The organism is Rhizobium sp. AC27/96 (genome assembly GCF_001692325.1).
Taxonomy (GTDB): domain Bacteria; phylum Pseudomonadota; class Alphaproteobacteria; order Rhizobiales; family Rhizobiaceae; genus Rhizobium.
Genome location: NZ_LXKN01000070.1, coordinates 1 through 56,219, shown reverse-complemented (window position 1 = coordinate 56,219; position 56,219 = coordinate 1). Strand labels below are relative to the sequence as shown.

Annotated in this window: 57 protein-coding genes (1 of these 57 running past the window's edge); 27 read left to right on the top strand and 30 right to left on the bottom strand. The window is 60.4% G+C overall.

Annotated features, from left to right (window positions below; genetic code table 11):
- The 3 genes from A6U86_RS31000 to A6U86_RS30990 form a co-directional block, all read right to left on the bottom strand.
- Window positions 1-934, bottom strand: partial view of a LacI family DNA-binding transcriptional regulator gene (locus A6U86_RS31000; RefSeq protein WP_068399891.1) — the 5' portion only. Its footprint begins 92 nt before the window's first position; only the first 934 of its 1,026 coding nucleotides appear in the window; it begins with the start codon at window positions 932-934; its stop codon lies off the left edge, out of view.
- 151 nt (window positions 935-1,085) lie between these two features.
- Complete coding sequence (locus A6U86_RS30995; protein WP_068399889.1) at window positions 1,086-2,696, bottom strand: DHA2 family efflux MFS transporter permease subunit; 1,611 nt, start codon at window positions 2,694-2,696, stop codon at window positions 1,086-1,088.
- A 26-nt stretch (window positions 2,697-2,722) separates the two neighbouring features.
- Window positions 2,723-3,943, bottom strand: a complete 1,221-nt coding sequence (locus A6U86_RS30990; RefSeq protein WP_068399886.1) for an HlyD family secretion protein — start codon at window positions 3,941-3,943, stop codon at window positions 2,723-2,725.
- 162 nt (window positions 3,944-4,105) lie between these two features.
- Between A6U86_RS30990 and A6U86_RS30985 the strand changes: the two genes are divergently transcribed.
- The 3 genes from A6U86_RS30985 (at window position 4,106) to A6U86_RS30975 (ending at window position 6,617) form a co-directional block, all read left to right on the top strand.
- Window positions 4,106-4,786, top strand: coding sequence for a TetR/AcrR family transcriptional regulator (locus A6U86_RS30985; protein WP_068400500.1), 681 nt, complete (start codon window positions 4,106-4,108; stop codon window positions 4,784-4,786).
- Window positions 4,787-4,901: 115 nt separating this feature from the next.
- Window positions 4,902-5,741: a GyrI-like domain-containing protein gene (locus tag A6U86_RS30980; RefSeq protein WP_068400498.1), complete on the top strand. Its 840-nt coding sequence runs from the start codon at window positions 4,902-4,904 to the stop codon at window positions 5,739-5,741.
- Between the two features lie 132 nt (window positions 5,742-5,873).
- A complete protein-coding gene (locus A6U86_RS30975; protein WP_068399882.1) occupies window positions 5,874-6,617 on the top strand; it encodes a TerC family protein in 744 nt (247 codons plus the stop codon).
- 34 nt (window positions 6,618-6,651) lie between these two features.
- Here A6U86_RS30975 and A6U86_RS30970 read toward each other — a convergent pair whose 3' ends face one another.
- Window positions 6,652-7,062 (bottom strand): hypothetical protein, encoded by a 411-nt coding sequence (locus A6U86_RS30970; protein ID WP_068399879.1) that lies wholly within the window; start codon window positions 7,060-7,062, stop codon window positions 6,652-6,654.
- A gap of 363 nt (window positions 7,063-7,425) precedes the next feature.
- Between A6U86_RS30970 and gltX the strand changes: the two genes are divergently transcribed.
- Genes gltX through A6U86_RS30955 form a run of 3 tightly spaced genes read left to right on the top strand, consistent with a single transcriptional unit; the run spans window position 7,426 to window position 10,716 of the window.
- Window positions 7,426-8,883, top strand: coding sequence for a glutamate--tRNA ligase (gltX, locus tag A6U86_RS30965; RefSeq protein ID WP_068399877.1), 1,458 nt, complete (start codon window positions 7,426-7,428; stop codon window positions 8,881-8,883).
- Window positions 8,884-8,898: 15 nt separating this feature from the next.
- On the top strand, window positions 8,899-10,395 hold the full coding sequence (gene lysS, locus A6U86_RS30960; RefSeq protein WP_068399874.1) for a lysine--tRNA ligase: 1,497 nt from the start codon (window positions 8,899-8,901) through the stop codon (window positions 10,393-10,395).
- 36 nt (window positions 10,396-10,431) lie between these two features.
- Complete coding sequence (locus A6U86_RS30955; RefSeq protein ID WP_068399872.1) at window positions 10,432-10,716, top strand: hypothetical protein; 285 nt, start codon at window positions 10,432-10,434, stop codon at window positions 10,714-10,716.
- A gap of 41 nt (window positions 10,717-10,757) precedes the next feature.
- On the opposite strand, the gene A6U86_RS30950 is transcribed toward A6U86_RS30955, so the two are convergent.
- Window positions 10,758-11,600 (bottom strand): hypothetical protein, encoded by an 843-nt coding sequence (locus A6U86_RS30950; RefSeq protein ID WP_068400496.1) that lies wholly within the window; start codon window positions 11,598-11,600, stop codon window positions 10,758-10,760.
- A gap of 195 nt (window positions 11,601-11,795) precedes the next feature.
- Between A6U86_RS30950 and A6U86_RS30945 the strand changes: the two genes are divergently transcribed.
- The 8 genes from A6U86_RS30945 to A6U86_RS30910 all read left to right on the top strand — a co-directional run bounded on the left by A6U86_RS30945 (window position 11,796) and on the right by A6U86_RS30910 (window position 19,493).
- Window positions 11,796-12,704 carry a LysR substrate-binding domain-containing protein gene (locus tag A6U86_RS30945; protein WP_068399869.1) on the top strand — a complete coding sequence of 303 codons (909 nt, stop codon included), beginning with the start codon at window positions 11,796-11,798 and terminating at the stop codon, window positions 12,702-12,704.
- A 44-nt stretch (window positions 12,705-12,748) separates the two neighbouring features.
- Window positions 12,749-13,363, top strand: a complete 615-nt coding sequence (locus A6U86_RS30940) for a 3'-5' exonuclease (protein ID WP_068399866.1) — start codon at window positions 12,749-12,751, stop codon at window positions 13,361-13,363.
- Between the two features lie 201 nt (window positions 13,364-13,564).
- Window positions 13,565-14,725, top strand: a complete 1,161-nt coding sequence (locus A6U86_RS30935) for an ABC transporter substrate-binding protein (RefSeq protein WP_068399864.1) — start codon at window positions 13,565-13,567, stop codon at window positions 14,723-14,725.
- 191 nt (window positions 14,726-14,916) lie between these two features.
- Window positions 14,917-15,903, top strand: a complete 987-nt coding sequence (locus tag A6U86_RS30930; RefSeq protein WP_068399861.1) for an ABC transporter ATP-binding protein — start codon at window positions 14,917-14,919, stop codon at window positions 15,901-15,903.
- Window positions 15,900-16,874: an ABC transporter permease gene (locus tag A6U86_RS30925; protein ID WP_068399859.1), complete on the top strand. Its 975-nt coding sequence runs from the start codon at window positions 15,900-15,902 to the stop codon at window positions 16,872-16,874. The genes A6U86_RS30930 and A6U86_RS30925 overlap by 4 nt, the downstream gene beginning before the upstream one ends.
- Window positions 16,864-17,679, top strand: a complete 816-nt coding sequence (locus A6U86_RS30920; protein ID WP_068399856.1) for an ABC transporter permease — start codon at window positions 16,864-16,866, stop codon at window positions 17,677-17,679. Before A6U86_RS30925 ends, A6U86_RS30920 begins: the two co-directional genes overlap by 11 nt.
- Window positions 17,680-17,692: 13 nt before the next feature.
- Window positions 17,693-19,120 (top strand): gamma-aminobutyraldehyde dehydrogenase, encoded by a 1,428-nt coding sequence (locus A6U86_RS30915; protein WP_068399853.1) that lies wholly within the window; start codon window positions 17,693-17,695, stop codon window positions 19,118-19,120.
- A gap of 199 nt (window positions 19,121-19,319) precedes the next feature.
- A complete protein-coding gene (locus A6U86_RS30910; RefSeq protein WP_068399851.1) occupies window positions 19,320-19,493 on the top strand; it encodes a DUF1328 domain-containing protein in 174 nt (57 codons plus the stop codon).
- Between the two features lie 32 nt (window positions 19,494-19,525).
- Here A6U86_RS30910 and A6U86_RS30905 read toward each other — a convergent pair whose 3' ends face one another.
- The 11 genes from A6U86_RS30905 to A6U86_RS30850 all read right to left on the bottom strand — a co-directional run bounded on the left by A6U86_RS30905 (window position 19,526) and on the right by A6U86_RS30850 (window position 29,815).
- Window positions 19,526-20,200 carry a DUF1345 domain-containing protein gene (locus A6U86_RS30905; protein WP_068399848.1) on the bottom strand — a complete coding sequence of 225 codons (675 nt, stop codon included), beginning with the start codon at window positions 20,198-20,200 and terminating at the stop codon, window positions 19,526-19,528.
- A 108-nt stretch (window positions 20,201-20,308) separates the two neighbouring features.
- Window positions 20,309-21,040 carry an SDR family oxidoreductase gene (locus A6U86_RS30900; protein ID WP_068400493.1) on the bottom strand — a complete coding sequence of 244 codons (732 nt, stop codon included), beginning with the start codon at window positions 21,038-21,040 and terminating at the stop codon, window positions 20,309-20,311.
- 107 nt (window positions 21,041-21,147) lie between these two features.
- Complete coding sequence (locus tag A6U86_RS30895) at window positions 21,148-22,281, bottom strand: ABC transporter substrate-binding protein (protein ID WP_141683858.1); 1,134 nt, start codon at window positions 22,279-22,281, stop codon at window positions 21,148-21,150.
- Window positions 22,278-22,739: a MaoC/PaaZ C-terminal domain-containing protein gene (locus tag A6U86_RS30890; protein WP_068399846.1), complete on the bottom strand. Its 462-nt coding sequence runs from the start codon at window positions 22,737-22,739 to the stop codon at window positions 22,278-22,280. The genes A6U86_RS30895 and A6U86_RS30890 overlap by 4 nt, the downstream gene beginning before the upstream one ends.
- Before the next feature lie 3 nt (window positions 22,740-22,742).
- Window positions 22,743-23,816, bottom strand: coding sequence for a Gfo/Idh/MocA family protein (locus A6U86_RS30885; protein WP_068399843.1), 1,074 nt, complete (start codon window positions 23,814-23,816; stop codon window positions 22,743-22,745).
- Window positions 23,817-23,990: 174 nt separating this feature from the next.
- The gene (locus tag A6U86_RS30875) at window positions 23,991-24,320 is read right to left on the bottom strand and encodes an L-rhamnose mutarotase (protein WP_068399838.1); all 330 of its coding nucleotides are present in this window, start codon (window positions 24,318-24,320) and stop codon (window positions 23,991-23,993) included.
- A 13-nt stretch (window positions 24,321-24,333) separates the two neighbouring features.
- The gene (locus tag A6U86_RS30870) at window positions 24,334-25,446 is read right to left on the bottom strand and encodes a mandelate racemase/muconate lactonizing enzyme family protein (RefSeq protein WP_068399836.1); all 1,113 of its coding nucleotides are present in this window, start codon (window positions 25,444-25,446) and stop codon (window positions 24,334-24,336) included.
- A gap of 10 nt (window positions 25,447-25,456) precedes the next feature.
- On the bottom strand, window positions 25,457-26,554 hold the full coding sequence (locus tag A6U86_RS30865) for an ABC transporter ATP-binding protein (protein ID WP_068399833.1): 1,098 nt from the start codon (window positions 26,552-26,554) through the stop codon (window positions 25,457-25,459).
- Window positions 26,555-26,559: 5 nt separating this feature from the next.
- On the bottom strand, window positions 26,560-27,426 hold the full coding sequence (locus tag A6U86_RS30860; protein WP_068399830.1) for a carbohydrate ABC transporter permease: 867 nt from the start codon (window positions 27,424-27,426) through the stop codon (window positions 26,560-26,562).
- A 2-nt stretch (window positions 27,427-27,428) separates the two neighbouring features.
- Entirely contained in the window at window positions 27,429-28,322 is an 894-nt protein-coding gene (locus A6U86_RS30855) for a carbohydrate ABC transporter permease (RefSeq protein ID WP_068399828.1), read from the bottom strand.
- Between the two features lie 176 nt (window positions 28,323-28,498).
- Window positions 28,499-29,815 (bottom strand): sugar ABC transporter substrate-binding protein, encoded by a 1,317-nt coding sequence (locus A6U86_RS30850; RefSeq protein WP_068399826.1) that lies wholly within the window; start codon window positions 29,813-29,815, stop codon window positions 28,499-28,501.
- A gap of 179 nt (window positions 29,816-29,994) precedes the next feature.
- Here A6U86_RS30850 and A6U86_RS30845 point away from each other — a divergent pair, with 179 nt between their 5' ends.
- The 4 genes from A6U86_RS30845 (at window position 29,995) to A6U86_RS30830 (ending at window position 33,424) form a co-directional block, all read left to right on the top strand.
- Window positions 29,995-30,786, top strand: coding sequence for an IclR family transcriptional regulator (locus A6U86_RS30845; RefSeq protein WP_068400489.1), 792 nt, complete (start codon window positions 29,995-29,997; stop codon window positions 30,784-30,786).
- A gap of 65 nt (window positions 30,787-30,851) precedes the next feature.
- Window positions 30,852-31,688, top strand: a complete 837-nt coding sequence (locus A6U86_RS30840; protein WP_068399823.1) for an amidohydrolase — start codon at window positions 30,852-30,854, stop codon at window positions 31,686-31,688.
- 31 nt (window positions 31,689-31,719) lie between these two features.
- Entirely contained in the window at window positions 31,720-32,265 is a 546-nt protein-coding gene (locus A6U86_RS30835; protein ID WP_068399821.1) for a MaoC family dehydratase, read from the top strand.
- Window position 32,266: 1 nt separating this feature from the next.
- Window positions 32,267-33,424, top strand: a complete 1,158-nt coding sequence (locus tag A6U86_RS30830) for a CaiB/BaiF CoA-transferase family protein (protein WP_068399818.1) — start codon at window positions 32,267-32,269, stop codon at window positions 33,422-33,424.
- 321 nt (window positions 33,425-33,745) lie between these two features.
- Here the strand turns inward: A6U86_RS30830 and tal are convergent, their stop codons facing one another.
- Window positions 33,746-34,711, bottom strand: coding sequence for a transaldolase (gene tal, locus A6U86_RS30825; RefSeq protein WP_068399815.1), 966 nt, complete (start codon window positions 34,709-34,711; stop codon window positions 33,746-33,748).
- Between the two features lie 503 nt (window positions 34,712-35,214).
- On the opposite strand from tal, the gene A6U86_RS30820 reads away from it, so the two are divergent.
- Window positions 35,215-36,204, top strand: a complete 990-nt coding sequence (locus A6U86_RS30820) for a sugar-binding transcriptional regulator (protein WP_068399812.1) — start codon at window positions 35,215-35,217, stop codon at window positions 36,202-36,204.
- 265 nt (window positions 36,205-36,469) lie between these two features.
- On the opposite strand, the gene A6U86_RS30815 is transcribed toward A6U86_RS30820, so the two are convergent.
- Window positions 36,470-37,342 (bottom strand): bifunctional helix-turn-helix domain-containing protein/methylated-DNA--[protein]-cysteine S-methyltransferase, encoded by an 873-nt coding sequence (locus tag A6U86_RS30815; protein ID WP_068399810.1) that lies wholly within the window; start codon window positions 37,340-37,342, stop codon window positions 36,470-36,472.
- A 112-nt stretch (window positions 37,343-37,454) separates the two neighbouring features.
- Window positions 37,455-37,958, bottom strand: coding sequence for a DUF2244 domain-containing protein (locus tag A6U86_RS30810; protein WP_068399807.1), 504 nt, complete (start codon window positions 37,956-37,958; stop codon window positions 37,455-37,457).
- Between the two features lie 22 nt (window positions 37,959-37,980).
- Between A6U86_RS30810 and nth the strand changes: the two genes are divergently transcribed.
- Window positions 37,981-38,760: an endonuclease III gene (gene nth, locus A6U86_RS30805; RefSeq protein WP_068399805.1), complete on the top strand. Its 780-nt coding sequence runs from the start codon at window positions 37,981-37,983 to the stop codon at window positions 38,758-38,760.
- A gap of 3 nt (window positions 38,761-38,763) precedes the next feature.
- Here the strand turns inward: nth and A6U86_RS30800 are convergent, their stop codons facing one another.
- Window positions 38,764-39,477, bottom strand: coding sequence for a sulfate transporter family protein (locus tag A6U86_RS30800; protein WP_068399802.1), 714 nt, complete (start codon window positions 39,475-39,477; stop codon window positions 38,764-38,766).
- A gap of 250 nt (window positions 39,478-39,727) precedes the next feature.
- On the opposite strand from A6U86_RS30800, the gene A6U86_RS30795 reads away from it, so the two are divergent.
- A complete protein-coding gene (locus A6U86_RS30795; RefSeq protein WP_068399799.1) occupies window positions 39,728-40,579 on the top strand; it encodes a MurR/RpiR family transcriptional regulator in 852 nt (283 codons plus the stop codon).
- Window positions 40,580-40,598: 19 nt separating this feature from the next.
- Here A6U86_RS30795 and A6U86_RS30790 read toward each other — a convergent pair whose 3' ends face one another.
- The 9 genes from A6U86_RS30790 to A6U86_RS30750 form a co-directional block, all read right to left on the bottom strand.
- A complete protein-coding gene (locus A6U86_RS30790; protein WP_068399797.1) occupies window positions 40,599-42,182 on the bottom strand; it encodes an FGGY-family carbohydrate kinase in 1,584 nt (527 codons plus the stop codon).
- A gap of 119 nt (window positions 42,183-42,301) precedes the next feature.
- The gene (locus A6U86_RS30785; protein WP_068399794.1) at window positions 42,302-42,976 is read right to left on the bottom strand and encodes an HAD family phosphatase; all 675 of its coding nucleotides are present in this window, start codon (window positions 42,974-42,976) and stop codon (window positions 42,302-42,304) included.
- Between the two features lie 99 nt (window positions 42,977-43,075).
- Window positions 43,076-44,557: a mannitol dehydrogenase family protein gene (locus A6U86_RS30780; RefSeq protein ID WP_068399791.1), complete on the bottom strand. Its 1,482-nt coding sequence runs from the start codon at window positions 44,555-44,557 to the stop codon at window positions 43,076-43,078.
- 153 nt (window positions 44,558-44,710) lie between these two features.
- A complete protein-coding gene (locus A6U86_RS30775) occupies window positions 44,711-45,709 on the bottom strand; it encodes an ABC transporter ATP-binding protein (protein ID WP_068399788.1) in 999 nt (332 codons plus the stop codon).
- A gap of 11 nt (window positions 45,710-45,720) precedes the next feature.
- Window positions 45,721-46,563, bottom strand: coding sequence for a carbohydrate ABC transporter permease (locus A6U86_RS30770; RefSeq protein ID WP_068399785.1), 843 nt, complete (start codon window positions 46,561-46,563; stop codon window positions 45,721-45,723).
- A gap of 2 nt (window positions 46,564-46,565) precedes the next feature.
- Window positions 46,566-47,438 (bottom strand): carbohydrate ABC transporter permease, encoded by an 873-nt coding sequence (locus A6U86_RS30765; RefSeq protein WP_068399782.1) that lies wholly within the window; start codon window positions 47,436-47,438, stop codon window positions 46,566-46,568.
- Between the two features lie 144 nt (window positions 47,439-47,582).
- On the bottom strand, window positions 47,583-48,899 hold the full coding sequence (locus A6U86_RS30760; protein ID WP_068400486.1) for a sugar ABC transporter substrate-binding protein: 1,317 nt from the start codon (window positions 48,897-48,899) through the stop codon (window positions 47,583-47,585).
- 147 nt (window positions 48,900-49,046) lie between these two features.
- Window positions 49,047-50,000: a sugar-binding transcriptional regulator gene (locus A6U86_RS30755; RefSeq protein WP_068399779.1), complete on the bottom strand. Its 954-nt coding sequence runs from the start codon at window positions 49,998-50,000 to the stop codon at window positions 49,047-49,049.
- Window positions 50,001-50,042: 42 nt separating this feature from the next.
- Window positions 50,043-50,498, bottom strand: coding sequence for an RbsD/FucU family protein (locus A6U86_RS30750; RefSeq protein ID WP_068399776.1), 456 nt, complete (start codon window positions 50,496-50,498; stop codon window positions 50,043-50,045).
- A 224-nt stretch (window positions 50,499-50,722) separates the two neighbouring features.
- Between A6U86_RS30750 and A6U86_RS30745 the strand changes: the two genes are divergently transcribed.
- The 6 genes from A6U86_RS30745 (at window position 50,723) to A6U86_RS30720 (ending at window position 55,981) form a co-directional block, all read left to right on the top strand.
- On the top strand, window positions 50,723-51,382 hold the full coding sequence (locus A6U86_RS30745; RefSeq protein ID WP_068399774.1) for a response regulator transcription factor: 660 nt from the start codon (window positions 50,723-50,725) through the stop codon (window positions 51,380-51,382).
- On the top strand, window positions 51,379-52,731 hold the full coding sequence (locus tag A6U86_RS30740) for an ATP-binding protein (protein ID WP_068399772.1): 1,353 nt from the start codon (window positions 51,379-51,381) through the stop codon (window positions 52,729-52,731). The genes A6U86_RS30745 and A6U86_RS30740 overlap by 4 nt, the downstream gene beginning before the upstream one ends.
- Before the next feature lie 86 nt (window positions 52,732-52,817).
- Window positions 52,818-53,744, top strand: coding sequence for an ROK family protein (locus A6U86_RS30735; RefSeq protein WP_068399769.1), 927 nt, complete (start codon window positions 52,818-52,820; stop codon window positions 53,742-53,744).
- Window positions 53,734-54,456 (top strand): copper homeostasis protein CutC, encoded by a 723-nt coding sequence (locus tag A6U86_RS30730; protein WP_068399767.1) that lies wholly within the window; start codon window positions 53,734-53,736, stop codon window positions 54,454-54,456. Before A6U86_RS30735 ends, A6U86_RS30730 begins: the two co-directional genes overlap by 11 nt.
- 127 nt (window positions 54,457-54,583) lie before the next feature.
- Window positions 54,584-55,483 (top strand): DUF6030 family protein, encoded by a 900-nt coding sequence (locus tag A6U86_RS30725; protein WP_068399764.1) that lies wholly within the window; start codon window positions 54,584-54,586, stop codon window positions 55,481-55,483.
- Between the two features lie 231 nt (window positions 55,484-55,714).
- Window positions 55,715-55,981, top strand: a complete 267-nt coding sequence (locus A6U86_RS30720) for a hypothetical protein (RefSeq protein ID WP_141683857.1) — start codon at window positions 55,715-55,717, stop codon at window positions 55,979-55,981.
- Between the two features lie 52 nt (window positions 55,982-56,033).
- Here the strand turns inward: A6U86_RS30720 and A6U86_RS35785 are convergent.
- The coding region (locus A6U86_RS35785) for a hypothetical protein (RefSeq protein WP_206744091.1) at window positions 56,034-56,219 on the bottom strand (186 nt) is incomplete at its 5' end.

Here is a 56,219-nt window from a genome sequence, read left to right as displayed (position 1 = left end):
GAATGGCGCTGCGCACTTCATGGCCGGCATCCTGGTTAAGAACGGCGTCGATCGTGCCATCCATCAGCGCGGCGCGCGTATGCTGCGTCAACTCATGCACGACGACGGTCAGCTCGCGCTCGGGCCGAACGGCCTTTACGGCCGCAATCAGGCCCCGGTTGCCAGCGCCGAGGCTGTAGACGCCGATGATCTTTGTGCTGCCGGAAAGCGCCTTGGAAACGAGCGACCTGGCACGCTCAGGATCATCGCGTCCCTCGAGCACAGGCAGCAATCGTAGCTTGGGAAACTCCGCCGCCATGACGGCTGAAAACCCTTCCAGACGCTCACGATGGTCGCGCACCAGCATCGAGCCGGCAAGAACGGTGATATCGCCCTCCTGCCCACCGAGAAACCGGCCGAGCAGGCGGGCGGCGGTCCGCCCCGCAGCGATATTGTCAATACCGGCATAATGATGCCGAGTGGAATCGGTGAGGTCGGAGACCAGGGTGACCACGGGAATACGCTCGGATACGAGGCGGTCGACGGCGGCCCGCACCTCCGGTGCGTCCGTTGCCACAAGCGCAACGCCGGCGAGATCCTGTCCTTGCAGCGCATCGAGTGCGGCAACCAGTGCCGACACATCAAAAGGCGGCACCTCCAAAATGCGGATTTCGGTGCGCTCGAAGCTTGAGCGCAATGTTGCCTGATGCACCTCGGAGCGAAGTCCGTGCATGAAGGAATTATCGCCTGTCGGCAGGATGAAGACGATGGGATAGACGCGGCCCTTGGCCAGATTGGCGGCGGCGACATCGCGGATGTAGCCGATCTCGTTGATCGCGGCTTCCACCTTCTCCCGCGTCACCAACCGCACGCCCGGCCGCTGGTTCAACACGCGGTCGACGGTGGCAAGGCTCACGCCCGCGGCAGCAGCGATATCATGAACGGTCGGTCTCATCAGCTCCTCCTGCCGAGATCCTTACTGCGATTTCTGATGTACGTAAATCAGAAATTTTCAGCCGCCCGATTTTCCTGCCGATTTTTCCTCCAGAAACGAAAAAGGCCCCTCGCTTCGAGGGGCCTTCTATCGATACCGGCCTGGCGTGAGATCAATGGCCTCCGCCACCTCCACCGTCGCCTGGCGCATTCGGCTTGCTCAGCATGAGCACCCCGAGGATCATCGCCAGGAACAGGATGGTGAGCATCAGAAAGATGTCGCTGAAGGACATGACCACAGCCTGTTGCGTTGCCATGTTGACCATCTGCCTCAGCGCAGCCTGCTGTCCGTTCAGCCCCGAGGCGGTAAAGCTGGCAGCCATGTTGTTCAGCTGATCGACGGCAATCTGATTGCCCCAGTGAATATTGTCGCGCAGGTTGAAGTAATGCTGGTCCTGCCGGTTCGTCAGCAGCGTGTTGATGATAGCAAGGCCAACAGCGCCGCCGAGGTTACGCGTCAGGTTGAACAGGCCGGACGCTCCGCGCATGCGGGCGGGCGGCATAGTTCCAAGCGCGATATTGTTGATCGGCACCATGCAGAGCATCAGCCCGAATCCGCGCAGGATCTGCGGGATCATCAGTTCCCAAAAATCCCAATCCGTCGTCAGATGCATCATGATGTAGGTACCGGCCGAGAAGCTGGTGAAACCGATGATCATCAGGATGCGCAGGTCGATCTTGCTCGACAGGAAGCCGGCAAGCGGCGCCGTGAAGAACATGGTCAGGCCCGAAACGAACATCGTCTCGCCGATCTGCAGCGAATCGTAACCGCGGATACGGGCAAGATAGAGCGGGTAGATATAGGTCAGGCCGTAGAGACCGATGCCCATAACGAAGGAGAACACCGAACCGAAGGAGAAGTTCTTGTTAGTGAACGCCTTCAGATCCACCACCGGGAACTCGGCCGTGAAGGCTCGGTAGAAGAAGATGACCGCACCGATGGCCGAGGCGATAGCGCCGGCGACGATATAATTGTCGTTGAACCAGTCGTTGGTGTTGCCTTCCTCGAGCACATATTCGAGTGCGCCAAGGAAGACGCCCATCGAAACCAGGCCCCACCAATCGAATTTCTTCATCAGCGACAGTTCGGGCTTGTCGAAATCGATGAAATTCCAGGTGACGATCGCAACGATGATGCCAGGCGGAATATTGACGAGGAATAGCCAGTGCCAGGAAAAGGCATTGGAGAGATAGCCGCCAACCGTCGGGCCGATGGTCGGCGCCAGCGTCGCGATCAGGCCAATGATCGGCGAGACGACATTGCGCTTCGATGGCGGGAAGATGGTGAAGGCAGCCGCAAAGACCGAGGGGATCATGCCCCCGCCGATAAAGCCTTGCAGCGCACGATAGATGATCATCTGGTCGATGTTGGTGGCGGTCGCGGCAAGCGCGCTCGCTGCGGTGAAGCCGGCTGCCGAGATCGCGAACAGGTAGCGCGTGGAAATGATACGCGCCAGCGTTCCCGACAACGGGATCATGATGACTTCGGCGATCAGATAGGCCGTCTGCACCCAGCCGATTTCATCCGAGCCGGCGCTGAGGCCGGCCTGGATTTCGCTGAGCGAGGCAGACACGATCTGAATGTCGAGGATCGACATGAACATGCCGAGCACCATCGCCAGAAAGGCGATGAGCTTCTTGGTCTCGATATGATCCACCGCTGGTGGCGCGGCAGGGCCGGCCGCGCGTGGGGGCGACCCTGCAGTAGTGCTGGCGGACGACATGCTGCGTCTCTCCCGAGCTTGAGCGCTTACTTGTTCGGTGCCGTGCGGGTATCGACGTCGACGACGACGCTGAGGCCTGCGCGCAGACGACCGGTATCAAGCGCATCCTGCGGCAATGCGATGCGAACAGGCACACGCTGGATGATCTTGGTGAAATTGCCAGTCGCATTTTCCGGCGGCAGCAGCGAGAAGACCGAGCCGGAAGCCGGCGAGATCGACTCGACGGTGCCAACGATCGGATGGTCGCTATAGGCATCGACGTGGACGTTCACCTTGGAACCGGGAACCAGGTGCTGGATCTGCGTTTCCTTGAAGTTCGCATCGATATAGAGCTGCCGGGTCGGCACGATCGCCATCAGCTTCTGTCCGGGAGACACAAGGTCGCCTTCCTGAACGGAGCGATTGCCAACGATGCCGTCATAAGGCGCCTTCAACACCGTGAAGGACAGGTCGCGGGCAGCCTTGTCGCGAGCGGCGGCAAGACCCTTGATCGTGCTTTCCGCCTGGCGGCGCTGGGCCTGCAGCAGATTGATATTGGCTTGTGCCGAAGCAATCGCGGCATCGCCGCCGACCAGGTTGGCCTTGGCTTGGTCGAGCGCGATGTTGGCGCTATCCAAGGCGGCCGTGGTGCCGACCGACTTGGCTTGCAGTTCAGCAGCGCGCGTCTGGGTGATCTGAGCGCCACGAACAGTGGCGTCGAGGGCAACCTTCTGGGCCTGCGACTGGGCAAGAGCGGCCTGGCCGGCAGCGATCTGTGCATCGATGGTATGGAGTGAGAGCTGTTCGGTGTCGTACGAGGCCTGGGCCTGATCCAGCGCCAGCTTGTAGTCGCCGTCATCGAGCGTGGCGAGCACATCGCCAGCCTTGACGAGCTGGTTGGCAACGACATTCACCTTAGCGACATAGCCGGTGACCTTCGGCTGAATGGTCGCGATATCGCCGCCGATATAGGCATCGTCAGTCGAGACCATGAAGCGGCCGTTCGTCCACCAGTCATAGCCATACCAGCCGCCGGCTGCGAGCACGGCGACGATGATGACAGGGAGCACCAGGCTGCGCCGCTTCTTTGCCGGAGGCGGTGGGGCCGCGGGAACCGGAGATGCAGGCGCAGCCTGGGTGGGAGCTGGATTGCTTCGCGTTTCTGCGGCGGGAGCGTTGGCAGATACGCCAGCTTCCGGCGCTTCCGCTTCGGCATCAGCAGACTCATCCACGATGCGCGCTACATTGTTTCCATGACTTGACGACATTGCCCTACCACCGAAAATCTAGGTAAAATAATCGAACCGAACGGTTCGGTTCAATTGACATAAAGCCTTTTCCATTCCATATCAAGAGACATCGAACCGCGTGGTTCGATTTATTTGACGAGTCTGTTTAAGATTCCGCAAAAATGATTGATGAAGGAGACGATGAAACACGAATCGCAAAATGCCATCATATTGAACGCACCCGCACCTGCATCCGGGGGCCGCTGGGCCGCTGGCGAAGATCCGGTCAAGCGCCACCAGATTCTCGAAGGCGCCAAGCGCGTCTTTATGAAGATGGGCTTCGACGCGGCGAGCATGAACGACGTCACCCGCGAGGCGGGCGTCTCCAAGGGCACGCTTTACGTCTATTTCGCGAACAAGGAAGACCTGTTCGCCGCCATGATGGAAAGCGAGCGCACCTATTTCGTCAACCTCGTGCGCAATGCACTGGCGGATGAATCGGATGTGACGACGTCTCTTTATGATTTCGGCATCGTATTCGTGACGCACGTCACCTCGGACAAGACCATCAGCGCCATGCGCACGGTCATCGGCGTGCGCGAGCGCATGCCCTCCCTCTGTCAGCGTTTCTTCACCGGCCCGGAAAACCTGCGCACGGTGTTGCGCGGCTTCCTAGAGCGGCAGGTCGCAGCCGGTCATCTCAAGATCGACGATTTCGACATGGCGGCCCGCCATTTTCTGGAGATGGCCAGTGGCGGCTACTTCAAGCTGCGGCTGTTTGGCGACATGGACGAACCACCGTCAAAGGAGGAGATCGATTATGTCGTGCGCGGCGCCGTGCGCGTTTTCCTCGCAGGCTATGGGCCCGACCGCAAGGATTGATGGCAAAAGCCTTCCCTTGTTGCCGATGAGCAGCTAGCGATCCAACTCCGCAATGGCGATCAAGCGCCGCCGCCGCCGGGCGCTTATGAATTGTCCGGCAACCAGGGAGTTGGGCATGAGCGCGATCGGCAGAGCGATATGGTTCATCGAAAGCCATTTCACATCCGATATCTCGTTGGATGAGATTGCCGATACGGCCGGGCTTTCGCGATATCATCTGTCGCGCGTCTTCGGCATGACCACAGGTCATTCGATCAGCGGCTATATAAGGAGCCGCCGCCTCAGCAGTGCGGCTCTCGCATTGACGGACAGCTCTTCCACCATTCTCCAGGTTGCCCTCGATGCCGGCTACGGCTCGCACGAGGCCTTCACCCGTGCCTTCCGCGAGCAATTCGGCATGACGCCGGAGAGCCTGCGCAAACAGGGGCACGTTCGCAACCTCGCTCTACAGGAGCCGATCAGAATGGACGACACCCGCCTCCCCAAGCTCGATGCCCCGCGCTTCGAGATTCGCCCGGCAATGCTGCTCGCTGGCTTTGCCGAAACCTATGCCCATGAGGCTACGCAGGCGATCCCTTCGCTCTGGCAGAAATTCAACCAGCATTTCGGCCACATTCCTGGCCAGGTGGGCAACGTCGCCTATGGCGTCTGCACCCAGGCGGATGAGGGTAGCGAAGGCTTCCGCTATATGTCCGCCGCCGAAGTCACCAGCACCGACGACCTGCCCGAAGGCTTCACGACGACCAGATTGCCGCCGCAGCGCTACGCGGTCTTTGCCCATCGCGGCCACATCTCGGGCATTTCCGCCACCGTGCATCAGATCTTCGGCGAATGGCTCCCGCAATCGGGCCATCAGCACGGCGGAACCCCGGACATGATGGAGCGCTATGACGAACGTTTCGACCCACGCACCGGCATGGGCGTGACCGAAATCTGGATCCCCCTAAAAGCTTAAAGCGAGCCCGCCGCCACGAAAATGGCGGCGGCGCTTGTACGGACGACGACGCTCCTTACATTACGGCCATTCTTGACAGGCCGGGGCTGGGGGTCAGTATCGGCAAATGCTGACAAAAAGGGGAAATCGTCGATGGATATTGTTGGGCTGATACAGGATCCGAGCGCGTGGGTCGCGCTCGTCACACTCGTGGTCATGGAGGTGGTGCTTGGCATCGACAACCTCATCTTCATCTCGATCCTGACCAACAAGCTGCCCGCCGAACATCGCGACAGGGCGCGCAAGATCGGTATCGGCCTTGCTCTTGGCATGCGTCTCGCACTGCTCGGCACTGTCGCCTGGATCGTGCAGCTGACGCAGCCGGTCTTCGAGATCTTCGGCCAGGGCTTCTCCTGGAAGGACATGATCTTGATCGGCGGCGGCCTCTTCCTTGTCTGGAAGGCGACGAAGGAAATCCATCACAACGTCGATCCGCAGGAACAGGGCGAGGACTTCATCGCCAAGTCGACGACCTCGACCTTCGCCGCCGCCATCGGCCAGATCCTGCTGCTCGACCTGGTTTTCTCGATCGACAGCATCATCACCGCCGTCGGCATGACGCCGCATCTGCCGATCATGTTCGTCGCCGTCATCGCCGCAGTTACGGTCATGCTGGTCGCCGCCAACCCGCTCGCCAATTTCATCGAGAAGAACCCGAGCATCGTCATGCTGGCGCTCGCCTTCCTTCTTATGATCGGCACGACGCTGATCGCCGAAGGCATGGGCGTGCATGTGCCCAAGGGCTACATCTACGCCGCCATGGCCTTCTCCGCTCTCGTGGAAGTGCTCAACATGCTGGTCAGAAACCGCCGGAAAAAGGCATCCGGCGGCCATTGAGGAAAAGGCCCGCATCCGGAAACGGGTGCGGCACTCAATCCTGAACGTGGACGTCGACCCATTCGCCGACGTCGCCGCGCCCGTAAATATCGACCTTGATCCAGACGTTGCCGCGGACGATGTAGTTTGCGGCATCATCGGCAATGTTGCCGCTTGCCAGCATGGCTTCGAGCTTCTGCCGGTTTGACGGCAGCGAGAAGAAGCTATCCCCCTGGTCGCCACGATCGCGGCGGCGATAGGCGTGATAGTTGGCGCGATCCTGCCGGATGATCTGCCAGGGCAGCGTCAGACGGTCACCCTTTGAATTGTAGAGGTCGTCGCTACCGATATAGGCGCGATAGGATTCGATCAGCTTTGCCGAACTGTCGCGCGTAATCGTCGATTGCGCGGCGGCGGGACCGAACATTGCCGCCGCCAATATGAGGCTCAAAACCAGTCTTTTCATTGCTTCCTCGCGGTATTTGATTGAAGACCTATTCCGCCACTGCCGCAGAAATTGCAAATAAAATTCGACAACCGACCCGCTTTCATCCCGATAGCCTTACGAACGGTAAAGAGGCATCACTATTCTGATATATCGGCTCGAATCGGTGCGTTGCAATGTCCATGACACACCATCGGGTCGATCTTGAGGCGCGGTTTCCCTTGACGTCATGCATTGAATATGGCCTAAGGCCAGCCATATGGAAAACGCGGAATTGAAGCGGCAGGCGCCCTTTTCCGGCCGGTTTCCTCATCCAGATACACATCTTCGGCTGGACGGCGCTTGTCCAAAGCGCGACCCGGCCTTTTATGACGGGCAAACAAGATGACCACTTCAGGCGTTCGCGTCCGCATCGCACCCTCCCCCACCGGCGAGCCGCATGTCGGCACTGCCTATATCGCGCTGTTCAACTATCTCTTCGCCAAGAAACACGGCGGCGAGTTCATCCTGCGCATCGAGGATACCGACGCGACCCGCTCCACCCCGGAATTCGAGACCAAGGTGCTCGACGCTCTGAAATGGTGCGGCCTGAAATGGTCGGAAGGTCCGGATGTCGGCGGCCCCTATGGCCCTTACCGGCAGAGCGACCGCAAGGAGCTCTATAAGCCTTACGTCGAACAGATCGTCACGAACGGACATGGTTTCCGCTGCTTCTGCACGCCTGAGCGTCTGGAAAAAATGCGCGAGGCGCAGCGCGCCGCCGGCTTGCCGCCGAAGTATGACGGCCACTGTTTGAACCTTTCGGCCGAGGAGGTCTCGACGCGCGTTGCCGCCGGCGAGCCGCATGTCGTGCGCATGAAGATCCCGACCGAAGGCTCCTGCAAGTTCCATGACGGCGTCTATGGCGACGTGGAAATTCCGTGGGATGCCGTCGACATGCAGGTCCTCCTGAAGGCCGATGGCATGCCGACCTATCACATGGCCAACGTCGTCGACGACCATCTGATGAAGATCACCCATGTCGCGCGCGGCGAGGAATGGCTGGCTTCCGTGCCGAAGCACATCCTGATCTATCAGTATCTCGACTGGGAACCGCCTGTTTTCATGCACCTGTCGCTGATGCGCAATGCCGACAAGTCGAAGCTGTCGAAGCGCAAGAACCCGACGTCGATCTCCTATTACACGGCTCTCGGCTATATCCCCGAAGCGCTGATGAATTTCCTCGGCCTGTTCTTCATGCAGATCGCCGAAGGGGACGAGCTGTTGACCATGGAAGAGCTTGCCGCAAAGTTCGACCCGGAAAACCTCTCCAAGGCCGGCGCGATCTTCGACATCCAGAAGCTCGACTGGTTGAACGGCCGCTGGATCCGCGAGAAGCTGTCGGAAGAAGAGTTCCAGCAGCGCGTTCTGACCTGGGCGATGGAAAACAGCCGTCTGCAGGAAGGCCTGAAGCTGTCGCAGTCGCGCATCACCAAGCTTGGTGAACTGCCTGACCTCGCCGGCTTCCTGTTCAAGTCCGACCTCAACCTCGATCCCTCCGCTTTCGCGAAGATCAAGTCGACGCCGGAAGAGTTGCTGGAAATCCTGAACACAGTGCAGCCGGACCTCGAAAAGATCCTCGAATGGAATGTCGAGACGATCGAAGCCGAGTTGCGCGCCATCGCCGACCGCATGGGCAAGAAGCTGAAGGTCATCGTAGCCCCGCTCTTCGTGGCCGTCTCGGGCTCCTCGCGCTCCCTGCCGCTTTTCGATAGCATGGCCATCCTCGGTCGCTCCGTCGTGCGCCAGCGGCTGAAACTTGCCGCCCAGACCGTTGCGACCCTCGTCGGCCCGAAGAATTGAACCGGACTTAAAACCATGAACGACAAGACCGAAACCGCCACCCTCTCCTCCGACGCAACGGAAGTTCGCGCGCAGAAGCTGAAGCTGCTGCGCGAACAGATCGGCGACGTCTATCCGGCACATTTTCACCGGACCATGACCAATGCCGAACTGGCTGCGAAATACGAGAGCCTGGAGCCGGACACCGAGACCGCCGATATCGTCACCGTCGCCGGTCGCGTCTACTCCTCGCGCAATTCCGGCATGTTCATGGATCTCCATGACGCCTCGGCGAAGATCCAGATCTTCAGCCACAAGGATGTGACCGGCGAAGAGGCCCGCTCGCTGCTGCCGATGATCGATATTGGCGACATCATCGGCGTCACCGGCGTCGTGCGCCGCACCAAGCGCGGTGAGCTGACGATCAATGCCCAGCAGATCACCATGCTGACCAAGTCGTTGCTGCCGATGCCTGAAAAGTGGCATGGCCTATCCGATATCGAGCTTCGCTACCGCAAGCGCCATCTCGACATCATGACCAACGAGGAATCGAAGCTCCGCTTCCAGCAGCGCAGCCGCATCGTCTCCGGCATCCGCCGCTTCATGGAAAATGACGGCTTCATGGAAGTCGAAACGCCGATGCTGCATTCGGTTTACGGCGGTGCCACCGCCGAGCCGTTCAAGACGCATCACAACACGCTGAAGCTCGATATGTACCTGCGCATCGCGCCGGAACTGTTCCTGAAGCGCACGCTGGTCTCCGGCCTCACCGACAAGGTGTTCGAGATCAACCGCAACTTCCGCAACGAAGGCGTCTCCACCCGGCACAATCCAGAATTCACCATGATGGAGTGTTACTGGGCCTATGCCGACTACGAGGACATCATGGACCTCGTCGAGCGCCTGTTCTCGACGCTAGCCATGTCGATCCACGGCAGCACCGAATTTGCCTTCGGCGACAAGCAGATTTCCTTCAAGGGCCCGTTCCGCCGGGTGCCGATGCCTGATGCCGTTAAGGAAGCGACCGGTATCGACTTCCTGGCGATCAAGACCGACGAGGAAGCCCGCGCCGCCTCCAAGGCTGCCGGCTTTGCCGTCGAGAAGGACGCGACCTGGGGCGAATGCCTTGCGTTCATCTTCGAAGAAAAGGTTGAGGGCACGCTGATCCAGCCGGCCCACGTCACCCATTTCCCGAAGGACATCTCGCCCTTCGCCAAGGAAGTGCCGGGCGAGCCGCGCCTCGTCGAGCGCTTCGAAACTTATTGCAATGCCTGGGAACTCGGCAACGCCTTCTCGGAACTCAACGATCCGGAAGAGCAGCGCGCCCGCATGGTCGAGCAACTCGAGCAGGCGCATGCACGCGGCGAAAAGCAGAAGGAACTGGACGAGGAATTCCTCGATGCCATCGATCAGGGCATGCCGCCCGCAGGTGGTCTCGGCATCGGTGTCGACCGCCTCATCATGCTTCTGACCAACTCGCCGTCGATCCGCGACATCATCCTCTTCCCGGCCCGTCGCGCCAAGGCGGACTGAGACCGTTTCGTCCTCCGAACCTCAAAGGTGCGAACCATGACCGAGAAAGACACAGCGGCCGCAGATGCCGACAACGAGCAGCAGCGGCTGGCCGATCTTGCGGAGATCGGCGATGTCGATCTGTCGCAATATGCGCCGGGCACCTTCGGCTGCCACGAGGCGATGCACACGGCGTCGATCATGCTCGACATGACCGACGACCAGTTGCTGCAGCACCCGGCCATTCTTTCGAATCCCGATTTCTACCGTCTTGCCGGCGAAGTTCACGAAGCGCTCTTCGCGCTTTACCAGGCGATCGGCGAAAAACATCTGGTGGACTGAGAGTCTTGCCTTTGCGCCCCATGGGGCAAAGGCGGCTCCGATCAGTTGGTGACCGGCGAGCGCCGGTCGGCAGCTCCCGTCATGGTCGGATCAAGCCCCGGTGACGGGCTCTTTTGCTTGTCCTTGGCGTCCGCGCCGATAAATTCGCCATTCTCGTCATATCCGGGCCGCACATTGCCCGTCGATTTCGGCTCCGGCGGACCCGCCTTGGCATCGTGATCCTCTGCCTGCTTGGCGGCTGCCTTCTGTTCCGCAGCCATTGCCGCCTTCAGCTTGTCCTTCTTGGCATCGCCGCCGGCACTATTGTCGGCCGCCAGGGCATTGTCGCAATCGCTGAAGTCCTTCAGTCCGGCAAGAGCGGTATTGATGTCCTGCGGCTGCATGGTGATCTGCTCGCCATAGAAGAGGCCAGCCGTGCTGGCGCCGCCGTCATAGTAACGCGCCGTCAGCGGAGCCTCCGCGCTGCCGTCGGCAAGCTTGTCAGGGTGCGGCACATAGACGACATCGGCGCCCAAAGCCCGGCCGCGTATATCGGAACGCAAGATCGGGCCGTTCTTGTCGAGAACCACAACCTGAACGAGATCTGGCTTCTGTTCCTGATAGACAGCCTTGGCCACGCGCAGCGCCGTCCTCACGCGCGTCAGGCCATCGGTCGGATCGGTGCGGATATATTTGCGCACCCAGAAGCGGTTTTCCTTGCGAATGGTGACGAGATTGATGTCCGTGCACTGCAATCCGTTGGAGGAAGCGGACGCAAATCCGAGCAGTCTGTCCTTGCCGATAGAAAGCGCCAAAACGCCGGAGCAGCCTATGAGTAAAGCCACTCCGCCGATGATGACGACAAACTTCCGGGGCAACCGGAAAATGTGCAGTAAGGCGCTCACGCCAACTGCTCCAGCATAGACCACTCCAAGGTGATAAAGATGATCAACCCTCACGTTAGGGAATTGGCGTTTCTGAATACTTAAAGCCAAGGTGAAACTTATATCTCACGTGGTATCTTTACCAAAAAAGGTCCAAAATTTCACAGCTATGACGAGCGCTTGCTTTCGGTGCCGGGGCCATGCTCTAACCTTTTCATGGCCTTCACCTTGAGACAGTTGCAGTACTTCGTTGCCGTGGCGGAACAGGGCTCGGTGACCCGTGCGGCGCAGAATCTTTCGATTTCCCAATCCTCCGTTACCGAGGCGCTGAAGGAGCTGGAGGGCGACCTCGGCGTCGAGCTCTTCGACCGGCATCCGCGCGGGCTATCGATCACGCATAACGGCCATCAGTTTCTGCGCCACGCGACGAAGATTCTCGCAACCGTTTCCGACGCGCGCACCAGCTTTTCCGGCCAGCGGAACGCGACCGGCGGCACGCTGAACATCGGCGTGACGTCGCTCGTCGCCGGCTATGTCCTGTCGGATCTTCTGGCGCGCTATCGCCGCGCCTGCCCCGGCGTTGAAGTCAGCGCCATCGAGGATAATGGCAGCTATCTGGAACATCTTCTGGTTGGTGGCGAGCTCGACGTCGCCGTCATGGTCATTTCCAACCTGCGGGATCGCATGGCACTACAGGCCGAAATCCTCGAGACGTCGCCCTACCGCCTCTGGCTGCCCATGGGCCATCCCCTCGTCTCGGCCGATATCATCAGCGTCGCCGATATCACTCGCGAACCGCTGATCATGCTGACCATCGACGAAATCGAGGAGAATACCGGCAAGCTGCTGACGGCGCTCGGCGCACGACCGCATGTGGCCTTCCGCACGCGCTCCGTCGAGGCAGTGCGCAGCCTCGTGGCAACAGGCGCCGGCGTGGCGCTGCTGCCAGATCTCGTCTATCGCCCCTGGTCGCTGGAAGGCGACCGCATCGAAAGCCGCGACGTCTCCGGCTCGCTGCCGGTCGTGCAGGTGGGCATGGTCTGGCGCAAGGGATCGAGCCTGCCGCAGGCCGCCCGCGATTTCGTCGGCGTCGCCGAAAGCATGCGCTCGGGGCGGCAACGATAGCAGAAGGCTATTTCATAGGCATCAAGAGGATTGGAGGATAGATTATGAAGACCATCATCATATTCGACTGCGAATTTCTTTGCCTTGAAGGCTCGCAACGCCGATTCTGGTGTGCGGCCCATGACCCCGATCCGGTCATCGCCGAGATCGGAGCGGTGAAGCTGGGCCTGGAAGGGGATTTTCCCATTCTAGCGACCTATAAGGCCTATATCCGCCCCATCGATCGGTTCGGCAACCAATATGCGCTCGACCCGTTCTTCACCGCGCTGACCGGCATTTCCGAAGAAATCATCAGCGCCGAAGGAATGTCCTTGCAGGATGCACTTGCCCGCCTCGATGGCTTCTCGGACGGCGCCGGCTTCTGGTCCTGGGGCAAGGACGAGCTGAACATGATGGCGATCAGCTGTTATGTTGCCGGAATTCAGCCCTTGATCCCCGCGCATCGCTTCGACAATGCGGTCAAGCTGCTGCTTGCAGCGGGAATGCCGGTCGAGGATCTGGCGAGAACACCGAGCAACAAGCTTGCCGACTACTATGGTGTGGATCACCCTCCCCTGCAGGGGCACGATGCGCTCGACGATGCTCTTTCTGTCTCCTACACCCTGCAACATCTTATGAAGGCTGGGAAATTGCAGCCGGAAGCCTTCGGCAACTCCTAGTTCCGCCTGCCTCGAGGTCAGCGCCCTCAAGGCATTATCGCTCCCACGAAATGATTGAGCCTTCTGGAATCGGAATTTCCGATATCGCCTTTCTGATAAATGAATTTGCGAATGCGGCGAAATCAGATCACCTTTTCTTCCGGGAACAAAAAGCCAGCCACTGGCTCCACAATATCAAGGCTCAAAAACCGGGAGAGTTCGATGAAGCATCTGCTGAATTCATGCACGGCCGCACTCGCATGCCTAAGTTTTGCCACGCAGGTCATCGCCGCCGAGCCGCTGAAGACGCTCGGCAAGGGCGAAGGCGCCGTCAGCATCGTCGCCTGGGCCGGCTATATCGAGCGCGGCGAAAGCGACAAGAATTACGACTGGGTAACCGGCTTCGAAAAGGAAACCGGCTGCAAGGTCAGCGTCAAGACCGCGGCGACATCAGACGAAATGGTCGCGCTGATGAACGAGGGCGGCTTCGACCTCGTGACGGCTTCTGGCGACGCATCGCTGCGTCTCGTCGCCGGCAAGCGCGTCCAGCCGATCAACACCGACCTGATCCCAAGCTGGAAGAACCTCGACGACCGTCTGAAGAATGCCCCCTGGCACACGGTCAACGGCGTCCACTACGGCGTTCCCTATCTCTGGGGACCGAACGTGCTGATGTACAACACCGATGCCTTCAAGGGTGAGGCGCCGAAGAGCTGGAATGTCGTCTTCGAAGAGATGACGCTGCCGGATGGCAAATCCAACAAGGGCCGCGTCCAGGCCTATGATGGGCCGATCTATATTGCCGATGCCGCCCTTTACCTCATGGCGCACAAGCCGGAACTCGGTATCAAGGACCCCTACGAACTCAACGAAGACCAATACAAGGCCGCTCTTGAGCTGCTGCGCGGCCAGCGCAAGATCGTCAGCCGCTATTGGCATGATGCGATGATCCAGACCGACGACTTCAAGAACGAAGGCGTCGTTGCTTCGGGCTCATGGCCGTTCCAGGTGAACCTGCTGCAATCAGACAAGCAGAAGATCGCCTCGACCTTCCCCGATGAAGGCACCACCGGCTGGGCCGACACCACCATGCTGCATGCCGACAGCGAACATCCGAACTGCGCCTATATGTGGATGGAACATTCCCTCCAGGCCAAAGTTCAGGGCGATGCCGCCGCCTGGTTCGGCGCCGTGCCTTCGGTTCCGGCAGCCTGCAAGGGCAACGAACTCTTGACCGATAGCGGTTGCGCCACCAACGGCTACGACCACTTCGACAAGATCAAGTTCTGGAAGACGCCTGTCGCCAAGTGCACAAGCCAGAGCGAGTGCGTGCCCTATCACCGCTGGGTATCGGACTATATCGGCGTCATTGGCGGGCGGTAGGACCTTACCTTCTCCCCTCGGGGAGAAGGTGGCCCGAAGGGTCGGATGAGGGGGTGGCGCAGCATAGCAAGAGTTGCGCTTCGCTTGCCGCTCAACCCCCGCTTCGCTCCGCTCTTCAGCCCCCGCATCCGCCCTATCGGGCACCTTCTCCCCACTGGGGAGAAGGAAAACAAGTACCCCTGGAGCACCCCATGACCGCCGTTCGTTTCCAGCAGGTGTCGCGCCATTTCGGTCAGGTCCGCGCTGTGGATCGTGTCGATCTGGAAATCGCGCCCGGCGAATTCTTCGCCATGCTCGGCCCTTCCGGTTCCGGCAAGACCACCTGCCTCAGGCTGATTGCCGGCTTCGAGCAGCCCACGGGCGGCCATATCGAAATCTTCGGCGAGACGGCCGAAGGCGTGCCGCCCTACAGGCGCAACGTCAACACCGTCTTCCAGGACTATGCGCTCTTTCCGCATCTCAACATTCTCGACAATGTCGCTTACGGGTTGATGGTCAAGGGTGTCGGCAAGGCCGAACGCGTACGTGCAGCCGAGCAGGCGCTGGAACTGGTGAAGCTGCCCGGCTATGGCACCCGCCGCCCCGGCCAGCTCTCCGGCGGCCAGCGTCAGCGCGTGGCGCTCGCCCGAGCGCTGGTCAACAAGCCGAAAGTCCTGCTCCTCGACGAACCGCTTGGCGCTCTCGACCTGAAACTGCGTGAGCAGATGCAGGAGGAGCTGAAGAGCCTGCAACGGGCGCTCGGCATCACCTTCGTCTTCGTCACCCACGATCAGGGCGAAGCGCTCTCGATGGCCGATCGCGTCGCCGTCTTCAATGACGGCCGCATCGCGCAGCAGGGAACGCCGCATGAGATCTATCAGCGGCCGAAAACCCGCTTCGTTGCCGATTTCGTCGGCTCCTCCAATGTCATTGCGCCGGAAACCATGTCGTCGCTTGGTGGTGAGCGGCGCTGGGCAAGCCTGCGCCCCGAAGCCATACGGTTGACTGAGGAGAGCGGCGTGGCAGCAACCGTGAAGGCCACAAGCTTTCTCGGTGCTGCTACCCGCCTCTCGGTGGAAGCGAATGGCGCGCGCCTGCATGTGACCGTGCCGGCCGGCCAGTCGGCGCCCGATACCGGCGCCGCCGTTCGCCTCGCATGGCTGCCGGCGGATGTGCACTATATGGATGACGCCGCATGAACGCCGCCGCTTTCCCCGCCTCGCCGAGCCAGGCGCCGGCTTCGATCCTGCCGAGCCGCGGCGGCTTCTTTGGCCGTCTCTCGGATCTCTTCTGGCGCCGTCCGAAACTGCTGCTCTTCCTGATGCTGACGCCGCCACTGCTCTGGCTCGGCATCATCTATATCGGCTCGCTGATCGCGCTGCTGCTTCAAAGCTTCTTCTCGATCGACGATTTCTCGGGGATGGTGAACTACCAATTCACGCTCGCAACCTATGCGCAGCTACTGAATTCGGCCAATTTCGATATCATCGTCCGCACAGTGGTCATGGCCGCCCTCGTCACGGTAGCCTCCGCCTTCGTCGCCTTTCCCATCGCCTACTACGCAGCGCGTTATGCGCAGGGCAAATGGAAGGCGCTGTTCTATCTCGGCGTCATGCTGCCGCTCTGGTCGAGCTATCTGGTCAAGGTCTATGCCTGGAAGCTGATACTCGCCAAGGAAGGCATCCTCACCTGGATCTTCGACGGACTGCATCTTGGCTGGCTGCTCGACGGCGTGCTTGCCTTACCCATCATCGGCGGCAACTCGCTCTCGGTCAGCTATATCGGCACCTTCCTCGTCTTCGTCTATGTCTGGCTGCCCTATATGATCCTGCCGACGCAGGCCGCCCTCGAGCGCGTGCCGGCCAATCTGCTCGAAGCCTCGTCCGATCTCGGCGCAACGCCGAACCAGACTTTCCGCACCGTGCTGTTGCCGCTGGCACTACCCGGCATCGTCGCCGGCTCGATCTTCACCTTCTCGCTGACATTGGGCGACTACATCATCCCGCAGATCATCGGCTCCTCGCGCCTCTTCATCGGCCAGGCGGTCTATGCACAGCAGGGCACCGCCGGCAACGTGCCGCTTGCCGCCGCTTTCTCGGTGGTGCCTATCGTCATCATGGCCATCTATCTCTGGATCGCCAAGAAACAGGGAGCTTTCGATGCGCTCTGATCGTGGCCAACGCGCCTCTTTCCCCTTGAAGATCGCCGCCGCCGGTGGCCTGCTCTTCCTGCATCTGCCGATCCTGCTGATCTTCGTCTATGCCTTCACCACGGAGGAAAAGAGCTATCAGTGGCCGCCACCGGGCTTCACCCTGCAATGGTTCGGCATTGCCTGGAACCGACCGGATGTCTGGTCGTCACTGGCGCTATCGGTGCAGGTGGCGACAATCGCGACCGCGATCGCCCTCTTGCTCGGCACACTCTGCGCCGCCGCCGTCAGCCAGACGAAATTCTTCGGCCGCGAGGCGATCTCGCTGCTGGTCATCCTGCCGATCGCGCTCCCGGGCATTATCACCGGTATCGCATTGCGCTCGGCCTTCAGCCTGTTCGATATTCCCTTCTCGGTCTGGACGATCGTTCTCGGCCATGCAACCTTCTGCGTCGTCGTGGTCTATAACAATGCCGTCGCCCGTTTCCGTCGCACCTCCGGCTCGCTCATCGAAGCGTCGATGGATCTCGGTGCAGACGGCTTCCAGACCTTCCGGCATATCATCCTGCCGAACATCGGCACGGCGCTGCTGGCCGGCGGTATGCTCGCCTTCGCGCTGTCCTTCGATGAAGTCATCGTTACCACCTTCACTGGCGGCCAGCAGATGACCTTGCCGATCTGGATGCTGGAGGAACTCATCCGCCCTCGCCAGCGACCCGTCACCAATGTCGTCGCCATGGTCGTCGTGCTCGTCACCTTCCTGCCGATCCTGGCAGCCTACTATCTTACCCGCGACGGCGATCAGATCGCCGGCGGCGGCAAATGAAAGGGAGAGAATAATGGATACCCAGATGCTGATCGGCTCCCGCTTCGAGGCCGGCACCGAAACGGAAGAGCAAGTGCTCAACCCGAAGACCGGGGAGAAAGTGCTCAATCTGCCTGAGGCGTCGCTTGGCCAGATCGATGCCGCCGTCGACGCTGCCGAAAAGGCCTTCACGAGTTGGTCACAGACCACGCCAAGCCAGCGCTCGGCTTATCTCCTCAAGATCGCCGACGCCATCGAGCGGGATGCCGAGGGCTTTGCTGCGCTGGAGGCGCTCAACTGCGGCAAGCCGATCAATGCCGTCCTTAATGACGAGATTCCGGCAATCGTCGACTGCTATCGCTTCTTTGCCGGCGCGGTGCGCAACCTTCACGGCCCAGTCGCCGGCGAATACCTGCCCGGCCATACCTCGATGATCCGCCGCGATCCGATCGGCATCGTCGGCTCCATTGCGCCCTGGAACTATCCGCTGATGATGATGGCCTGGAAGCTCGCCCCGGCCATTGCCGGCGGCAACACCGTCGTCTTCAAGCCCTCCGAGCAGACGCCGCTGACGGCGCTGAAGATGGCAAAGCTGCTCGCGGATATCCTGCCGGAAGGCGTCGTCAACGTCATCCTCGGCCGCGGCGAGAGCGTCGGCAATACGCTCATCAACCACCCGAAGATCGACATGGTCTCCATCACCGGCGATGTCGCCACCGGCAAGAAGGTCCTGCAAGCCGCCGCCAAGACGGTGAAGCGCACGCATCTCGAACTCGGCGGCAAGGCGCCCGTCATCATCTTCGACGATGCTGATATCGACGCCGTCGTCGCTGGCATCCGCACCTTCGGCTACTACAATGCCGGTCAGGACTGCACCGCCGCCTGCCGCATCTATGCCGATGCCAAGATCTACGACAATTTCGTCGCCGACCTCACCTCCGCCGTGTCGAGCATCAAGTTCAACCAGGCAGACGACACCGAAAACGAGATCGGCCCGCTGATCTCCAAGCGCCAGCGCGACCGTGTGGAAAGCTTCGTTGCGCGCGCCTCCGAACACAAGCACATGGAAATCACCACCGGCGGCAAAACATCAGGCGACCGCGGCTTCTTCTACGCCCCGACTATCGTTGCCGGCGCGACGCAGGACGACGAGATCGTCCGCCGCGAAGTCTTCGGCCCCGTCGTCTCGGTCACGCGCTTCACCAACTCCGACGATGCCGTAGCCTGGGCCAATGACAGCGACTACGGCCTCGCCTCCTCGGTCTGGACCAAGGACATCAGCCGCGGCATGCAGACCGCCGCCCGGCTGCAATATGGCTGCACCTGGATCAACACCCACTTCATGCTGGTCAACGAGATGCCGCATGGCGGCCTGAAGCAATCCGGCTACGGCAAGGATATGTCAGTCTACGCTATCGAAGATTACACTGCCGTCCGGCATGTGATGATCAATCACGGGTGAGATGCAGCTGTCGATGACAGTCGGTTTTCTCGAGTTCGTGGTGAGAATACCCCCCTTTGTCCCTTTCGGGACAAAGGGGGGTGCCGCACTCTCCGTAAACTCCCGCGAAAGACGACAACACCCCATTAATCGAAACGCCCTCGGAACAATTTCCCATCTCCCGCGTCTTTAAGAAGTACAACGCAGAGGAGACTGCTAAATGCTGAAATGGGCTCTTATTTTCTTTGTAGTTTCGCTGATCAGCGGCTTTTTCGGCTTTTCAGGCGTATCGGCGGCGACCGCAACCATCGCGCGCGTCCTGTTCGGCATCTTCCTGATCATCTTCCTGATATTCCTGGTCCTTGCCGTTATGGCCGGCAACGCCGTCGTCTGACGATATAAGCCGCTATTGTTGGAGGGGCGGGCCTAGATCAGGCTCGCCCCAACATTTATGGCGAGCGCCAGGATCGTCGTATTGAAAAGGAACGACAGGATGGCATGCAAAAGCACCAGCTTACGCATGCCGACCGTGGAAACGCCGATATCGGCGGTTTGAGCGGCAACGCCGATAGTGAAGGAAAAATAGAGAAAGTCCCAGTAGACCGGCTCTTCCACCGGCTCCGCGAATTTAAGCCCCATCCCCTTGCCGGGATTGGCGTAGAAGCGGTGCGCGTAGTGGATCGTGAACAGCATGTGCAGGAATGCCCAGGAGATCAGGATCGTCACGATCGCCATCATCACGCGGAAAAATGCCACCTCCGGCGAGGCATCCTTCACACCGATCAGATCGAGGACAATGCCGCCGATGCTGGCAACTGCCGCCCCGATCGACAGGATCAGCAGCAGCACATCGGAGAAATCGAGGTCGGCTGAGCGCTTGCGGATGCGTTGCACATCGGCCGTCAGCATCCGATAGAGGCTGTAGACGATATAGACGACAGCCGTCGTATCCCAGGCGATGAGCAGGTTGCCGGTATTGAGATCCCTTGAGGTCAGCAGTAGAAAAACCGCGATGCCGACAAGCACGGCAATCAGGATCACCTGATGCTTGCGCAACAGCACGAGCCCTCTGGAACGATGCAAAAGTCCGTTGGTGCCCATGCGTCGTTCTCCCGATCGAAAATCGTCTTGCAGAACCGATTCGCCGATGAGAGTGACAAATAAAAGGAGGCCCCGCAATACAGGGCCTCCGAGCCATGGAACCGAGGTTCAGCCGGTCCAGCCACCGTCGACGACATGAATCTGGCCGGTCGTGAAGCCAGCCTCGTCGCCCGCCAGATAGGTCACCAGCGCGGCGATCTCTTCGGCCGTCGCGATGCGGCCCATCGGCTGGCGGGCGATGAAGTCCTTCATCGCCTTGTCGTAGTCGCCGGTTGCCTTCAGCCGCTCATGAAGCGACGGGCTGTCAACCGTGCCGGGGCAAATGGCGTTGGCGCGAATGCCCTTGGCGACGAAGTCGGCGGCGATCGCCTTGGTAAGCCCGATGACCGCAGCCTTGGAAGCACCATAGGCGAAGCGATTGGGCACGCCTTTCACGCTGGAAGCGACGGAGGACATATTGACGATCGAGCCCTTGCCCTTCTCCAGCATGCCCGGCAGGAAAGCGCGGCAGGTCGTGTACATCGCCTTGGCGTTGAGGTTGAACGAGAAATCCCAGTCCTTTTCCTCGCAATCGAGGATCGTGCCGGAATGGACAAAGCCGGCGCAATTGAAGAGCACATCGACGGGGCCGAGTTCCTCGGCGTAAGCCTTGACCGCTGCACCGTCGAGCACGTTCAACACATGCTTGCTGGCACCTTCCAGCGTCGCAAGCGTCTGCTCATTGATGTCGGTGGCGTAAACATGCGCGCCGAGCGAGATGAAACGCTCCGCCGAAGCCCGGCCGATGCCCTGCCCCGCCGCCGTGATGACGACCTTCTTGCCTTCCAACCCGTGACCCATAGTTCTGATCCTTTCCTCGGGAACCATGACCCCTTCCATTTCGGCCGGCCGCATAGCCAACACAGGATAAGATCATGCAATAACAAACAGATGGCGCAGCCCTTGCCTTACCCGTCGAACGATTGCGCGAAGCGCCGGTTGAGCTTTTCGATAAGGACTGTATGCCGCTCACCGGTTCGCAGTCCATCGCTAATCACCTCGGATGCGTCGCTCTGAAATGCCATGTAGCCGTCATGTCGCGGCCGCACATAGGCGCCTTCCAGCGTCGCGCGCGTGTTGCGGTAGAAGGCGAGCGACGGCGCATTGACCGCGTCGCTGACCCAGGCGTCGGCATGGCCCGGCTGACCGTTGCTGTCGGCATAAATACCTGCCTGTACCGGCCCGCCGGCAATCCAGCGTGCAAAGGCTTTCGCCTCCTCCGGCGCCTTCGTTCGGGCGGATACGGCAATGCCCGTGCCGCCAAGCGCCGAGCCGTTCGGCGCACGCCCATCGATGACAGGCATATCCGCGAAAGCGATCCGCTCCGGCCGGAAGCCCGCAAAGGAATAGTTGACGTAACCATAGATAAAGGGCGATGCCACATAGGGGCTATCCGGCTGACCCATCAGGTCGAGCACGGCGATCGGGTCCATTTCGTAGCAGCTGATATCCATCGCGGCGACGATCCGCGCCATCCAATCGAGCACCGCTTCGCCATCAGCTTTCGCAATGAAATCCGGTCCTTCGATGCTGCAGGACGTGCCGAGATGGGCAGCCAGCGTGATGAACGTCATCAGCGAATGCGGCGGCCGCATCGGCAGGATTGCCTTGCTCTTTTCAGCGAGCGTCACGAATTCGGCGAGATCCTTGATCGGCACGCTCAGTCGGTCAGGCCGATAGGCTTGCACCTGCGTCGCCGCATCGAGTGGAAAGGCCCATTGCCGCCCCTGCCAGTTGTAGCTTGGATAGGAGCGGCCGACCGTACCGGCTGCGATCGCTGCGATCTCATCGGCATGCGAGGCATCATCAAGCGGCAGCAGGCAGTTTTCGCGCGTAATCTGTCCGACATGCGGGTGATCGATGACGATCAGATCGTATTGAGCGGCAAGCTCCTCCACCGGAAAGGTTTCGAAATCCTGCAGTGAGCGCTTCTCCCAGGTGATTTCGACACCGGTCTTTTCCTGCCAGAGTTTTGAGCAGGCCAGCATCGGATCGTAGCCGCGCGGATGCGACCAAGTCATTCCCTTAAGCTTCACCATCACGCCTTCCCCGCAGCCGGCTTGCGCTCGACGACAAGAATATGATCGGCAGCGAGCACGACTTCGTCGCGCTGGTTCAGCACTTCGCAGCGTTCGACGACACGGCCGGCGGCCGGCCGCTTCGGATCATCCTCTTTCGCCGAAATGGTAACGCGGGTGCGGATCGTATCGCCGATATGCACCGGCCGGACGAAGCGGAGCCGGTCATAGCCATAGGAAAAGGCGACGGGATTGATGAGCGACGCCGTAAGGCCAACGCCGATCGCAAAGATCATCGTGCCATGGGCGATGCGCTGGCCGCCGGGCAAGGTCTTGGCGAATTCAGCATCCATGTGATGCGGGAAGAAATCCCCGGTATGGCCGGCATGGACAACGAAATCTGTCTCGGTAATCGTCCGTCCGGTGGTCACCCGGACATGGCCGAGTTCGTAGTCTTCGAAATAGATGGTTTGCTCAGACATTCCTCAAGCCTTTGGAAGTTCGGCAATCGGCGTCGCCGGAGCGGCGCTCGACTGATAGGCGGCTTCAACCAGCGCCATGGTCTGCCAGGCATCTTCGACCGAGCCGACCAGCACCTTGTCCTCGCCCGAGGCAAAGCGTTGCAGATTGGCCATGCGATTGACGAAGGCATCCGGGAACCAGGCGCCTTCGAGCTTCACCGCGACCCAATCACCGCCACCATCGGGGCGGATCCACAGCTCGTCCGGCTCGCCCCGCGGATAGTCGAGATTGACGCCGAGCTTCACATAGGCCGCCCCCTTGGTGCCGGCGATGCGGAACTCGCAGGCCTGGAATTTGCGGCCAAAATCATGATCGTGATTGACCGAGAGCACGCAGCGCAACTTGTCGCCATAGTCGAGGATCGCCGCTGTCCGCGTCTGGGCGACGTCGTGATTGGGATGACCGATGGTCTTCGCATGGACGCCAAGCGGATTGCCGAGCAGGCCGCGAATGAAATCGAGATAGTGGATCGAGTGCATGGCGATCTCGATCCGTGGCAAGCCTTTCAGGAAGGGCCAGAGCCCCCATGGGGTGGCGAGCGCCAACCAGGCATCGAAATCGACAACCTCGCCGAGATAGCCCCTCTCCACGGCATCATAGAGCGCCAGCATCATCGGCGCGAAGCGCAGCTGGAAATTGACGGCAGCCTTGATGTCTCGCTCGCGGCACACCCGCAGGATGTCTGTGGCACCAGTGAGATCGCTGCCCATTGGCTTCTGGATCAACGCGAAGGAGTCGCGCGGCAATTTCGACAGGATCGGCGCATGGGCGGCCGGCGGTGTCGCAAGATCGAAGATCGCGCCTTCGACGGCAAGTGCTTCAGCCTCGGAGGCGAAAGCCCGGATGCCCCGTTGAGCGGCCAGCGCCGCCGCTTTCTCGGTGTTTGGATCGTATAGACCCGCGACCGGAAAGCCGCCTTGCTTGTAGGCAGGCAGATGCGCGTCACCGACGATGCTGCCCGCACCGAAGATCACAATCGGACGCAGCTTCGATGGCTTCGGCCACCATTGGCGAAGGGATGTGGGATCGAAAGTCATCTCACCCTCCCCTTGAGGGGGAGGGTCGGACCGAAGGTCCGGGGCGGGGTGATGTCCCCCAGTGCGAGAATGGCAGCGCTATGCGCCCGGAGCATCACCCCCATCCGCGCGTTCCGCGCGACCTCCCCCCTCAAGGGGGAGGTGACTGCTCCGCAGTCCTCCCTATTCCAATCTCTAATCATGATGAAACACCTCCTCCATCATGGCCCACCACTCACCTTCCTTACGAGTATCAAGCGGCTTCTGGCAGGGGATGCAAACCGACCACCATTCCTGGTTCTTCGGGCTGGCGGCCATCTTGCGCATATCGGCCTCGAAGTCCGTGCCGACATATTCCCAATAGCCGAAGAGCAGGTTTTCCGGCTCCTTCAGGAAGATCGAATAGTTGGTGATGTTGCAGTCCGAGATCAGCGCCAGAATCTCGGGCCAGACGGCCGCATGCAGCGCCTTGTATTCCGCGACCTTGGCCGGCTCGAGGCCGATCACCATACCCATCCGTTGCATGGCCAGTTCCTCCTCAGCCGTGGATTTCGCGGGTGAATTCGCCGATCGAGCGCGCCTTCACAGCCTCCCAATCCCACTCGATACCGATGCCGGGCTCGGAGGGCGCAAGTGCCATACCGTCGACGATCTCCATGCCCTTGGTCGTGAGGTCATCGAGCTGCGGAATGTACTCGACATATTTGCCGTTCGGCACGGCACAGGTGAGGCTGACATGCAGCTCCATGAGGAAGTGCGGGCAGACGGGAATATCGAAGGCTTCGGCCGCATGCGCCACCTTCAGCCAAGGCGTAATGCCGCCGATGCGCGCAACGTCGACCTGAACGATCGAGCAGGCGCCCTTCTGCATGTATTCGCGGAAATGCCGGATCGAGTACATGGATTCGCCGACCGCGATCGGCGTCGGCGTCGACCGTGTCAGCCGGATATGGCCATCGAGATCGTCAGCCGGCAGCGGCTCCTCGATCCACGCAAGGTCGAGCTCCTTCAAGCGTGCCGCCCGGCGGATCGCCTCATCGACGGTAAAGCCCTGATTGCAGTCTGTCATGATCTCGAAACCGGAACCGAGCGCCAGGCGCATCGCCGCAAGCCGATCGTAATCCTCGGACCCATGCGGCTTGCCGATCTTCACCTTCGAGCCGGAAAAGCCCTTGGCCTTCGCCTGCAGGGCGTCCTCGACCAAGGCTTCCTTTTCGATATGCAGCCAACCGCCCTCGGTCGTATAGAGCGGGCACCGGTCCTTGGCGCCGCCGGCCAGCTTCCAAAGCGGCAGGTTCTGCTTCTTGGCCCGCAGGTCCCATAGCGCGGTATCGACAGCGGCAAGCGCCAGAGCGGTGATAGGCCCGATGGTCGTCGCATGGGTGGCGAATTCAAGCTTGTGCCAGATGGCTTCGATGCAGTCGGCATCCTCGCCGATCAAGAGCGGCACCAGATGATCTGACAGCAGCCGCATGACGGAGGAGCCGCCGGTGCCGATCGTATAGCTGTAGCCCGTGCCGACCGCGCCGTCGCTGTCGGTGATGGTGACGATCGGCGTCTCCTGGCTGACGAAGCTCTGGATCGCATCCGTCCGCTTCACCTTTGGCGGCAGGTCGACCATGCGCAGTTCTATTTTCTCGATGCGTGCCATGGGGTATTCCTTAGATTGCCAGGCTCTTGCCGGTTTCGACGGAAAAGAGATGCGCCTGACTAAGGTCGAAGCTCATTTTCAGCCGTTCCCCGCTCTTCAGAGAACGCGGATTGAGCATGCGCGACACCCATTCGCGCCCGGCGAATTCGACGAAAACAAGCGTTTCATTGCCGAGCGGCTCGGTGATGGCGACAGGCAATGTCAGCTCATGCACGGCCGATTCCGCACCGGAATGCAGACCATGGCCGGTCGGAAAAATGTCATCGGGCCTGAGGCCGAAGGCGACTTTTTCACCCTCCTTGACCTTGCCGGCAAACTGGCTCGGCAGCGGTAACCGGTCGCCGTTCTTGAACACCAGCTCGCCCGCCTTCAGCGTCGCCTCTTCGATATTCATCGGCGGCGAGCCGATAAAGCCGGCGACGAAACGCGTGGCGGGCCGCTTGAACACTTCGTCCGGCGTGCCGACCTGCTCGATATAGCCGTCGCGCATGATGACGATGCGGTCGGCCAGCGTCATGGCCTCGACCTGGTCGTGCGTGACGTAGACCACCGTCGACTGCACCTTGGCATGCAGCTTCTTGATCTCGGTGCGCATCTGCGTGCGCAGCTTGGCGTCGAGGTTCGACAATGGCTCGTCGAACAGGAAGACCTCTGGCTGGCGCACGATGGCGCGGCCCATGGCAACGCGCTGGCGCTGGCCGCCGGAAAGCTGTGCCGGGCGGCGGTCCATCAGGGCTTCAAGGCTCAGAATGGTGGCCGCTTCGTTGACGCGTCGATCGATCTCGCTCTGTGGCTGCTTGGCGATCTTCAGCGAGAAACCCATATTCTCGCGCACCGTCATATGCGGATAGAGCGCATAGGACTGGAACACCATAGAGATATTGCGGTCGCGTGGCGGCAGCTCGTTGACTACCGTGTTGCCGATTTCGATCGTGCCGCCCGAGACTTCCTCAAGGCCGGCAATCATGCGCAGCGTCGTCGACTTGCCGCAGCCGGAGGGGCCGACGAGCGCGATGAATTCCTTGTCGGCGATGTCGAGATCGATACCGTGGACGATTTCCAGCGCGCCGTAGCGCTTGACGAGTTTTTTGAGAGAAACCTGAGCCATTGATATCAACCTTTGACCGCACCGAATGTCAGACCCGACACCAGATGCTTCTGAATGATGAAAGTGAGAGCGAGCGCCGGAATGATCATCACGACCGCGAGCGCACACATGCCGCGCCAGTCGATGGTGAACTCGGACGTATAGTCGAGCAGGCCCACAGGTAGCGTCTTCGAATCGACCGAGCGCGTCAGCTGCGAGGCCAGTGCATATTCATTCCAGCAGGTGAGGAAGGCGAAGATGCCGGCCGACGCGATGCCGGGGCCTGCAAGCGGAAACTCCACCTGCCAGAAAGCCTGCCAGCGCGTGCAGCCGTCAATCTGGGCGGCTTCGGCAAGATCCTTCGGCACCTGCCGGAAGAAGCCATCGATCAGCCAGATGGTGAAGGGCACATTCAGCGCGACATAGGTGAGGATGAGGCCGAAATGCGTGTCGATGATGCCGAGCCGCGCATAGACCATGAAGAGCGGCAGCGACAGGGCGACGCCGGGCACGGAGCGGGTCAGCATAAGCCCGAGGAACACCGTCGACTTGCCTGTGAAGCGGAAGCGGGCGAAAGCATAGCCGCCGGACATGCCGATGATGAGTGCGATGGCAGTCGAGGTGATCGAAATGATCAGTGAATTGCGGAAATAATCCCAGACGGGAATGCCGCCCTGCCCCACGCCGCTGAACATCGAGCGATAGGCTTCCAGCGAAAGCTCCTGCGGGATCCAGACCGGGGGCTTCGCCATGATCTCCACGGTCGGGCGCAGCGAGCTGATGATGATCCAGAGGCCCGGCAGGCAGATGATGAGCATCGCGATGAAGAGGCCGATGAGATAGGCGACTTTGCGCAGGCGGCGCTGCAGGCGTTGTTGAGCGTTGCGATCCATGATTACCACTCCGCTCCGATCTGGGTGCGGGCAAGGGCCAGCTTACGGAAGAAATAGACTGTGAAGGCGATCGAAAGAATGATCGAGACATAGGCCATGGCGTTGGCGAGCCCCATTTGCGCATCGGCATAGGCGGTACGCCCGACCAGCGTCCAGATCAGCTCCGTGCGCCGCGCCGGACCGCCATCGGTCATGATCTTGACGATGTCATAGGCGCGGGCGACGTCGAGCGAGCGGATCGTCATGGCGATGAAGGCAAAGGGCATGAGGAACGGCCAGGTGACGTAGCGGAAGGTCTGCCAGCCCGTACAGCCGTCGACCTTGGCGGCCTCGACTGGTTCCTGCGGCATGGCGAAGAGGCCAGCCAGAATGAGGATGGCGAAGACTGAGGTCGACGACCAGACTTCCGCAACGATGATCGAAAACAGCGCCAGACTGCCGTCGATCAGCCACGGTATGGCATCGTTGGTGATACCAAGCGACTGCAGCGCATTGTTGATGATGCCGACATTGTCGTTGAACATGAATTTGAACTGGAAGCCGACGAGCACAGGCGAAAACATCATCGGGAACATCATCAGCGTGCGCAGGATGCGCTTGCCGTGCGTCGCCTTGTTGACCAGGAGAGCCAATCCCAGGCCGAGCAGCATTTCCAGATTGAGCGCAATCGTCAGCAGCACGACGGTGCGCACGAAAGCGGCCAGAAACACCGGGTCCGTCAGGATGCGGATGTAGTTGCGCAGGCCGATGAAAGTGAAGAGCGTCGCCGGCCGCGTCAGACGAAACGGCGTGAAGCTGGAATAGAAGGACAAGAGCAGCGGAAACAACACCACGGCCGCAAGGACGATGATCGCCGGCAGAAGAAGCAGGACCGGTGGGGATATCTTTTTGAACATGGTTTGCACCTGTCGGCATTCCTCGGCAGCGTGGCCCGGACTGCGTGGAATGGATTGCTTGGGACGAGAAACCGGCAGCGCCGGCCAGTGCCTTGCAGCAGCGGTCGAAAGCCATTCTCGGAGTCAGATTGTGGAAGTCCCGCGCATTTCGGGGCGCGGGACTTCGATTGCATCGCTTAGAGCGCGCCGGCGTCCTTCAGGACATCGGTCGCCTTCTGGGCGGCAGCGTCGAGCGCCTGCTTGGAGGTCTTGTCGCCGAGGATGGCGGCCTGGAGCTCAGGATAGACGACGTTGGAAATCTCGATCCATTGCGGCGTGCGCGGGACCGGGAAAGCGTATTTCATCGATTCCTGGAAGGTGCTCAGCACTTCCTTCTTGTAAGGGTCGGAAGCAGCCTGCTGGATGTCCCACTCCCAGACAGCCTTGCGGGTCGGCAGCGTGCCGTTGGCAGCTTCGAGCTTCTGCGAGTCGTCGTTGGTCAGGAACCAGACGAGCGAAGCGGCGGCGTCCTTGTGGGCGCAAGCCTCGGTCACCGAGAAGCCATGATGGCCGGACCAGCCGGTGTGCTTGCCGGACGAGCCGACCGGCTGCACGACGACACCGACATTGCCCGCGACCTTGGAAGACTTCGGATCGTTGAAATAGGTCGCCCAGCCCGGCCAGTCGAGATCGAGCGCGATCGAACCGGACGCAAAGCCTGCGCCGAGATCGTCCCACAGATAGTTGGTCGTGCCGGCGGGAACTGCTTTCGCCTTGTACATGTTGACGAACCAGTCGAGCGCACGCACGCCGGCTTCGGAATTGAAGGCGGGCTTGCCGTCCTTGTCGAGATAGTCACCGCCTTCGGCGACCAGCATTTCAAAGAAGCGACCGTTGATCGCCTCTTCCTTGCCGGGGAACTGCGTGCCGAAGAAATTCGGCGGGTTGGAGAAGAAGATCGCCTGATCGGACACTTCCTTCCAGGTCTTCGGCGGCGCCAGATCATAGCCATACTTCGCCTTGAACGCCGTCTTCTTGGCGTCGTCGTTGTAAAGGCTCTTCTGATAGTAGAGCGCCGACACGTCGAACTGGGCGCGCGGCAGCATGATCAGGCGGCCATCGATGGTCGAGGCCTGAATGGTGGAATCGACGAACTGGCCGATTTCTTCCTTGGGCAGCAGCTTGGAAAGATCGGTGTAGAGGTCAGGATACTGAGGCGCGAAGGACGAATGGTTCGAGCCGACGCACCAGGAGATGCTGCCAGACGCCATGTCCGACTTGATTTCCTTGTCGAGCTCGAAATGGTTCTTCTTGGACAGGATGTTGACCTTGGCGCCCGTTTCCTTCTCCCACTCGGAAATGCGCGCATAAAGCGGCTCATATTGCTGGCCGCCGATGAGCTTGGCGTCGATCGTCACGCCCGGAAACTTGCCCGGCAGATCGGCAGCGAAGACCGAGGTGCTCGCAAGCAATGCCATCATGCCGGCGGCAAGACCGGCCTTCAATTTCCTCATCGAAATTCCTCCCAAAAAACCGGACCCCTTGTCCGATTGCCCTCTCGACCCAAATATGGATCAATAATTTATAAGTAAACATCTTATTCATTGGCCGTCAAGCCGTGATCGCGCGCTTGTCAAATGCATTCATTTATATATGAATGATGATTCATGTTTATTCGTTGGGGGACTCATTGATGAGTGTAGAAGACGACAGTGATCGCTACCGCGCGCCGGCGCTCGACAAGGGGCTCGACATATTGGAGCTGCTCGCCACGATCGATGGCGGTCTGACGCAGGCGGAAATCGCCAAGGCGCTCAACAAAAGCCCGAACGAATTCTACCGCATGCTCGACCGGCTGGTGCGGCGTGGCTACGTGCAGAGGCAGGATGGCGATCGCTTCTATCTGACGCTCAAGCTCTTCGGCCTCGCGCATTACCACGCGCCGGTGCGCCGGCTGGTGTCCTTCGCAACGCCGCTGATGCGCGAATTCTCCAACCGCGCCGAGCAGGCCTGCCATCTGGCGATCTACGACCGTGGCTCCGTCGTCGTCATCGCCCAGCAGGATTCGCCAACCTATTGGGGCATTTCGATCCGCGTCGGCGCCCAGATCAATCTCTATAATACCGGATCTGGTCACATCCTCCTGGCATTCCGGGATGACAAGCAACGACAGATGATGGTCAACGAGCAGAGACGTCAGGAGCAGGATACCGAGGAGCCGCCTGCCGACCTCGAGGAGAAGCTCGCGGCAATCCGCGAAAAGGGCTACGAGACCATGGACAGCCTGCAGACCAGCGGCGTGCACAACATTTCCGCACCCGTGCTGGCGATGGACGGCAATGCACTTGCCGCACTCACCTGCCCCTATATCGAGCCTGTGAACCCCAAGGCGCCGACGCGTGAACAGGTCGTCGAATATGCACGGGAAGCGGCAAAACTGATCTCGGAAACGGTAGCCGGCACGGTCGACAAGGCTGAGTTATAATTTTTATTTGAATAAACTATTCTTCTGTGAGTATATGTTGAGCAAGCAGGTATGGGAGGAACGCCATGCTTTTCGACAGCCACTTGCATATCGTCGACCGGAAAAAGCTCGCCTATCCCTGGCTGGCCGAAGCCGGTGCGCTCAATCGCGACAGCCTCTATGAGGATTATGCCCGCGAGGCCAAGCGGCTCGGCATCACCGATACGCTTCACATGGAAGTCGATGTCGCCGAGACCGATATCGAGCGCGAAACCGACTATGTCAGAGGCCTCAGCCGCGAGCCGGGCAGCCTGCTGCGCGGCGCCATTGCCGCCTGCCGCCCCGAGAGCAAAGATTTTCCCACCTATCTCGAACGCGTGCTTGCCGATCCCTTCGTCAAGGGATTCCGCCGCGTACTGCATGTCGTGCCTGATGACGTCTCCGAGGGCGCGCTGTTCCGCGAGAACCTGAAGCGGCTGAGTGGTACGAGGCTCACCTTCGATCTCTGTGTCCTCCCGCATCAAATATCCAAGGCGATCACGCTGATCGATCTCAATCCGAACGTTCGGTTCATTCTCGACCATTGCGGCGTACCCGCAGTGAAGGATGGGCTTAGCGAGAGCTGGTCGTCGGGGATCAGGGACGTCGCAAAACGGCCGAATGTCATCGTCAAAATTTCCGGCGTCGTCGCCTATGCCGAACCGGACAATTGGACACCCGAAACGCTGCGCCCCTACGTCGAGCACTGCATTGCTAGCTTCGGCTGGAACCGCGTCATCTGGGGCAGCGATTGGCCCGTCTGCACGCTCGGCGGCAATCTCTCCACCTGGGTCGCCGCCACCCATGCGCTGACGCAAGGGGTCAGCGCCGACGAACGCGACAGGCTTTATCATCTCAACGCCAAGCGCCTCTGGTCTCTCTGAGACCGGAGGATTTCCATCGAAAGTGAATGCCATGACCGCCACCGTCGGCGTATCCAGCACCCATCCGAAGACCATGCCGGCTGATCACGCCGAAATCCCGGTCTGGAACGCGGAAAACTGGTTCTATGAAGATTTCGAGCTCGGCCACAAGATCCGTTCGCTGCGCCGCACGATCTCCGAAGGTGAGTCTCAGCAATTCAATGCGCTGGTGCTCGACATGCACCCGTATGTCAGCGATCAGATCTTCGCCGAAACCGAGGGCCTGTTCGGCAAGCGGCTGGTTGCCGGCGCCTTCGTCTTTTCGGCCGGCCTCGGGCTTGTCGCCACCAATTGCGTCAACGCCTTTTCCTATGGCTATGACAAGCTGCGCTTCATCAAGCCGACGTTCATCGGCGACACCATCTACACCATCCGCACCAATCTGGATAAGCAGCCGAAATATGCCGAACTCGGCCTGATCCGCTCCTCTTACGAAGTCTTCAAAGGTGAAGGCGAGCTGGTGCTCTACTGCGAGCATATCCAGACTGTGCGCTACAAGAACGGCCGGCCGGCGGACGCGCCGCCGCTGAAGGCCTGATATGACTACGAACAACGAAGAGGGTCTGCTCTCCGGCATTACCGTGCTGGATATGAGCCAGTTTCTTGCCGGCCCGATGGCGGCCCTCAGGCTCGGCGATCTCGGCGCGCGCGTCATCAAGATCGAGCGGCCCGACGGCGGCGATCTCTGCCGCCGGCTCTATCTGAGCGACACCGAGATCGGCGGCGATTCCACGCTGTTTCACGCCATCAACCGCGGCAAGGAAAGCTTTGCCGTCAACATGAAGGACGAGAGCGATCTGCGGGAATTGCGCACGCTGATCGCCAAGGCCGACGTCATCATCCAGAATTTCCGCCCCGGCGTCATCGAAAGGCTCGGCCTCGATTACGCCTCCGTCACCGCCATCAACCCGCGCATCGTCTATGGCAGCATCACCGGCTACGGCCCCGACAATGATTGGCGCCACTTTCCCGGGCAGGATCTGCTGGCCCAGGCCCGCTCCGGCGTCATGTGGCTGAACGGCGAAGCCGACGACGGGCCGGTGCCTTTCGGCCTCGCCGTCGCCGACATGCTGGCCGGCAATCACCTCGTTCAGGCCATCCTCGCGGGCCTCGTGCGACGCGGCGTCACCGGGCGCGGCGTGCATGTGGAGACAAGCCTGCTGGAAGCAATGGTCGATTTCCAGTTCGAGGTACTGACAACACACCTGAACGATGGCGGTCGCCTGCCGCAGAAATCCGCCGTGCGCAATGCCCACGCCTATCTCGCCGCACCCTATGGTGTTTACCGTTGCGCCGAGGGCTGGCTGGCGATCGCGATGATGCCGCTTGCAAAACTCGCGCCGCTGCTCGATCTGCCCGCCCTTGCCGACTACACCCCGGATGATGCCTTCCAGCGCCGCGACGAGATCAAGACCATGATCGCAAGCCGCCTTCAGGAGAAGACGGTTCGGGAGTGGCTCGCCATCCTGGAGCCCGCCGACATCTGGGCGGCGGAAGTGCTCGACTGGCCGAAACTGCTGCAAAGTGCGGCCTTCCGCCAACTCGATATGTTGCAGACGGTAACCCGCGACGACGGCACCTCCGTGCGCACGACGGCAAGTCCTATCCGCGTGAACGGAATCCGGGCCAAGAACAGCTTGGCGGCGCCGACGATCGGTGGGCAGTCGGACAAGGTCAGGGCGGAGTTTCTTCGGTAGGATCAGCCATCCGTTTGCCGAACCGGTGATACCCCCCTCTGTCACTTTCGTGACATCTCCCCCACAAGGGGGGAGATTGGTAGCTCGCGGCACTCACTCACCTCAAACAAACATCCAATCTGTTGAAATTGCAGTTTGAGGACTTGAAGGGAGCAAGCATCAAACTCCCAACAATCTCCCCCCTTGTGGGGGAGATGTCACGAAGTGACAGAGGGAGGTATCATCGCCACGGCATACTCGAAGTCGCGACCTATCAACGAAACAAAAAAGGAGCGCCGCATCGCTGCGGCACCCCTCTCAAGATAGCGAACCTATCTAGCCTCAAGCCGCAGCGAGCTGCAGTTCCTTGCTGACCATAGCGCGCAGCGTGCCGAGGTCCTTGGCGAAGGCGCGGATGCCTTCGGAGAGCTTCTCGGTTGCCATTGCGTCTTCGTTCATCATCCAGCGGAAGGTCTTTTCGTCGACGGCGATCTTTTCGACGGAACCCTTGTTCTCCGGCGAGAGCTTGCGCTCCAGTTTGCCTTGATCGGCAGCAAGTTCGTCGAGCAGGTTCGGGCTGATCGTCAGGCGGTCGCAACCGGCCAGCGCTTCGATTTCGCCGGTGTTGCGGAAGGAGGCGCCCATGACGATCGTCTTGATGTCGTTGGCCTTGTAGTAGTGGTAGATGTCGCGAACGGAAACGACGCCCGGATCTTCCTCAGCGGTGTAGTCCTTGCCGGTCGACTTCTTGTACCAGTCGAGGATGCGGCCGACGAAGGGCGAAATCAGGAAGGCCTTGGCATCGGCGCAGGCAATCGCCTGAGCCTTGCTGAAGAGCAGAGTCAGGTTGCAGTCGATGCCTTCCTTCTGCAGCACTTCGGCGGCACGAATGCCTTCCCAGGTGGAAGCAAGCTTGATCAGGATGCGGTCGCGCTCGATGCCGCGCTCCTTGTAGGAGGCGATGATCGCGCGGGCCTTGGTCAGCGATGCTTCGGTGTTGAAGGAAAGGTCGGCGTCGACTTCGGTCGAGACACGGCCCGGAACGAGGCCGGAAAGCGCGGCACCGACGGAAATGGCCAGGCGGTCGGCAACCGCGTGAACGACGGCTTCCGAATTGCCGCCCTGCTTCTTGCCCCAGGCAACGGCTTCCTTGATCGCGTCGGCAAACATCGGCGTGCCGAGTGCCTTCAGGACGATGGTCGGGTTGGTGGTGCAATCCACCGGCTTCAGGCGTGCGACTGCCTCGATGTCGCCTGTATCGGCGACGACCGTGGTCATGGCGCGGAGTTGATCAAGCTTGGAAGTCATAACAGGTATCCTTGTTGAATGAGGCCCATTGGGATGCGGAGATGTCGGGCGGCAAATTCCGTCCGGTCGATGGACGATTTGAAGGCGTCAGGCGGAATATGCCCTTCCATCTTCTATGTGTCGGTAACGGGGTAAAAAGCGCGAAAGTTCCATTTCCGGTGAACGGCCGAGCGATGAAGAAACAACCTTCCGACGACAAGCTTTTCACCGGCACCGGGCGCCCTATATGGCATCCTGTCCGGTCTGGCACTTGCTCGGAGCAACACTCGCACATTGTCCTCCTCGATTGGACAAGACCGAATTCCTCAGCACCGACTATCAGCAATCTCGCAAGGAAAAGTCAAGGACATTTGTGCAATTCAATTGACATAAGTTTCATGTCATAGAATATCGCCAGCAGAAGAGCCGATCTCGCCCGCTCCCGTCATCCGTCATCGCCACAATTCCTATTCAGGGCGATCATGACGCTAAAAGGTACGGGCGACAATCATGCTGGAGGACCTGTGGCCAAACTGAGACGCGGGACGCATACCGCCTATTCGGAGACCTCGTCCCTGAGGCTTCGCGCCGCATGGCTCTATTATAACCAGGGCCTGACACAGAAGGATGTCGCCGAACAGCTCGGCATCAGCCGCACCACGGTCATCCGCCTGCTGGATGAGGCGATGCGGCGCGCCGAGGTGCAAATCTGGATCACCGAAGGCATCGACGATTGCGTCGAACTGGCGATCAAGCTGGAACGCATTTATGGGCTGGATGAGGCGATCGTGGTTCCAGAGCCCGCTGGCGGCGACGTCAACGCCCAGGCAAAGAGCGTCGGCCTGGCGCTCGGCCAGTTCCTCACCGAAGCCATCCCCGACAATTATACGATCGGCGTCGGCTGGGGCCGGACGATGACGGCTTCGCTTGCAAGCTTCCGCCCTCCCCGCCGCGACAATTGCAAGGTGGTCTCGCTGCTCGGCGGCATCGTCGCCGTCCAACAGACCAACCCGATCGATTATACGTGGCGGCTGGCAAGCCAGCTCGGTGCGGAATGCTACATGTTCCTGGCGCCGCTGCTGGTCGATTCCATCGAGACCAAGCGCAATCTCATTGAAAAATGCGGCCTTGAAGCCATTTATCGGCTGGCGGAAAACCTGGACCTCGCCATCGTCAGCTGCGGCGACATCGGTCCGCAATCGACATCGCTGTCCGAGGGCTTCATCTCCAAGCGGGAGCTGCAAGAGTTGATCGATATGGGCTGCGTCTGCGATACCATGTTCAACTTCCTCGATTCCGAGGGCAATTCCGTCGATCATCCGATCAACAAGCGCGTCATGTCCGTCGATCTCGATACGCTGAAAAAAGCCAAACACATTGTGATCTCCTCCGGCGGCGCGCACCGCGCCCAGGCAATCAGCGCCACCATCAAGCGCATCGGCTGCAACACTTTGATCACCGATGAGAGCGCCGCCAAGGCCCTGCTGCAGATGGCTATGGCGAAGGCTGCTTGATCAATTAGCTCCGAGTTTGGGAAACTGCGCCCCCCCCCTCTGTCCCTTCCGGGACATCTCCCCCACAAGGGGGGAGATTGGTAACTCGCAGCGATCTCTCGTCTCGAGCGAACATTGAATCTGCTGAAACTGCAATTTAGTGTTTCGGAAAGGCCCGGCGGCAAACTCCCAACGATCTCCCCCCTTGTCGGGGAGATGTCACGACAGTGACAGAGGGGGGTGACAGCGGTTCGGAAAACTCAAGGTCCCTTAGGGCACACACCCCTCAAACATCCCCAGATTCCCAACCCAGCATCGCCCTCTTGCGCGTCAGCCCCCAATGGTAGCCGGTGAGCTGGCCGTTCTTGCCGAGCGCACGGTGGCAGGGCACGACGAAGGAGATCGGGTTGCGGCCGACGGCGGCTCCCACGGCCCGCATGGCTTTCGGCTGGCCGATATCGCTGGCGATGTCGGAATAGGTCACGGCCCGACCCATCGGGATCTTCAACAGGCTCTCCCAGACGCGCAGCTGGAAATCCGAGCCGATCAGCACCACCCGCAGCGGCTCCTCGCTCGACCAGTTCGACCGTTCGAAAATGCGGGCTGCGTAAGGCGCCGTCGCCTGGGCATCCTCGATGAATTGCGCATTCGGCCAGCGGCAGGTCATGTCCTCAAGGCAAGCCCGCTCATTGCCGGAATCGCTGAAAGCGAGACCGGCAAGGCCGCGATCCGTGACCATGATCAGGGCAAGACCAAAGGGTGAAATGTGGAAACTATAGCGCATCACCAGGCCGCTGCCCCTGGCCTTCCATTCGCCTGGCGACATCGCCTCGTGCGTGACGAACAGATCATGCAGGCGGCTGGGACCGGAAAGGCCGACTTCGAAAGAGGTCTCCAGCAGCGGCAGATCCTCCTTGCGCAGGAGCCGTTTGGCATGATCGAGCGTAACAGCCTGAAGAAAAGCCTTGGGTGAAAGCCCAGCCCAGCGCGTAAACGTCTTCTGCAATTGGGTGGGCGACTGGCCGAGCCGATCGGCGAGCGTCTCCAGCGACGGCTGATCGCGATACTCCTCGGTGATGAGCTCAATCACTTGCCGCACAGTCTCGTAATCCGGGCCTTGCGGAGTGATGTCTTTTTTCAGCTGTGCAATCGCATTCATGGTCTTTCTCCTTAAAAAGGAGAAAACCACGTCGGCAGAGCTAAAACCACCCGTTTCTTGCGCCGGGAGACCGCCTGCGAAAATGTGATGTCATTGGTTTTGAGAGACCCGCTCATATCCGCTGCGTGACTATGGCCAGCGCACGTTTGAAAGCCTTGGCGAAGCTCTCGCGATCATCCGGGTTGAGGAACGACCCGACATCCGTATCGTGGCTCCTGTCGCGAACATGCATCGACACCACGCCGATCTCGCGGTGACGACGAACAAGGAAGCGCGTCCAGAACGGGTTGAAGCAATGTTCGACCATCCGCCCCGCCGGCGAAAACTTGCGGATAGACACGTTGGTGCGCGATACCGTCACCTCCTCGCGCACGCGCCCGGAACGGTAGTTGAGCCAGAAGGCGCCATAGAGCAGCAGAAAATCGGCACCGAAGAAGAAGCCCACAGGCCATGCGCCGCGCGTGACGAAAAGAACGGTGTAGAACAGGCAGAAGGCACCGGCCAAGGCCAGCATGACCTTGAACCCCTTTCGTCCGAGAGAGCGATGGGGGAAGAGTTCGGCAGCGAAAACCGGCTTGTTGCCGTCTGCCGCCGTATCGGCGTTGCGTTCGGTCATTGGACTTGAGTATAGGTCGTTCATGGCAAATCTTAAGACCAAATCCAGCGCCCAAACCGCGAAAAAGTCAAATGCGACCGCAGGTCGCAAGCCGGCCACGAAGAGCCTTTATTCAAAGGCGGACCTGGAAGAGATCTTCCGCCGCTTCTCCATCCAGCGGCCCGAACCGAAGGGCGAGTTGGAACACGTCAATCCCTTCACCCTTGTCGTTGCGGTGGCGTTGTCGGCGCAGGCGACTGACGTCGGCGTCAACAAGGCGACGCGCGCTCTCTTCGCCATTGCCGACACGCCGCAAAAGATGCTCGACCTCGGCGAGGACAGCATCCGCGAATACATCAAGACCATCGGCCTCTACCGCAACAAGGCGAAGAATGTCGTCGCGCTCTCGGAAAAGCTGATCGCAGACTTCGGCGGCGAGGTGCCGCGCACGCGAGAAGAGTTGGTGACCCTGCCGGGTGTTGGGCGCAAGACCGCCAATGTCGTCCTGTCAATGGCGTTCGGCCAGGCAACGCTCGCGGTCGATACCCACATCTTCCGCATCGCCAATCGGCTGCTGCTGGCGCCCGGCAAGACGCCGGACGAAGTCGAACAGAGGCTGTTGAAGCTGATCCCCGATCAATATCTCTACCACGCCCATCACTGGCTGATCCTGCACGGGCGCTATTGCTGCAAGGCGCGCAAGCCGGAATGCGAACGTTGCGTCATTGCCGATCTCTGTCGATCGCCTGAAAAGATCTGGGACATACCGGCGCCGCTGGTCGAACTGCCCCAGCAAAATATCGGCGCCGAAACCGCCGGCTAGCCTTTATATGCGCGGGCCCGCTTCTTTCCGCGAGATCAGCTTGTGCAGATGCACCATCATCCCGGCGGCAAACAGCGGCGTCAGCAGGTTGAGAAGCGGGATGGCAAGAAAAGCGGCAATCACCAGGCCAGCCAGAAACACGGTAAAGGCGTGCTTGACGCGGAACTGCCGCGCCTCGTCCGGCGAGCGGAAGCGCATGGCGGCAAACTCGAAGAATTCGCGGCCAAGCAGGTAGCCGTTCACCAGAAAGAAGGCGATCAGATTGACGCCCGGAATGAACAGCAGAAACAGGGCGATGATATTGCCGACGATGACGACGCCAAGAAACCGCACCGAGCTTTTCATCGCCGCGGCGATCGGCATCGCGGTCCCGGGCGCATCGCCGGGATAGTCCCTCTTCTCCACTACCTCGGCGACATCGTCGAGAAAGAGGCCGGCAATCAGCGCCGTGATCGGCGATATCAGCAGCGCCATTGCGAGCGCCAGCGCAATGCCCGCAAAGATAGCCAGAAAGAGCGTAAGCCAACCCGTCCAATCCGCAGTGGCCGGCATGAAGCCCTGCAGCCAGGGCAAGGCGAAGGAATTGAAAACGCCGCGCAGCACGAACCAGAGCACGACAAGCGCCAGCAATGTCAGGCCCAGAACCTTCCAGAAAACCTTCCGCGTTTCCGGCGCAAAGAGGTTTTCGAAGGAAAGGCGCGCAGCAAGAACAATCATTCGGTCGGGCTCCCTGGTTGGTAATCCGACACCTAGGTAGCAATCATGCGAATATCAATATCCACCTGATATGCGAGTATGCTCAATTAAAAAAATGTATCGTTGTAATAAAGCCTAAGCTAATATATTTTGTAGGCCATATTAAGAACAACAACCGAAACAACATCGGCGGCCTTCCGAGATCCAAGCACTCGATTGTTCCAACAATTGGTGCAGAGAATATCAGAAGGAAACTCAGGGAGGGGCAAATTTGGAAGACCTTAGCCAGAAACTCAAAGAATATATCAAGGTCGGCACGCCCGCCGAACGTCGAATTGCAAAGTATTTCTCTGAACATCTGAATGAACTACCGTTCGAAACCGCTTCCTCGGTCGCCGATAGGCTTGAGTTGAGCCCGATGACGGTTGGCCGGTTCCTGCGATCCCTCGGCTATCACGGCCTCGACGGAATCAAGGTGCACCTGAAGGAAAACACCGGCCCCGTTACGTTACAATTGCCTAACGTTCTCGAGCAGTTGCAGAAGGATGCCGGCGAGAGCCGCCCCCTGGCGGCGCAAATCGTCGAACAGGTCGAGATGCTGCAGCATATCTACAATCTCGCCAACCAACCCCAATGGCAGGACGCGGTGACGGCAATCCTGTCGGCCGGCAACGTCTTCATCGCCACTCATCCGAGCCTTGCAGGGCTTGGAAGGCATCTGTGTGAGCGCCTGACTTTCGCTCGCGACCATGTCCTCTTTCTCGATGGCGCCAATGGCAGCTACGTCGAAATGCTGGGTGCGCGGTCCGAAAACAGCCTGCTCATCATCATCGATTCACCGCGCTTCGTCGCATCGCGGCTGCTGGCCCGCTCGGCCCGCCGCGCCGGACACAAGGTGTTGCTGGCGACCGGTCAATTCACCGAATGGGCGCATGAATTCGCCAATATCACCCTGTCCTTGCCGCCCCAGCGGGCCAATAGCCGCGAAAGCCTCTCGGGCATGATGGCGCTGCTGGAAATGATCGCCATCGCCGTGACGCAGGCGGCCGGTGAAACGGCGGAAAACAGGATTCGCCGGATCGAGGAACTGCAAGCCATATTCGCTCATGCGCCCCTAAGGTAGGCAAGGACAAACCAGGCGCCTAATCCATCCCGTCCAATTCCGCCCGATGGCGATACATGGCCAGGAAGCGCCGGTAGTCGCGGTCGTAGAGCGCCTTCTTGGCTGTATCCGGCAGGCGTTCGTGGCCGCCGGGATACATGGCGGCACCGGCTGCCCCCAGGTTTTCATGGAGCCCGCAGGAAACCGAAGCAGCAATCGCCGTGCCCAGCAGCACGGTCTCGTTCATCTTGGGGATCACGACCTTGCAGCCGGTCACATCGGAATAGAGCTCCATCAGCACCGAATTCTTCACATGACCGCCCGCGACATGCAGCGTATCGGGCACGTAGCCATAATCCCGCATCCGCTCCAGGATGTGGCGGATACCAAGTGCTATCCCAACGCTGGTGCGCCAGTAGAGCCGGCAGAGGCCGTCGAAGGATGCGTCCAGCGTCATGCCGCTGATGACGCCCAAGGCATGCGGATCGGCAAGCGGCGAGCGATTGCCGTGAAAATCTGGCAGCACGTGGATGCGGCCGCCCAGCAATTCACCCTCGGCCAGCCGCAGCTCCGCAATGCGCTTGACGATACGATCGTGCAATGCGGCGGTCGGCGCTCCCCCAGCTGCATGCATGCTGACAATGTGATCGAGCAGCGCTCCCGTTGCCGACTGCCCGGCTTCGGCCAGCCACATTTCCGGAAAAACCGCCTCATAATAAGGCCCCCACATGCCGGTGCTGCGCTTGCGTTCCCGCGAGAAGGAGACGACGCAGCTCGAAGTTCCGGCGATGAGCGCCAGTTGATGCTCCAGCGAGGCGAGATCGCCGGCATGAGCCGCAAGAGCGCCGAGCGCACCCGCATAGGCGTCGATCATCCCCGCCCCGACATGGCAATCCCGATCAAGCCCCAGCGCTTCCGCAGCTTCCGCCGTCAACGTTCCGATGCTCTTGCCGACCGGAACACTGTCCTCCGGCAGCCCTCCACGCTCCCGCAGGTCGCCGAGGCCGATCACGTTCAGGAAATCCGCCTGCCAGCCCGGTTCACGATGGGCGAGATAATTCCATTTCGCCACCAGCGTCGATCGTGACCGGGCCAACGAGCCGGTCGCCTTCCAGGTCATGAAATCGGCAAGGTCGAAGAAATAACCGGCCTGCGCCCAGCTCTCGGGAAGGTTCTCCTTCAGCCACATCAGCTTGGGCATTTCCATTTCGGGCGACATGAACTCGCCGGAATAGGCGAGAACCTCATGCCGCGTCGCCGTGCAGTAATCCGCCTCGGCAAGCGCACGGTGATCGAGCCAGACGATGGTATCGAAGCGGCTCTCGCCCCCGGTAGACACGGTCAATTGCCCGCCTTCCCGATTACGCACGACCAGCGAGCAGGTCGCGTCGAAACCGATGGCGCCGATAACGGATGCGTCGACGCCTGACGCTGCAACGGCAGAGCGAACGGCGGCGCAGACGGCAGCCCATATATCCTCGGAATCATGCTCGGCGTGGTTTTCACGCGGGCGATTCATCAGGATCGGATATTCACTTTTGCCCAGCAGTGAGCCGCCCGCCGTGAAGACACCGGCGCGTGCGCTGCCTGTGCCAATATCGACCGCAACCACGTGATCACGCATGCAAAAGGGGCCCCGACCACTCAGAGCATTTCCACGTTTCTTTGAATCGCGAAAACGTTCTATTTTTTTCTTTACGCATTCCGGACGGAAAACCGCTGCGCACTTTTCCTGGAAATGCTCTAACTCTTGTTGCGGACAAGTTGTATCAAATCCGGCATCGCGTCAAACACGACTTCCGGTGAAAGCTGCTCCAGTTCAGCACGATAGCTGGGGGAATGCGCATGCGAACCGCCGTTGAAAGCGAACACTGTCATACCGGCCGCACGCGCCGCCATGATCCCCGCGGGGCTGTCTTCCACGACGATGCAATCTGCCGGCGCAACCCCCATCCGCTCGGCTGCAAAGAGGAAAAGATCCGGTGCGGGCTTGCCCCGCTTGACCATGCTTGCGCTGAAAATATTCGGCTCCAGCCGCTCCAGCAGGCCGGTGACGCCGAGCGAGAGCCGGATACGCTCCAACTGGCTTGACGAGGCCACGCAGCGCGGAAGCGGAAGCGCATCAAGCGTCGCGGCGATACCATCGATCGGCTTCAGCTCATGCTTGAACCGCTCATAGAGATCGTTGCGGATACGATCGAGAAAAGGCTGATCGATGAAGACGTCGAATTCCGTCTGCATGGTATCGACGAGCGTCGCCAGGCTCTTGCCGAGGAAGCGGCTGTAGACATCCTCCTCGCTCATATCCACGCCGAAATCGTGCATCGCCTGGATGAGCACGCTGACCGACAGCGGCTCGCTGTCCACAAGCACGCCATCGCAATCGAAGATTACGAGTCCCTTCTCCGCATCGGTCATCGTAGATCCAACCTGAATTCTGTTGCCGTCCCGCCCGCTCGAAATTCCGGCGCGACAATGGAAAACGGCCGGAGCAGAAAAACTCCGGCCGCTTGCAGATTATCCCGCGAGTTTGTTGTCCAAGTATAGCTGCAGGGTGACGCGAGTACCCTTTTCCCACAGCGTTTTCAGCGCATGAGCGAAGCGTTTGCGGAAGAGATCCGATTTCGCGACAGCGCCGAAGATATCCTCGAACACCAGGAAGGCATTCGGATCGTCCTTTGCCTTGAGGGCGGCCTCATGCAGACGCTCGGCGCTGGCATCGTTGAAGACGATGTCCTTGCCGCTATCGCTCTTGCCGGCAAAGTAGCGGCACCAGAGCGCCGAGACGAGCGCGAGGCCGACGACGTCTTCCCCGCGGCTGAGCCGATCGGCCGTGGACGGCAGGATGAACTTCGGCTGGCGGTTCGAGCCATCCTGCGCCAGGCGCGGAATGGTGTCGGCGATCTTCGGATTGGCGAAGCGCCGCTCGATCAGCTTGAAGTAATCCGCCAGCACAGTGTTCGGCACCGGCGGGATCACGGGGATGATCTCGTCATTCTCGAGCTTGGCGAGAAAATCGCGGATCAACGGTTCTTCCATGGCCTCATGCACGAAATGGATATCCATAAGCGCCGCCGGATAGGCGATGGCCGCATGGCCGCCATTGAGGATGCGGATCTTCATATGCTCATAGGGCGTGACATCGGGCACGAAGGTGACACCGACCTTTTCCAGCGCAGGCCGGCCCGCCGGAAAATTGTCTTCCAGCACCCACTGCTTGAATTCCTCGCAATAGACGGGCCAATTGTCCTCGATATCGAAGACTTGCTTCAGCAGGTCGATCTCGCGCGCGCCGGTTGCCGGCGTGATGCGGTCGACCATGCCGTTCGGGAAGGCGACGTTGGCGGCGATCCAGTCGGCAAAGGCAGGGTCGGAAAGGCGTGCGGTCCCGACGACGGCGGCTTTGGTGACACCGCCATTGTGGGGAATGTTGTCGCAGGACATGACCGTGAAGGGCTGCAAGCCTGCGGCGCGGCGCGCCTTGAGGCCCGCGACGATCAGGCCGAACACAGTCTTCGGCGCATCGGGGTTCTGCCCGTCGGCCGATATCGCCGGATGGGCCGGATTGAACTTGCCGGACGCATCGATGAAATAGCCGCCTTCGGTAATCGTCATGGAGACGATGCGGATGGTGGGATCGGCCAGTTTGGCAATGATCGCCTTGGCATCGCCGACCGGCAGGATGCCGACCATCGGCGCGGTGACGCGGGCAGCCGTGCGATTATTGTCCTGCTCGACCACCGTCGTCAGAAAGTCCTGCGCCGCGAGCTTCTCGCGCATGGCGGCATCGGACGGCAGCACGCCGGCGCCGACGATCGCCCAGTCATGGTCGTGACCGCCGTTGAACAGATCGTCGAGGTAGATTGCCTGATGGGCGCGATGGAAATTGCCGACACCGAAATGCACGATGCCCGCCGAAAGCGATTTCGGATCGTAGGCAGGAACGGCTGCCGTTGCGGCCGCCTCCTGGAGAGTTGCGAGCGATAATTTGCACGTCATGTCTCTAGTCCTTCTGGAAAGGTCTCTGGCTCCGGACGACTGGGAAAGGCCGCTCCGGCTGGTATGCTGTCCGGCCCGCAGATATCCATCCAAGCGGGCCGGGATTAATGCGTTCGCCATGCGCGGGCGGCGCGCACAGCACCGGCTTGTAGCTCAGATCGACAATCCCTCGGCGTTGAACCGGTGAATGTGCGCCTTGTCGGGCGTCAGGTAGACGGTGTCGCCGGCCCGGGCTGGGAAATCGCCGGAACCGCGCGCCGTTACCGTGCCGATACCGTCGACGTCGATATGCAGGAAGGTGTCGGAGCCTAGATGCTCGGCAACGATGACCTTGCCTTGCCAGTCGCCCGCGGTGGTCGACAGCAGCGTATGTTCCGGCCTGACGCCGATCGTGTCGCCTCCAAGGCTCTGCGCATAGGCGCCCTTGACGAAATTCATCTTCGGCGAGCCGATGAAGCCGGCAACGAAGAGGTTGCGTGGAGAGCGATAAAGCTCCAGCGGCGAGCCTACCTGCTCGATATTGCCGCGGTTGAGCACAACGATCTTGTCGGCCATGGTCATGGCTTCGACCTGGTCATGCGTCACATAGACCATCGTCGTCTTCAGCTGCTGGTGCAGTTCGCTGATCTCGAGGCGCATGTTAACGCGCAGCGCCGCATCGAGGTTCGACAAGGGCTCGTCGAACAGGAAGGCCGCCGGCTGGCGCACGATGGCCCGGCCGATGGCAACGCGCTGACGCTGGCCGCCCGAGAGCTGGCGCGGCTTGCGCTCCAGATAGTCGGTGAGATTGAGGACGCGGGCGGCGTCCGCAACCTTCTTGTCGATCTCCGCCTGCGGCATGTTCGCCATCTTCAGCGGGAAGGCGATGTTCTTGCGAACACTCATATGCGGATAAAGCGCATAGGACTGGAACACCATGGCGAGACCGCGTTCGGAAGGCTTCAGGTTTGTGCCATCCTTGCCGTCGATCAGGATCTGGCCGCCGGAGACGTCTTCGAGACCGGCGATCAGACGCAACAGCGTGGACTTGCCACAGCCCGACGGGCCGACGAACACCACGAACTCGCCATTGTTGATTTCGAGGTCGATGGAAGGGATGACCTTGGCTTCGCCAAAGACCTTAGAAACCTTCTTAAGGACAATGCTACCCATGTTTCTCTTCCTTACTTAACCGCGCCGAAGGTGAGGCCGCGAACGAGTTGTTTCTGGCTGAACCAGCCGAGGATCAGGATCGGAGCGATCGCCATGGTCGATGCCGCCGAAAGCTTGGCATAGAACAGGCCCTCCGGGCTCGAATAGGAGGCGATGAAGGTGCTGAGCGGAGCCGCATCGACCGACGAGAGATTGAGCGTCCAGAAAGCCTCGTTCCACGACAGGATGATGTTGAGCAGCATCGTCGAGGCAAGGCCGGGGATCGCCATCGGCGTCAGCACGTAGATGATTTCCTTTGCCAGCGTCGCCCCGTCCATGCGGGCCGCCTCAAGGATCTCACCGGGGATTTCCTTGAAGTAGGTATAGAGCATCCACACGATGATCGGCAGGTTAATCAGCATCAGCACGACGACCATGCCCAGGCGGCTGGCGAACTGATTGTTGAGCAGGCCGAAACCCTGGAACAGCAGGTAGATCGGGATGAAGGCGCCGACCGGCGGCATCATCTTCGTGGACAGCATCCACATCAGCACGTCCTTGGTGCGCTTGGTCGGCGAGAAGGCCATGGCCCAGGCGGCCGGCACGGCGATGATCAGACCAAGGATCGTCGAACCGAAGGAGATGATGACCGAGTTGGCGAAATGGAGGAAATAATTCGAGCGCGATTGCACCTCGACGTAATTCTCCAGCGTCCAGTGGAAGAACAGGAACTGCGGTGGCGAGGCAATCGCATCGCCCTCGGTCTTGAAGCTCGTCAGGATCGTCCACAGGATCGGGAAGAAGATGAGCAAGGCGACGGCCCATGCGGCCACCGATACGAACACCTTGCGTTGCGTGCTGACTTGGCGTGCCATCTTTAAGCCTCCAGATTCTTGCCGACCGCGCGCATCAGGAAGATCGCGACGATATTGGCGAGGATGACTGCGATGATGCCGCCCGCCGATGCGCCGCCGACATCCTGCGACAGGACGATCTGCGAATAGACCAGATAGGTGAGATTGGTCGTCGCCGTGCCCGGGCCGCCATTGGTGGTGACGAGGATTTCGGCGAAGGCGGACAGAAGGAAGATCGTCTCGATCAGGATCACGACCGTAATGGCGCGGGCCAGATGCGGCAGGGTGATGTAGATGAACTTCGAAATCGGGCCTGCACCATCCATTTCGGCCGCTTCCTTCTGCTCTTCGTCCAGCGACTGCAGGGCGGTGAGCAGGATGAGCGTGGCGAAGGGCAGCCATTGCCAGGCTACGATGATGATGACCGACAGGAGCGGAACGGTCTCCAGCCAGGTCAGCGGATCAAGCCCGAACAATCGGAAGAGATGCGCCAGAAGCCCGTTCACCGGGTTCATGAACATGTGCTTCCAGATGAGGGCGGCGACCGTCGGCATCACGAAGAAGGGCGCAAGCACCAGCATGCGCACGATGCCCTGGCCGTAGATCGGCTGATCGAGAAGGAGCGCCAGTGCAATGCCACCGACCACGGTGATCAGCAACGCGCCGGCAACCAGCAGCAGCGTCACGATCAGCGAGCTCAGAAAGGCCGGATCGGTGACGAAATATTCGTAGTTGAGCCAACCGACGAAATCATGCGCGCCGGGCGACAGCAGATTGTAGTTCAGCGTCGAGAAATAGATCGTCATCACGAGCGGGACGATCATCCACGCAAAGAGAAGAAGAACGGATGGCGCCATCATGATGCGCGCGGTGGAACGGGTGTGCAACGTTGCCATGGCAAGTACCGACCTATCTTTGAGCAGGGAGAGGTGGCCGTGGACCGGCTGAAACAAAAAGGGCCGCCAAGGGCATTCGGGCGCTCGGCGGCCTAGGGGAAAGCAATGCTCGAGAGGGGCACTGCTTTCCGTACCTCAAAGGCCTTATTTCGGGTAACCGGCCTTCGTCATTTCGCGGGTCGTCAGCTGTTGTGCTGCCTTGAGAGCCTGATCGACGGAGATCTGGCCGGCAAGAGCTGCGGAGAACTGCTGGCCGACGGCCGTGCCGATACCCTGGAATTCAGGGATAGCGACGAACTGGACGCCGACATAGGGAACAGGCTTTACGGTCGGATGCGTCGGATCGGCCGAGTTGATCGAGTCGAGCGTCATCTTCGCGAAGGAAGCAGCCTTCTGGTAATCCGCACTTGCATAGAGCGAGCTGCGGGTGCCGGGAGGCGCATTCAGCCAACCTTCCTTCTGGGCAACAAGGTTGGTGTATTCCTTGCTGGTTGCCCAGGCGACGAACTTCTCGGCAGCATCGGTCTTCTTCGAAGAGGCCGGGATGGCGAGGTTCCATGCCCAGAGCCAGTTGCCGCGCTTGCCAAGGCCCTTGTCCGGAGCCAGTGCGAAGCCGACCTTGTCAGCCACCTTCGACTGCTTCGGATCCGCTACGAAGGAAGCAGCAACCGTCGCGTCGATCCACATGCCGCACTTGCCGGTCTGGAAAAGCGACAGGTTTTCGTTGAAGCCGTTGGAGGAAGCGCCCGGAGGGCCGGCGTCCTTCATGAGCTTGACGTAGAAGTCGAGCGTGTCCTTCCATTCCGGCTGGTCGAACTGTGCCTTCCACTTTTCATCGAACCAGCGAGCGCCGAACGAATTCGACATCGCCGTCAGGAACGCCATGTTTTCGCCCCAGCCAGCCTTGCCGCGAAGGCAGATGCCGTAGACTTCATGGTCCTTGTCGGTGATCTTGCGGGCCGCATCGGCGATGAAGTCCCAGGTCGGCGCGTCCGGCATCTTCAGGCCGGCCTTGTCGAACAGGTCCTTGCGGTACATCACCATCGAGCTTTCGCCGTAGAACGGCGCCGCATAGAGCTTGCCGTCCGTGGTCAGACCGCTGCGGATGGCCGGGAGAAGGTCATCAACATCATAGTCCTTGTCGGCGGAAAGCTTGTCGAGCGGGGCGAGCCAGCCGAGCTTGCTCCAGATCGGCACTTCATAGGTGCCGATCGTCAGCACGTCGTATTGGCCGGCCTTGGTGGCGATGTCGGTCGTAACCTTCTGGCGCAATACGTTTTCTTCAAGCGTAACCCACTGCAGGTCGATATCGGGGTTCTTGGCTTTGAAATCGTCCGTAAGCTTCTGCATACGGATCATGTCGCCATTGTTGACTGTCGCAATTGTCAGGGTTTCGGCGGACGCCAAGCCGGCAAACATCAGGGCCGAGCAGGCGCTCAGCAGTAAAGTTTTCAATTTCATATCTTCCTCCCAGAAGACCAAAAGATGAGCATTCGCTTTGCTCGTGGGCAATTACTCACCGCTTGCGACAAAATGTCAATGCGGATTCGTTGCTGCATTGCCGAGCAAGCAACCTATCATCTTGTTTTTACTGATTATATTTTTTGCTCAGCCCTTGAGCAAAAATTCGGCAACCGCCTCATCGGTGATCAAACCGTTGATTTGGCGGCCCGCAACGGCCGCTTTGATCGCCTCGAACTTGCGTTTTCCCTTGGCGATTCCAATGACGGAAGACGTATCGCGGGATGGCAAGGGGGCGCTTGCGACGCGATCATTGACGTCATCGGGCATGAGCTTGCCCTTGCCGTCGAAGACCCAGCCGCAGATCTCGCCGGCAGCGCCGCGCTCCATCAGCGCCAGCATCTCGTCTTTCTCGAGAAAGCCGTCAAGACACAGAGGTGCTTCTATGCCCATCTCGCCGATGCCGACGAACGTCACGTCGGCCTGCGCGCTGATATCGAGCGTCGAGCGGACAAGCGCCTGGGCGTGCAGCAATTCGCGTTCTTCGGCCGATGACACCAGCACCGGCAGCGGCATCGGGAAGTGCCGCGCCTTGACGACGTCGGCCATGCTGAAGATGACGTTGTAATAGGCGGCCGAGCCGTCCGGGCCGATATTACCCGTCAGCGATACCACGCGGTGCTGCAGACATTCGATGGCCGGCAGCTGATCGACAGCCGCTTTCAGCGTGCGGCCCGTGCCGATGGCCAGCACGATCGGATCGCTATGCCGCAGCCAGCGCTCGATCTCGGCCGCCCCCGCCTGGGCGATGCCCACTGTCGACGACGCACCGTCTGTATCGCTCGGCACGACATCGACATGCCGCAGATCGTATTTCTCGCGCAGTGCGGCGGCATATTCCAGACAGGCTGCAATCGGATGATCCAGCCGCACCTTGATCAGCCGCTCTGCGACGGCCAGCGACACCAGTCTTTGGGCAGACTGGCGGGAGATCCCCATGGCGACGGCAATCTCGTCCTGCGTCCGCCCGGCGACATAGTACAGCCATCCGGCTCGCGCCGCGTCGTCAAGCCGCCCTTGGGAATCCAGCTTCTTCGCCATCGCATTCCTTTATCGAAACAGCGCTGTTCCCAGCCTATCGGATCACTCAGTTTCCGGCGGGATGACGCCCTTGGTCAAGGTGAAACAACCGTAGAAGCGCCGCTCGCCGGTCTGAACGATGCAAAAGGCATCCTTTGCCCGCTCATAAAAGGCGAAGCGCTCGACGGGTGACAGCGGCCAATGCTTGCCCTCGGCCTTGTCGATGACCGCCTGCACTTCAGCCTGGACCTGCGGCACCTCGTCCGGTGCCCCCACAACTTCCATGCGCGTCGCCGCATCGTCGATAAATGTGTCCAGGGGCATCAATGACAATATCGCCGCAACGGCATCGGCCGCCGGCACATTGTCGATGCGGAGCAATTCGCCCAAAACTGTCTGGCTCGCGATGGCTTCCGCCGGGAAGTTCGTATCGACGACGACGAGCATGTCGCCATGTCCCATCGACTTTAGCGCATAGAGCACGTCCGCATTCAGCAGCGGCGAAATTCCCTTCAGCATGGCCGAGCATCCTTCAATGATCAATGGCGGCACCCTGCGGCCGCTTCGCATTCCGGGCAAAGAAGTAACCACGGCGTTCCTCTCTGTCCATAGGCGCCGGGAACGTTTTCGGCAAACAGGCCGGGCCGTGAAATGCATATCCCCACAAGGCTTATTTCGGCCCTTATTGACCCGATAGGTTCGCCGGCATTAACTGAAGCACGGTCAATGGTTGAGGGGCACAGGTGCGGATTCTTCTCGTGGAAGACGATGATACGATCGGCAGCGCCGTTCGCGACCATATTGCGGCCGGTCCCCATGCCGTCGACTGGGTGAAAAATCTGGCCGACGCCGATGAAGTCACCAGCGCGGTGAACTACGGCCTTATCCTCCTGGATCTGCAGCTTCCCGATGGCAGCGGTATCGACTTTCTCAAGCGGTTGCGCCGCAAACCGGACGAAACCCCGGTCATCATCCTCACCGCGCGCGACCAGATTTCCGATCGCATCGAGGGCCTGAACAGCGGCGCCGACGACTACCTCGTCAAGCCGTTCAATCTCGGGGAACTGACAGCCCGCATCCTGGCGGTGGCCCGCCGTTACTCCGGCAGCCCGCAGCCGACCGCCCGCTTCGGCGATCTCGAAATCGACCAGCCGCAACGGCGCGTCAAGCTGGAAGGCAAGGACGTCGTTCTGACCGGCCGTGAATGGGCCGTGCTCGATCTGCTCGTGGCTCGGCCTGGCGCCATTGTCTCGAAGGACAAGATAGAAGAAGCGCTCTATGCCTTCGGCTCCGAGATCGAGAGCAATACGGTCGAAGTCTATGTCAGCCGGCTGCGCAAGAAGATCGGCAAGGACCGCATTCGCACCGCCCGCGGCGTCGGCTATTCACTGGGTGACCGATGAGCGAGCGCCGCGAGCCAAGCCGCGCCAGCATCACCCGCCGGCTGATCGCCGCCCTCACCGGTACTGTCGTGGTCTTCTGGCTGATTGCCGTCGGCATCGGCGTCTATGTCGTCAACAAGGAACTCTCCGAGACCTTCGACGGCGCGCTGCAGGAAACCGCCGAGCGACTACTGCCATTGGTGCTCGATGACCTCGCCAACCGCGACAATTCCGGCGATCCCCAAAGCCTGGAAGAGCTCAACAAGGGGCTCAACCGCGAATATCTGACCTATCAGGTGCTCGACGCGAACGGCAAGGTCATCCTGCATTCGCACGATGCCCCCGCGACGGCCTATGACGTGCCGCTGAAGATCGGCTTTCACAACACGCCGCGCTACCGCATCTATACGGAATCATCGGCCGACGGCACGATCTTCCTGCATGTAGCCGATGCCTTCAAGAACCGCCGCGAAGCCTCGCGCGAAAGCGGCGTCGCGCTGCTCTGGCCGCTTCTTGCGCTCATACCAGCCAGCATCATCGCCATCGGCATCGTTGTCGGCCGTTCGCTCAGGCCGATCGACCGGCTGCGGTCGCAGATCGCCACCAAGGACAGCGGCAATATGATGCCGCTGGAGAGCGAGACCTTGCCGCGCGAGCTGCAGCCGATCGCCCGCTCGGTCAATCTCCTGCTCGAGCGCCTGCGTCTGGCCCTTGAAGCCGAACGCGAATTCACCGCCAACAGCGCCCATGAGCTGCGCACGCCGATTGCCGGTGCGCTGGCGCAGACCCAGCGGCTGATCGCGGAACTGCCGCCGGGGCAACTCACCGAACGCGCCGGCCGCATCGAGACATCGCTCTCCAATCTCGGCCGCCTTGCGGAAAAACTGCTGCAGCTTTCCCGCGCCCAGGCCGGCATCGGCACCGGCGACAAGCCGATCGATCTGATCGCGGTTATCGAAACCGTGATCGGCGACTACGATCGCGACACCGGCACCGCCGGCCGCGTGCAGCTGGAAAACGATGCGAAGGAAAAGCTGATCCGCAATGTCGATATCGACGCATTCGCCATCGTCATGCGCAATCTGATCGAAAACGCGCTGATCCACGGCCCGGTCGACGACGAAGTGACCGTGCGTATCGAAGCCGGCACCGTGCGCATCATCAACGGTGGTACCGTCCTTTCGCATGAGGAGCTGGCTGGGTTGAAGAGGCGTTTCTGGCGCGGCAAGACGAAGGCGGCCGGTTCCGGTCTCGGGCTTTCCATTGTCGAGCGGATCGTCGACCAGATTGGTGGACGCATCGATCTCATGTCTCCCGCCACCGACAGAACCGATGGTTTCGAAGCCAGGATCACGCTGCCGGCAGGCTGATAGGCTCTCGCTCAGCGCGGATAGATCTTGCAAAGACCCACAAAGGGTGCGAGCAAGTGCCGCATGTTCCCTGCAGGTCTGTATTCATGATCGTTTCCTTCGACATCGGCGGCAGCGCCATCAAAGGCGGCATCGCCCGCTCCATGACCGATATTCTGCCGCTGGCGCGGCGTCCGACGCCCAAGCACGATTTCGCCGAATTCGTTGAAGCCCTGCGCGCTGTTATCGCCGAAGCGGAGGAAAGGCCGGATTGCCTGTCGTTTTCCATCGCCGGGGTAGTCGATCCCGATACGCAGGCGCTGACCTGCGCCAACATACCCTGCATTCATGGCCGGCATCTTGCCGCCGAACTTGAGGCTGAACTCGGCTATCCCGTGCTGATCGCCAATGATGCCGATTGCTTCGCCATGGCGGAAGCCATGTCCGGCGCCGGTCGTGGCCATCGCATCGTCTTCGGCGCCATTCTCGGCACCGGCGTTGGCGGCGGTCTTGTGGCCGACGGTCGCCTCGTCAATGCCGCCGGCGGCTTTGCCGGTGAATGGGGCCATGGACCCATCATCGCCTCCCATGCCGGTAACCCGCCGGTTGCCATCCCCTCCTATCTCTGCGGCTGCGGCCAAAAAGGCTGCGTCGACACCGTCGGCGGCGCCCGCGGCATCGAGCGCCTGCACAAGACGCTGCACGGACTGGAATTGACCAGCGAAGAGATCATCGACCGCTGGCTGAAGGACGATGCGCAGGCCCAGCGCACGATCGATGTGATGATCGATCTCGTCGCCTCCCCGCTGGCCCTCACGATCAACATAACCGGCGCAACCATCGTGCCCGTTGGCGGCGGTCTTTCCAATGTCGAACCGCTCCTGGCGCGGCTGGACGAGGTCGTACGCACCCGCACCTTGCGCAAATTCGGCCGGCCGCTCGTGGTACCGAGCGAATGCAAGCTCGAACCAGGCCTCATCGGCGCCGCTCTGCTGGGGCTGCAATTTACCGGAGAGCGCAACCATGCTGCTTGAGGTCTGTGTCGAAGATATTGCCGGCCTCAAGGCCGCTGTCGCGGGCGGGGCAGATCGTATCGAGCTTTGCAGCGCGCTCCCACTCGGTGGCTTGACGCCAAGTGCGGGGCTGATGGCGGCCGCGGCCGGCATGCCCGTTCCCGCCTACGCCATCATCCGCCCACGCGCCGGCAGCTTCGTCTATTCGGCCGATGAACTCGAAATCATGAAGCGGGATATCGATGCGGCCCGGGATGCCGGCTTGCCGGGTGTCGTGCTTGGAGCATCGCTGCCCGACGGGCGGCTCGATTTCGATATGCTGGCCGCCCTGGTCGCCCACGCAGGCACCCTCGGCAAGACGCTGCATCGCGCAGTCGACCTTGTCCCGGATATCGCGGAGGCCGTGGAAATAGCCGTATCTCTCGGCTTTGAGCGCATCCTGACGTCAGGTGGCGCAAAGACGGCGGCGGAAGGCATCGCGACGATCGAGCAGGCCATTGCCGTTGCCGCCGGCCGCATCTCCATCATGCCCGGCTCCGGCGTCACATTGGCGACGATCGACCAGCTATGGCCGCGCTTGCCGATCAGCGAAATTCACTCCTCCTGCGCCGTCACGCTAACAGAGACCGACGAGCGCCTGCTCGCCCTCGGATTCTCGTCACCATCGGCACGCCGCACAGACGCAGCCACCGTCCAGGCGCTGAAGTCCCGCTTCGCTGCGGCAACATCATGAATTGACAAAGAAACATTAGAATGATCAATCGTTCATAAACGCATATGCTGTAGCCAAGTATGGGCTGCACAACATACAGTCATTGCAGCAAGGCGGGTTTCCTCGGGAGTAGCTGTAGATCTCGATCATGTCGGTGGCGCCACCTCGCAAGAAAAGCTGGGCTGTCTTCTGGATTGCGGCCGTCGTCATCGGCTCGATCATCCTCGCGACAGCGCTGCTTGCCAATGACATGCGGAACCTGAGGGCGCTGGACAGCCGCTATCATCTCAATCTGTTTCCAAAGCCGGCGCAACAGGCGACACCGCTTCCGGTAAAAGCCGTCGAGGCCAGGAGCCCTTCGCTTGCCGGAACCGCTCCCACAAATAGCGCTGGAAATGCTGCTGCCGTGACACCGGGATCGCCGGCACATTCCCCGCCAACACCAGCCAAGGCCACGGTCATCAAACCACGGCCAACCAAAATCTCCCATCTGTTCGACGCTCCGGTCGACGCGCTGTTGAGCGCCTTCGTGCGGAGCTGGAAGGTTTCAGGCCCGACCCTTTGCGCCGACCTGGTGACGTTCGGCCTGCCCGTTGGCGAATGGCGGCAAAGCGAATTGGGCGGCGGCACATCGGAGTGCAGCTATGCCGTCCAGAAGGGCGCCTATGGCGATGCGAATGCGGCGTCCTTCTTTATCATTGCGCGCGGCAAGCCGACCGGCGAACTCGACACGATCCGCATCAAGGTGATCATGCCCGACAATGCCGACGGCAAGGCGATCGCCAGCACCTTCGTCGACACCGTCGTGCTGCTGCTGAGCAAAACGCACTGGCTCGACTTCCAAAGCGCGCTGGATGCCATTGGCTCGCTGCAGGACGTGACGCTGCAAGCCTTCGGCGCCAAGCTCAGCTTCTTCAAGGAATTCCAGAGCAACAATAATTTCAACCTGCAGCTGGAATTGCGAAGAACTGCTCCGGAACAGCTCCGGACAGCCATCGTCTTCGACAAGGCACGCTGGACCCTGCCCGCTCCCTCCCTGACCAACTAGGTCGTGGGCAAAAGCGTCGGTAGATGCTTTCGCGGTGTTATGTACCTAATACAACCAATGGCGCTTGTGGTTCATTCCGGCAGAGGCGGTCGTATTCCAAGAGCCGATTGCGAACTCCTGATGCTTTATTGCAAATGAATTGAACGTTATGCTCAATGGGAGCCAGATTCAGTAAAGGCCGTGTGTAACTCTATGCACCGTAAAAGCGATATCTCATGGTCGGCGACTCCAGTGTATCCCGCGCTTGTAGCTATTGGTCGGGCCATCAGCGGCGGCCGCCTGTCTCCAGAAATCTTGCACCGTATTTCAATGGGTCCGGGTGCGCTAATACCGGATCACCGCGTCGAAATTGCCCACACAGCTGCGAAAGAACTCGGGCAGCGTAGAGGAAAATATTCCATCACCATCGACGGGCCGCGGCTGACGGGTAAATGGTGGTTTTTCTCCGGTGAGCTTCAGCAATTGGCAATCGATGCCGCCCGTGAATCTGAGGTCTAAACGTCTTTGGCGTTTGGCGCATTCCGGCCGAGAGGTCCGTTGCCAGTCGAGCTTAAGCAACAATAGCAATCTTCCAGCTTTCGACATGGCAACAGGCGTGCTTCACAATCGTTGAAATGCCACGATGCCCGCATTTGGCCGATATCGTTGAAAAACTCGACTGATTTTCCGCTCGTCCTCCCGTTTTTGCCTTTTTGGACGGCGGGCTATGCGTTTTCGATCCCCGCGCCTCGGCGCA

What these genes read in the sequence shown, in the direction of transcription:
- A6U86_RS30995 (WP_068399889.1), bottom strand. Translation starts at nt 2,696, where the DNA reads ATGTCGTCCGCCAGCACTACTGCAGGGTCGCCCCCACGCGCGGCCGGC.
- A6U86_RS30990 (WP_068399886.1), bottom strand. Translation starts at nt 3,943, where the DNA reads ATGTCGTCAAGTCATGGAAACAATGTAGCGCGCATCGTGGATGAGTCT.
- A6U86_RS30985 (WP_068400500.1), top strand. Translation starts at nt 4,106, where the DNA reads ATGAAACACGAATCGCAAAATGCCATCATATTGAACGCACCCGCACCT.
- A6U86_RS30980 (WP_068400498.1), top strand. Translation starts at nt 4,902, where the DNA reads ATGAGCGCGATCGGCAGAGCGATATGGTTCATCGAAAGCCATTTCACA.
- A6U86_RS30975 (WP_068399882.1), top strand. Translation starts at nt 5,874, where the DNA reads ATGGATATTGTTGGGCTGATACAGGATCCGAGCGCGTGGGTCGCGCTC.
- A6U86_RS30970 (WP_068399879.1), bottom strand. Translation starts at nt 7,062, where the DNA reads ATGAAAAGACTGGTTTTGAGCCTCATATTGGCGGCGGCAATGTTCGGT.
- gltX (WP_068399877.1), top strand. Translation starts at nt 7,426, where the DNA reads ATGACCACTTCAGGCGTTCGCGTCCGCATCGCACCCTCCCCCACCGGC.
- lysS (WP_068399874.1), top strand. Translation starts at nt 8,899, where the DNA reads ATGAACGACAAGACCGAAACCGCCACCCTCTCCTCCGACGCAACGGAA.
- A6U86_RS30955 (WP_068399872.1), top strand. Translation starts at nt 10,432, where the DNA reads ATGACCGAGAAAGACACAGCGGCCGCAGATGCCGACAACGAGCAGCAG.
- A6U86_RS30945 (WP_068399869.1), top strand. Translation starts at nt 11,796, where the DNA reads ATGGCCTTCACCTTGAGACAGTTGCAGTACTTCGTTGCCGTGGCGGAA.
- A6U86_RS30940 (WP_068399866.1), top strand. Translation starts at nt 12,749, where the DNA reads ATGAAGACCATCATCATATTCGACTGCGAATTTCTTTGCCTTGAAGGC.
- A6U86_RS30935 (WP_068399864.1), top strand. Translation starts at nt 13,565, where the DNA reads ATGAAGCATCTGCTGAATTCATGCACGGCCGCACTCGCATGCCTAAGT.
- A6U86_RS30930 (WP_068399861.1), top strand. Translation starts at nt 14,917, where the DNA reads ATGACCGCCGTTCGTTTCCAGCAGGTGTCGCGCCATTTCGGTCAGGTC.
- A6U86_RS30925 (WP_068399859.1), top strand. Translation starts at nt 15,900, where the DNA reads ATGAACGCCGCCGCTTTCCCCGCCTCGCCGAGCCAGGCGCCGGCTTCG.
- A6U86_RS30920 (WP_068399856.1), top strand. Translation starts at nt 16,864, where the DNA reads ATGCGCTCTGATCGTGGCCAACGCGCCTCTTTCCCCTTGAAGATCGCC.
- A6U86_RS30915 (WP_068399853.1), top strand. Translation starts at nt 17,693, where the DNA reads ATGGATACCCAGATGCTGATCGGCTCCCGCTTCGAGGCCGGCACCGAA.
- A6U86_RS30910 (WP_068399851.1), top strand. Translation starts at nt 19,320, where the DNA reads ATGCTGAAATGGGCTCTTATTTTCTTTGTAGTTTCGCTGATCAGCGGC.
- A6U86_RS30905 (WP_068399848.1), bottom strand. Translation starts at nt 20,200, where the DNA reads ATGGGCACCAACGGACTTTTGCATCGTTCCAGAGGGCTCGTGCTGTTG.
- A6U86_RS30900 (WP_068400493.1), bottom strand. Translation starts at nt 21,040, where the DNA reads ATGGGTCACGGGTTGGAAGGCAAGAAGGTCGTCATCACGGCGGCGGGG.
- A6U86_RS30890 (WP_068399846.1), bottom strand. Translation starts at nt 22,739, where the DNA reads ATGTCTGAGCAAACCATCTATTTCGAAGACTACGAACTCGGCCATGTC.
- A6U86_RS30885 (WP_068399843.1), bottom strand. Translation starts at nt 23,816, where the DNA reads ATGACTTTCGATCCCACATCCCTTCGCCAATGGTGGCCGAAGCCATCG.
- A6U86_RS30875 (WP_068399838.1), bottom strand. Translation starts at nt 24,320, where the DNA reads ATGCAACGGATGGGTATGGTGATCGGCCTCGAGCCGGCCAAGGTCGCG.
- A6U86_RS30870 (WP_068399836.1), bottom strand. Translation starts at nt 25,446, where the DNA reads ATGGCACGCATCGAGAAAATAGAACTGCGCATGGTCGACCTGCCGCCA.
- A6U86_RS30865 (WP_068399833.1), bottom strand. Translation starts at nt 26,554, where the DNA reads ATGGCTCAGGTTTCTCTCAAAAAACTCGTCAAGCGCTACGGCGCGCTG.
- A6U86_RS30860 (WP_068399830.1), bottom strand. Translation starts at nt 27,426, where the DNA reads ATGGATCGCAACGCTCAACAACGCCTGCAGCGCCGCCTGCGCAAAGTC.
- A6U86_RS30855 (WP_068399828.1), bottom strand. Translation starts at nt 28,322, where the DNA reads ATGTTCAAAAAGATATCCCCACCGGTCCTGCTTCTTCTGCCGGCGATC.
- A6U86_RS30850 (WP_068399826.1), bottom strand. Translation starts at nt 29,815, where the DNA reads ATGAGGAAATTGAAGGCCGGTCTTGCCGCCGGCATGATGGCATTGCTT.
- A6U86_RS30845 (WP_068400489.1), top strand. Translation starts at nt 29,995, where the DNA reads ATGAGTGTAGAAGACGACAGTGATCGCTACCGCGCGCCGGCGCTCGAC.
- A6U86_RS30840 (WP_068399823.1), top strand. Translation starts at nt 30,852, where the DNA reads ATGCTTTTCGACAGCCACTTGCATATCGTCGACCGGAAAAAGCTCGCC.
- A6U86_RS30835 (WP_068399821.1), top strand. Translation starts at nt 31,720, where the DNA reads ATGACCGCCACCGTCGGCGTATCCAGCACCCATCCGAAGACCATGCCG.
- A6U86_RS30830 (WP_068399818.1), top strand. Translation starts at nt 32,267, where the DNA reads ATGACTACGAACAACGAAGAGGGTCTGCTCTCCGGCATTACCGTGCTG.
- tal (WP_068399815.1), bottom strand. Translation starts at nt 34,711, where the DNA reads ATGACTTCCAAGCTTGATCAACTCCGCGCCATGACCACGGTCGTCGCC.
- A6U86_RS30815 (WP_068399810.1), bottom strand. Translation starts at nt 37,342, where the DNA reads ATGAATGCGATTGCACAGCTGAAAAAAGACATCACTCCGCAAGGCCCG.
- A6U86_RS30810 (WP_068399807.1), bottom strand. Translation starts at nt 37,958, where the DNA reads ATGACCGAACGCAACGCCGATACGGCGGCAGACGGCAACAAGCCGGTT.
- nth (WP_068399805.1), top strand. Translation starts at nt 37,981, where the DNA reads ATGGCAAATCTTAAGACCAAATCCAGCGCCCAAACCGCGAAAAAGTCA.
- A6U86_RS30800 (WP_068399802.1), bottom strand. Translation starts at nt 39,477, where the DNA reads ATGATTGTTCTTGCTGCGCGCCTTTCCTTCGAAAACCTCTTTGCGCCG.
- A6U86_RS30790 (WP_068399797.1), bottom strand. Translation starts at nt 42,182, where the DNA reads ATGCGTGATCACGTGGTTGCGGTCGATATTGGCACAGGCAGCGCACGC.
- A6U86_RS30785 (WP_068399794.1), bottom strand. Translation starts at nt 42,976, where the DNA reads ATGACCGATGCGGAGAAGGGACTCGTAATCTTCGATTGCGATGGCGTG.
- A6U86_RS30780 (WP_068399791.1), bottom strand. Translation starts at nt 44,557, where the DNA reads ATGACGTGCAAATTATCGCTCGCAACTCTCCAGGAGGCGGCCGCAACG.
- A6U86_RS30775 (WP_068399788.1), bottom strand. Translation starts at nt 45,709, where the DNA reads ATGGGTAGCATTGTCCTTAAGAAGGTTTCTAAGGTCTTTGGCGAAGCC.
- A6U86_RS30770 (WP_068399785.1), bottom strand. Translation starts at nt 46,563, where the DNA reads ATGGCACGCCAAGTCAGCACGCAACGCAAGGTGTTCGTATCGGTGGCC.
- A6U86_RS30765 (WP_068399782.1), bottom strand. Translation starts at nt 47,438, where the DNA reads ATGGCAACGTTGCACACCCGTTCCACCGCGCGCATCATGATGGCGCCA.
- A6U86_RS30760 (WP_068400486.1), bottom strand. Translation starts at nt 48,899, where the DNA reads ATGAAATTGAAAACTTTACTGCTGAGCGCCTGCTCGGCCCTGATGTTT.
- A6U86_RS30755 (WP_068399779.1), bottom strand. Translation starts at nt 50,000, where the DNA reads ATGGCGAAGAAGCTGGATTCCCAAGGGCGGCTTGACGACGCGGCGCGA.
- A6U86_RS30750 (WP_068399776.1), bottom strand. Translation starts at nt 50,498, where the DNA reads ATGCTGAAGGGAATTTCGCCGCTGCTGAATGCGGACGTGCTCTATGCG.
- A6U86_RS30740 (WP_068399772.1), top strand. Translation starts at nt 51,379, where the DNA reads ATGAGCGAGCGCCGCGAGCCAAGCCGCGCCAGCATCACCCGCCGGCTG.
- A6U86_RS30735 (WP_068399769.1), top strand. Translation starts at nt 52,818, where the DNA reads ATGATCGTTTCCTTCGACATCGGCGGCAGCGCCATCAAAGGCGGCATC.
- A6U86_RS30730 (WP_068399767.1), top strand. Translation starts at nt 53,734, where the DNA reads ATGCTGCTTGAGGTCTGTGTCGAAGATATTGCCGGCCTCAAGGCCGCT.
- A6U86_RS30725 (WP_068399764.1), top strand. Translation starts at nt 54,584, where the DNA reads ATGTCGGTGGCGCCACCTCGCAAGAAAAGCTGGGCTGTCTTCTGGATT.